The 57,078-nt window shown below is 71.8% G+C and carries 49 protein-coding genes (1 of these 49 cut by a window edge); 26 read left to right on the top strand and 23 right to left on the bottom strand.

All coding sequences use genetic code 11. The features are described from left to right. Window positions 1-47, bottom strand: the 5' end (the start) of a protein-coding gene (locus M2283_RS22790) for a GTP-binding protein (protein ID WP_280878172.1). The gene continues 559 nt to the left of window position 1, outside the view; 47 of the gene's 606 nt are visible here — the first part of the coding sequence; it begins with the start codon at window positions 45-47; its stop codon lies off the left edge, out of view. Window positions 48-415: 368 nt separating this feature from the next. Between M2283_RS22790 and M2283_RS22785 the strand changes: the two genes are divergently transcribed. From M2283_RS22785 to M2283_RS22770, 4 genes are all read left to right on the top strand, one after another. Then, window positions 416-1,258: an IclR family transcriptional regulator gene (locus M2283_RS22785; protein WP_280878171.1), complete on the top strand. Its 843-nt coding sequence runs from the start codon at window positions 416-418 to the stop codon at window positions 1,256-1,258. Between the two features lie 162 nt (window positions 1,259-1,420). Then, a complete protein-coding gene (locus tag M2283_RS22780) occupies window positions 1,421-2,308 on the top strand; it encodes a 3-keto-5-aminohexanoate cleavage protein (protein ID WP_280878170.1) in 888 nt (295 codons plus the stop codon). A gap of 60 nt (window positions 2,309-2,368) precedes the next feature. Beyond that, window positions 2,369-3,394, top strand: coding sequence for a 3-hydroxyacyl-CoA dehydrogenase NAD-binding domain-containing protein (locus M2283_RS22775; protein ID WP_280878169.1), 1,026 nt, complete (start codon window positions 2,369-2,371; stop codon window positions 3,392-3,394). Continuing rightward, the gene (locus tag M2283_RS22770) at window positions 3,391-3,897 is read left to right on the top strand and encodes a thioesterase family protein (RefSeq protein ID WP_280878168.1); all 507 of its coding nucleotides are present in this window, start codon (window positions 3,391-3,393) and stop codon (window positions 3,895-3,897) included. The genes M2283_RS22775 and M2283_RS22770 overlap by 4 nt, the downstream gene beginning before the upstream one ends. 40 nt (window positions 3,898-3,937) lie before the next feature. Here the strand turns inward: M2283_RS22770 and M2283_RS22765 are convergent, their stop codons facing one another. The 3 genes from M2283_RS22765 to M2283_RS22755 are packed head-to-tail and all read right to left on the bottom strand — an operon-like array spanning window position 3,938 to window position 7,686. Beyond that, window positions 3,938-4,333 carry a DUF742 domain-containing protein gene (locus tag M2283_RS22765; RefSeq protein WP_280878167.1) on the bottom strand — a complete coding sequence of 132 codons (396 nt, stop codon included), beginning with the start codon at window positions 4,331-4,333 and terminating at the stop codon, window positions 3,938-3,940. A 9-nt stretch (window positions 4,334-4,342) separates the two neighbouring features. Continuing rightward, on the bottom strand, window positions 4,343-4,777 hold the full coding sequence (locus M2283_RS22760; RefSeq protein WP_280878166.1) for a roadblock/LC7 domain-containing protein: 435 nt from the start codon (window positions 4,775-4,777) through the stop codon (window positions 4,343-4,345). Further along, entirely contained in the window at window positions 4,774-7,686 is a 2,913-nt protein-coding gene (locus M2283_RS22755) for a nitrate- and nitrite sensing domain-containing protein (RefSeq protein ID WP_280878165.1), read from the bottom strand. Before M2283_RS22755 ends, M2283_RS22760 begins: the two co-directional genes overlap by 4 nt. Window positions 7,687-8,107: 421 nt before the next feature. Here M2283_RS22755 and M2283_RS22750 point away from each other — a divergent pair, with 421 nt between their 5' ends. Next, complete coding sequence (locus M2283_RS22750) at window positions 8,108-8,692, top strand: hypothetical protein (RefSeq protein ID WP_432423112.1); 585 nt, start codon at window positions 8,108-8,110, stop codon at window positions 8,690-8,692. 108 nt (window positions 8,693-8,800) lie between these two features. On the opposite strand, the gene M2283_RS22745 is transcribed toward M2283_RS22750, so the two are convergent. After that, on the bottom strand, window positions 8,801-9,991 hold the full coding sequence (locus tag M2283_RS22745) for an NAD(P)/FAD-dependent oxidoreductase (RefSeq protein WP_280878163.1): 1,191 nt from the start codon (window positions 9,989-9,991) through the stop codon (window positions 8,801-8,803). 76 nt (window positions 9,992-10,067) lie between these two features. Then, window positions 10,068-10,391, bottom strand: coding sequence for a bifunctional 3-phenylpropionate/cinnamic acid dioxygenase ferredoxin subunit (locus tag M2283_RS22740; protein WP_280878162.1), 324 nt, complete (start codon window positions 10,389-10,391; stop codon window positions 10,068-10,070). Between the two features lie 450 nt (window positions 10,392-10,841). On the opposite strand from M2283_RS22740, the gene M2283_RS22735 reads away from it, so the two are divergent. The 8 genes from M2283_RS22735 (at window position 10,842) to M2283_RS22700 (ending at window position 22,763) form a co-directional block, all read left to right on the top strand. Further along, window positions 10,842-11,672 carry an IclR family transcriptional regulator gene (locus tag M2283_RS22735; RefSeq protein WP_280878161.1) on the top strand — a complete coding sequence of 277 codons (831 nt, stop codon included), beginning with the start codon at window positions 10,842-10,844 and terminating at the stop codon, window positions 11,670-11,672. Window positions 11,673-11,908: 236 nt separating this feature from the next. After that, a complete protein-coding gene (locus M2283_RS22730; protein ID WP_280878160.1) occupies window positions 11,909-12,994 on the top strand; it encodes an S-(hydroxymethyl)mycothiol dehydrogenase in 1,086 nt (361 codons plus the stop codon). A 146-nt stretch (window positions 12,995-13,140) separates the two neighbouring features. Beyond that, window positions 13,141-15,591, top strand: a complete 2,451-nt coding sequence (locus M2283_RS22725; protein WP_280878159.1) for a GcvT family protein — start codon at window positions 13,141-13,143, stop codon at window positions 15,589-15,591. Window positions 15,592-15,727: 136 nt separating this feature from the next. Next, entirely contained in the window at window positions 15,728-16,882 is a 1,155-nt protein-coding gene (solA, locus tag M2283_RS22720) for an N-methyl-L-tryptophan oxidase (RefSeq protein WP_280878158.1), read from the top strand. Window positions 16,883-16,893: 11 nt separating this feature from the next. Next, on the top strand, window positions 16,894-18,045 hold the full coding sequence (locus M2283_RS22715; RefSeq protein WP_432423110.1) for an aromatic ring-hydroxylating oxygenase subunit alpha: 1,152 nt from the start codon (window positions 16,894-16,896) through the stop codon (window positions 18,043-18,045). Further along, window positions 18,038-19,504, top strand: a complete 1,467-nt coding sequence (locus M2283_RS22710) for an aldehyde dehydrogenase family protein (RefSeq protein ID WP_280878157.1) — start codon at window positions 18,038-18,040, stop codon at window positions 19,502-19,504. Before M2283_RS22715 ends, M2283_RS22710 begins: the two co-directional genes overlap by 8 nt. 120 nt (window positions 19,505-19,624) lie before the next feature. Continuing rightward, window positions 19,625-21,196 (top strand): APC family permease, encoded by a 1,572-nt coding sequence (locus tag M2283_RS22705; RefSeq protein ID WP_280878156.1) that lies wholly within the window; start codon window positions 19,625-19,627, stop codon window positions 21,194-21,196. Between the two features lie 16 nt (window positions 21,197-21,212). Next, complete coding sequence (locus M2283_RS22700; RefSeq protein WP_280878155.1) at window positions 21,213-22,763, top strand: GMC family oxidoreductase; 1,551 nt, start codon at window positions 21,213-21,215, stop codon at window positions 22,761-22,763. A 41-nt stretch (window positions 22,764-22,804) separates the two neighbouring features. Here M2283_RS22700 and M2283_RS22695 read toward each other — a convergent pair whose 3' ends face one another. The 4 genes from M2283_RS22695 to M2283_RS22680 all read right to left on the bottom strand — a co-directional run bounded on the left by M2283_RS22695 (window position 22,805) and on the right by M2283_RS22680 (window position 30,711). Beyond that, complete coding sequence (locus M2283_RS22695; RefSeq protein ID WP_280878154.1) at window positions 22,805-27,427, bottom strand: hypothetical protein; 4,623 nt, start codon at window positions 27,425-27,427, stop codon at window positions 22,805-22,807. 37 nt (window positions 27,428-27,464) lie between these two features. After that, entirely contained in the window at window positions 27,465-28,343 is an 879-nt protein-coding gene (locus tag M2283_RS22690) for a hypothetical protein (RefSeq protein ID WP_280878153.1), read from the bottom strand. Between the two features lie 58 nt (window positions 28,344-28,401). Continuing rightward, on the bottom strand, window positions 28,402-29,928 hold the full coding sequence (locus M2283_RS22685; protein ID WP_280878152.1) for a hypothetical protein: 1,527 nt from the start codon (window positions 29,926-29,928) through the stop codon (window positions 28,402-28,404). Between the two features lie 81 nt (window positions 29,929-30,009). Continuing rightward, the gene (locus M2283_RS22680; protein WP_280878151.1) at window positions 30,010-30,711 is read right to left on the bottom strand and encodes a GntR family transcriptional regulator; all 702 of its coding nucleotides are present in this window, start codon (window positions 30,709-30,711) and stop codon (window positions 30,010-30,012) included. A gap of 130 nt (window positions 30,712-30,841) precedes the next feature. Here M2283_RS22680 and M2283_RS22675 point away from each other — a divergent pair, with 130 nt between their 5' ends. The 5 genes from M2283_RS22675 to M2283_RS22655 are packed head-to-tail and all read left to right on the top strand — an operon-like array spanning window position 30,842 to window position 35,209. Next, entirely contained in the window at window positions 30,842-32,137 is a 1,296-nt protein-coding gene (locus M2283_RS22675; protein WP_280878150.1) for an MFS transporter, read from the top strand. Next, entirely contained in the window at window positions 32,134-32,955 is an 822-nt protein-coding gene (locus M2283_RS22670) for a putative hydro-lyase (RefSeq protein WP_280878149.1), read from the top strand. Before M2283_RS22675 ends, M2283_RS22670 begins: the two co-directional genes overlap by 4 nt. A gap of 15 nt (window positions 32,956-32,970) precedes the next feature. Continuing rightward, window positions 32,971-33,729 (top strand): LamB/YcsF family protein, encoded by a 759-nt coding sequence (locus M2283_RS22665; RefSeq protein WP_280878148.1) that lies wholly within the window; start codon window positions 32,971-32,973, stop codon window positions 33,727-33,729. Next, window positions 33,726-34,343: a 5-oxoprolinase subunit PxpB gene (gene pxpB, locus M2283_RS22660; protein WP_280878147.1), complete on the top strand. Its 618-nt coding sequence runs from the start codon at window positions 33,726-33,728 to the stop codon at window positions 34,341-34,343. The genes M2283_RS22665 and pxpB overlap by 4 nt, the downstream gene beginning before the upstream one ends. After that, on the top strand, window positions 34,340-35,209 hold the full coding sequence (locus tag M2283_RS22655; RefSeq protein WP_280878146.1) for a biotin-dependent carboxyltransferase family protein: 870 nt from the start codon (window positions 34,340-34,342) through the stop codon (window positions 35,207-35,209). The genes pxpB and M2283_RS22655 overlap by 4 nt, the downstream gene beginning before the upstream one ends. A gap of 48 nt (window positions 35,210-35,257) precedes the next feature. On the opposite strand, the gene M2283_RS22650 is transcribed toward M2283_RS22655, so the two are convergent. From M2283_RS22650 to M2283_RS22630, 5 genes are all read right to left on the bottom strand, one after another. Further along, a complete protein-coding gene (locus M2283_RS22650; RefSeq protein ID WP_280878145.1) occupies window positions 35,258-36,202 on the bottom strand; it encodes an SGNH/GDSL hydrolase family protein in 945 nt (314 codons plus the stop codon). Next, window positions 36,199-37,356 (bottom strand): glycosyltransferase, encoded by a 1,158-nt coding sequence (locus M2283_RS22645; protein WP_280878144.1) that lies wholly within the window; start codon window positions 37,354-37,356, stop codon window positions 36,199-36,201. Before M2283_RS22645 ends, M2283_RS22650 begins: the two co-directional genes overlap by 4 nt. Next, window positions 37,353-38,480 (bottom strand): glycosyltransferase family 4 protein, encoded by a 1,128-nt coding sequence (locus M2283_RS22640; protein WP_280878143.1) that lies wholly within the window; start codon window positions 38,478-38,480, stop codon window positions 37,353-37,355. The genes M2283_RS22645 and M2283_RS22640 overlap by 4 nt, the downstream gene beginning before the upstream one ends. A 185-nt stretch (window positions 38,481-38,665) precedes the next feature. Further along, the gene (locus tag M2283_RS22635; protein ID WP_280878142.1) at window positions 38,666-40,084 is read right to left on the bottom strand and encodes a HEAT repeat domain-containing protein; all 1,419 of its coding nucleotides are present in this window, start codon (window positions 40,082-40,084) and stop codon (window positions 38,666-38,668) included. A 301-nt stretch (window positions 40,085-40,385) separates the two neighbouring features. After that, window positions 40,386-40,778 (bottom strand): ankyrin repeat domain-containing protein, encoded by a 393-nt coding sequence (locus M2283_RS22630; RefSeq protein ID WP_280878141.1) that lies wholly within the window; start codon window positions 40,776-40,778, stop codon window positions 40,386-40,388. A 259-nt stretch (window positions 40,779-41,037) separates the two neighbouring features. Between M2283_RS22630 and M2283_RS22625 the strand changes: the two genes are divergently transcribed. Beyond that, the gene (locus M2283_RS22625; RefSeq protein ID WP_121404479.1) at window positions 41,038-41,232 is read left to right on the top strand and encodes a hypothetical protein; all 195 of its coding nucleotides are present in this window, start codon (window positions 41,038-41,040) and stop codon (window positions 41,230-41,232) included. 40 nt (window positions 41,233-41,272) lie between these two features. Then, window positions 41,273-42,871 (top strand): ATP-binding protein, encoded by a 1,599-nt coding sequence (locus tag M2283_RS22620; RefSeq protein ID WP_280878140.1) that lies wholly within the window; start codon window positions 41,273-41,275, stop codon window positions 42,869-42,871. A 64-nt stretch (window positions 42,872-42,935) separates the two neighbouring features. Here M2283_RS22620 and M2283_RS22615 read toward each other — a convergent pair whose 3' ends face one another. Continuing rightward, complete coding sequence (locus M2283_RS22615) at window positions 42,936-44,435, bottom strand: PLP-dependent aminotransferase family protein (protein ID WP_280878139.1); 1,500 nt, start codon at window positions 44,433-44,435, stop codon at window positions 42,936-42,938. Between the two features lie 99 nt (window positions 44,436-44,534). Here M2283_RS22615 and M2283_RS22610 point away from each other — a divergent pair, with 99 nt between their 5' ends. From M2283_RS22610 to M2283_RS22595, 4 genes are all read left to right on the top strand, one after another. Continuing rightward, window positions 44,535-45,188, top strand: a complete 654-nt coding sequence (locus M2283_RS22610; RefSeq protein WP_280878138.1) for a YczE/YyaS/YitT family protein — start codon at window positions 44,535-44,537, stop codon at window positions 45,186-45,188. Next, on the top strand, window positions 45,185-45,952 hold the full coding sequence (locus M2283_RS22605) for a glycerophosphodiester phosphodiesterase (RefSeq protein ID WP_280878137.1): 768 nt from the start codon (window positions 45,185-45,187) through the stop codon (window positions 45,950-45,952). Before M2283_RS22610 ends, M2283_RS22605 begins: the two co-directional genes overlap by 4 nt. Before the next feature lie 54 nt (window positions 45,953-46,006). Further along, window positions 46,007-47,344, top strand: a complete 1,338-nt coding sequence (locus M2283_RS22600; protein ID WP_280878136.1) for an MFS transporter — start codon at window positions 46,007-46,009, stop codon at window positions 47,342-47,344. A gap of 267 nt (window positions 47,345-47,611) precedes the next feature. Continuing rightward, entirely contained in the window at window positions 47,612-47,986 is a 375-nt protein-coding gene (locus M2283_RS22595; protein ID WP_003977404.1) for an RNA polymerase-binding protein RbpA, read from the top strand. 227 nt (window positions 47,987-48,213) lie between these two features. On the opposite strand, the gene fxsA is transcribed toward M2283_RS22595, so the two are convergent. The 4 genes from fxsA to M2283_RS22575 all read right to left on the bottom strand — a co-directional run bounded on the left by fxsA (window position 48,214) and on the right by M2283_RS22575 (window position 52,304). After that, window positions 48,214-48,762 (bottom strand): FxsA family membrane protein, encoded by a 549-nt coding sequence (gene fxsA, locus M2283_RS22590; protein ID WP_280878135.1) that lies wholly within the window; start codon window positions 48,760-48,762, stop codon window positions 48,214-48,216. Between the two features lie 68 nt (window positions 48,763-48,830). Continuing rightward, window positions 48,831-49,628, bottom strand: coding sequence for a polyprenol monophosphomannose synthase (locus M2283_RS22585; protein WP_280878134.1), 798 nt, complete (start codon window positions 49,626-49,628; stop codon window positions 48,831-48,833). Window positions 49,629-50,183: 555 nt separating this feature from the next. Beyond that, window positions 50,184-51,785, bottom strand: coding sequence for an amidohydrolase (locus M2283_RS22580; protein ID WP_280878133.1), 1,602 nt, complete (start codon window positions 51,783-51,785; stop codon window positions 50,184-50,186). Between the two features lie 78 nt (window positions 51,786-51,863). Continuing rightward, window positions 51,864-52,304, bottom strand: coding sequence for an Lrp/AsnC family transcriptional regulator (locus M2283_RS22575; RefSeq protein ID WP_280878132.1), 441 nt, complete (start codon window positions 52,302-52,304; stop codon window positions 51,864-51,866). Between the two features lie 267 nt (window positions 52,305-52,571). Between M2283_RS22575 and M2283_RS22570 the strand changes: the two genes are divergently transcribed. After that, window positions 52,572-53,009, top strand: a complete 438-nt coding sequence (locus M2283_RS22570) for a hypothetical protein (protein WP_280878131.1) — start codon at window positions 52,572-52,574, stop codon at window positions 53,007-53,009. Window positions 53,010-53,026: 17 nt separating this feature from the next. Here M2283_RS22570 and M2283_RS22565 read toward each other — a convergent pair whose 3' ends face one another. Beyond that, window positions 53,027-54,121, bottom strand: a complete 1,095-nt coding sequence (locus tag M2283_RS22565; protein WP_280878130.1) for a phosphotransferase family protein — start codon at window positions 54,119-54,121, stop codon at window positions 53,027-53,029. A gap of 12 nt (window positions 54,122-54,133) precedes the next feature. Then, window positions 54,134-55,234, bottom strand: a complete 1,101-nt coding sequence (locus tag M2283_RS22560) for a hypothetical protein (RefSeq protein ID WP_280878129.1) — start codon at window positions 55,232-55,234, stop codon at window positions 54,134-54,136. Between the two features lie 152 nt (window positions 55,235-55,386). Here M2283_RS22560 and M2283_RS22555 point away from each other — a divergent pair, with 152 nt between their 5' ends. Then, on the top strand, window positions 55,387-55,638 hold the full coding sequence (locus tag M2283_RS22555) for a hypothetical protein (protein ID WP_280878128.1): 252 nt from the start codon (window positions 55,387-55,389) through the stop codon (window positions 55,636-55,638). Here the strand turns inward: M2283_RS22555 and M2283_RS22550 are convergent. After that, the gene (locus tag M2283_RS22550; RefSeq protein ID WP_280878127.1) at window positions 55,601-56,773 is read right to left on the bottom strand and encodes an acyl-CoA dehydrogenase family protein; all 1,173 of its coding nucleotides are present in this window, start codon (window positions 56,771-56,773) and stop codon (window positions 55,601-55,603) included. The genes M2283_RS22555 and M2283_RS22550 overlap by 38 nt on opposite strands. Window positions 56,774-57,078 lie beyond the last annotated feature (305 nt).

Raw genomic sequence — 57,078 nt, 5'->3', positions numbered from 1 at the left:
ACCGGCTCGACCGGGGGCTTGCCGCGCTCAGTACGCCCGAACATCATCGTTCTCTTCTCCTGCTTGATGGGGGGAGCCTGCTTCAGGGGACGGAGAGGTGAGCAGGCGGCCGTCCGGGCGGCGCGCGACGACATCGGTGCAGGTGCCGTCCCGGTCGACCCAGAGCTGCCAGCAGGTCACGTCCGTCTCCCCGATCGCACTGTTCGGAACCGTCTCCGCAGGCGGGTGGCCGACTTGCCGCAGAGAGGTGTCGACGATCGGTCAGATCATAACGGGCGAGCCGCTTCGACGCCCGGTCCGTGCCTGACGACCAGGACATCGCGAATGTTCGTATAGCGCAATGGCCGTACGGATGGTGAGAAGGTGGGGACGGCAGTCAGGTAGGTCAGGAAGCGATCACCAGGAGCCCGGGACGATGCCTACGTCGAAGCCCCAGCGCAGCACCGACAGCGACGCCGACAGCGACACGGACGAGGCGCCCCCGGCTGCCGAGCGCAGCGGCGGATCCGCGGGCAGGGTCCAGTCGTTGGAGCGGGCCATCACGTTGCTGGAGGCGACCGCCGACAGTTCGCCGGACGGCGACACCGCGGCCAACCTGGCGGCGCGGTGCGGGATCAACCGCGCCACGGCCTGGCGGCTGTTGTCCACACTGGAACAGTCCGGGCTGGTGGAGCGCAGCCCGGTCACCAACCGCTACACGGTCGGCTTCGCGGTGGCCCGGATGGCGTCGGTGGCCGGCTTCGACGGGCTGATCCGCCGGGCGCACGGCACGTTGCGCCGGGTCAGCGAGCAGACCGGCGATACCGCCAACCTCGCGGTGGTGCGGCAGTTGGGGCTGACGTACATCGACGAGGTGACGCCGCCGGTGGTGCTGAGCGCCAAGTGGCTCGGTCGGCAGGCACCGTTGCACGCCACCTCGACGGGCAAGGCGCTGCTGGCCTGGCTGCCCGCGGAGGAGGCCGAGTCGCTGCTCACCGAGCCGCTCACGGCGTTCACGGACACCACGGTCACGGACCGGGGCCGCCTGGCGGCCGAGTTGGCGGAGACGCGGGAGCGCGGGTACAGCGTCTGCGTCGGCGAGATGGAGCGAAATCTGTACGGGGTCTCCGCGCCGGTGTTCGGCAACCGCACGCGGCCGTTCGCGATCGTCAGCATCTGGGGACCGCAGGACCGGGTGCCCGAGTCGCGGTTCGCGGACCTGGGGGTGCTCGCGCTGGGGGCGGCGGACGAGATCGCGCGGGCGGCACGGGCGGTGTGAGGCACAGGCGTTGAGAGACAGGGGGGCGTGCAGGCGGAGGTTGTGCGAGGCGCGGACGCTCCCGACAGGGGCGGTCTTGACGGCAGGGTTCCCGGCGTCGCATGTTCGTATGGTGCGACGGTTGTTCACAAAGTGAACGGCAGAGAGAGGAACCCGCGCCCCATGAACCAGGACGTCATCATCACCTGCGCCCTCACCGGCGCCGGCGACACCGTGCGCAAGAGCCCGCACGTGCCCGTCACCCCCGAGCAGATCGCCGCGTCCGCCGTGCAGGCCGCCGAGGCCGGTGCCGCCGCGGTCCACATCCACGTACGCGATCCCGAGACCGGGGCGCCCTCGCGTGATCCGCGCCTGTACCGCGAGGTCGTCGAGCGCATCAAGGAGACCGGCACCGACGTCGTCATCAACCTCACCGCCGGCATGGGCGGCGACCTGGTCCTCGACCCCGAGGAACCGCTGAGGCACCTCCCCGGCACGGACCTGGTCGGCGGCCTCGAACGGCTCCCGCACGTCGAGGATCTGCTGCCCGACATCTGCACCCTGGACTGCGGTTCCCTCAACTTCGGTGACGGGTCCAGCCTTTACGTCTCCACGCCGGACATGCTGCGCACGGGCGCCCGGCGGATCCAGGAGCTGGGCGTGCGACCCGAGTTGGAGATCTTCGACACCGGACACCTGTGGTTCGCCAAGCAGTTGCTGGCGGAGGGGCTGCTGGACGAGCCGCCCGTGTTCCAACTGTGCATGGGCGTTCCGTGGGGCGCGCCCGCGGATCCCGGTGTGCTGCAGTCGATGGTCAACTTCCTGCCGGACGGCGCCCAGTGGGCCAGCTTCGCGCTGGGCCGGATGCAGATGCCGTGGGTGGCGCAGTCGATCCTGCTCGGCGGACACGTGCGCGTGGGCCTGGAGGACAACCTCTATCTCGGCAAGGGCGTCAAGGCGACCAACGCGCGGTTGGTGGAGCGGGCGGTGACGATCGTCGAGGCGCTCGGGGCGCGGGTCGCGACGCCGGACGAGGCACGTCTCAAGTTGGGCCTGAAGCCGCGCGGTTGAGTGCCGTACCGCTCCGCCGGGCCGAACCGGCGCCATCCCCATCCCCGTTGAAGGAGCCCGATGACGGAATCCTCCGCGCCCTCGAACGCATCCGCCGCCACTCCACCCACACCTCCGGCCACCCCCGTACCTCCGGCCACCCCCGAAGACGTACGCCGAGTCGCCTGCGTCGGCGCCGGAGTGATCGGCGGTGGCTGGGTCGCCCACTTCCTGGCCCGCGGTTACGACGTCACCGCGTGGGACCCGGCCCCCGACGCCGGGACCCGGCTGCGGCGGCTCGTGGACGCCGCCTGGCCCGCGCTCGAACAGCTCGGTCTCGCCGCCGACGCCTCGACGGACCGCCTCACCACCACCGCGACGCTCGAAGAGGCCGTGTCCGAGGCGCAGTTCGTGCAGGAGAGCGCCCCCGAGAAACTGGACCTCAAGCGCGAACTGCTCGCCGAACTCGACGCGTTGACGCCCGCCGGGGTGGTCATCGCCTCGTCCACCTCCGGTTACCCGATGACGGACATGCAGGCCGAGGCCGGCACGCCCGGTCGGCTGGTCGTCGGGCACCCCTTCAACCCGCCGTACCTCATCCCGCTCGTCGAGGTGGTCGGCGGCGAGCGGACCGACCCGGCCGCGGTGCGCTGGGCGTCCCGTTTCTACGAGGCCGCGGGCAAGTCCGTGATCACCATGGACCGCGAGGTGCCCGGGTTCATCGCCAACCGCCTCCAGGAGGCCCTGTGGCGGGAGGCGTTGCACATGGTCGCGAACGGTGAGGCGACCGTCGGCGACATAGACCTGTCCATCACCGAGGGCCCGGGCCTGCGTTGGGCGATCATGGGGCCGATGCTGACCTTCGCGCTGGCGGGCGGCGAGGGCGGAATGGCCCACATGCTGGACCATTTCGGGCCTTCCCTGAAGTCCCCGTGGACCCGGCTTGAGGCGCCCGAACTGGACCGGGCGCTGTACGACGCGGTGGTCACCGGCTGCGACGACGCCGCCGACGGCCGTGCGATCGCCGACCTGGTCGCCGAACGCGACCGGGGCGTCATCGCCGTACTGCGCGCGACCGGGCGGCTTCGGCAGGACGGTGCCGCATGAGCCTCCCCCTGTTCCGGGAGACCGTGCGGCCGGAGTGGATCGACTACAACGGGCATATGAGCGAGGCGTTCTACGTCCTCGTCTTCGGCTTCGCGACGGACGCGCTGATGGAGCGGACGGGGCTGGATCCGGCGTATCGCAAGAGCACCGACTGCTCGCTCTACACGGTCGAGTCCCACATCCGTTATCTCCGGGACGTGCCGGTGGAGGCCCGACTGGCCGTGCGTACGCGGGTGTTGGGGGTGGCCGGGAAGAAGGTGCGTCTCACGCACGAGATGTACGTCGTCGCGGACCCGTCGGCCGAGCCGGGAGCGGATGCCGCGCCGGCCGCCACCACGGAGTTGCTCGCACTTCACGTGGATCAGAGTGCGGGTCGTGCGACTCCGTTCCCCGACGCCGTCCGCGATCGGCTCAACGGCCTCTCGGAATCGGCTCCTTGGTGGGCCGGCCGTTCCGTGGCGTCGGTGGGGTCGGAGGGGGAGGTGGCTCGCGGACCGGGGTGATCGGCCCGGTCCGTGAGCCATTGGGGCTTCGGGGGCTCGCTCAGAGCGCCCGGAGGCCGCTGATCACGTCGCGCAGGATGCTCTCGTCCGGGAGTTCGGCAGGGGGTACCGGCCGGGTCACATGGACGAACTCGCCGCTCACGAGGTCGCCGATGAGCACCCGGACGACGCCGATGGGCAGGTCGAGTTCGGCCGCGAGTTCGGCGACCGACTGCGGTGTGTCCCGGCACAGGCCGACGATGTCCACGTGTTCCGGGGACAGCGTCGAGTCCCCTTCCGGGTCGTCGGCCTGCGGCTCGGTCAGCACCACCGCGATCAGGTCGAGGCGGTGCTGGCCCGGGCTGCTGGTACGGCCGCGCGTCATCGCGTACGGGCGGACGACCGGCCCGGCGTCGTCGTCGAACCAGTGGCTTCTTCCCTGACCGTCAGAGCTCATGACATCTCACTACCCGCCCGCGGGCGAATCGGTGCGCGGAGCGGCGCCAAGATGTACACCGACCCGCTTCACGAGGAGTGTCATCTCGTACGCGACCTGGCCCACGTCCGAATCCGCGTCCGCGAGGACCGCGAGGCAGCTGCCGTCGCCGGCGGCGGTCACGAACAGGAAGGCCTCGTCGAGTTCGACGACCGTCTGCCGGACGTTGCCTGCCTCGAAGTGCCGGCCCACGCCCTTGGCGAGGCTGTGGAAGCCGGAGGCGACGGCGGCGAGGTGCTCGCTGTCCTCCCGGGTCAGGTCCTGGGACACGCCGGTGGGCAGGCCGTCGCTGGACAGGACGAGGGCCTTGCTGATGCTCGCGACGCGGTCCACGAGGTCGTCCAGGAGCCAGTTGAGCTCGCCGGACTTGTTCGCGGTGTGGCCGGTCGCCTTCGGTGCGGTCATCGACCGTCCCCCTTCGTTCCTTGTGGTGCAGTGCCGCTGTGGGCGTCGTCGTCCGCGGCATTCTCCTCGCGCCCGCGCTGCCAGCCTCGTTGGAGCGAGGCCATACGGCTGCGTACCTCGTCGGCGTCGCGCTCCACGGGCTCCGCTCTGTCCGCGGTGCGCCGGACGGGGCTCTGCTTCAACTGCGGGGCCAGGTTGGCCTGTCGTACCCGCCGGGGCAGCGCGCCCGTGCCGGCGGTGGTGTCCTGTCCGGAACCTGCACGGGTGCTCCGACCCGAATCGGCGCCGGTCGCCTGCTCGTTGCCCTCGCTCCCGGCCCCGATGGCGGGCGGGCGCTTGCGCAGGGGCAGGGCGAGGGTCTCGGGGGTTTCGCCGGGGCCGTCGTGTCCCGTGGGCGCCGGGGACTCGGGGCGGTCGGGTCCGCCGGGGCGCAGCGGCGAGGCGCCGCGGCGGCGGGTCGGCAGCGGCGGTGCGCCGTGCTCCGTCGCCGGCCAGGTTCCCCGGCCCGTCAACGGTTCATCGCCCCGGCGGCGGGCCGGCAGCGCGGTGTCCGTCTCGCGTCGTCCCGGGCCCGCCGAGGGGGCGTCGTCCGCGTCGTCGCGCCGGGGCCGCTGTCCGCCGACCGGGCGGCCGTGCGAGCTGACCAGCTTGGGCGCGCCGCGTCGGGGCAGCGGGACCAGGGGGTTGCCGTCGTCGTCCGTGTCACCGTCGCCCGGCTCACCGGACTCGGCGCCCTCCTGGGGCCGGCCGTCATCGGCGAGGGTGATGGCGGAGCGGCGGGGCCGGAACAGCCCTCCGCGCTCGTTCGCCTCGTCGTCGAGCGGGTCCGGGAAGTCTTCGATGGCGTCCAGGTCGACGGGCGCCTCCAGCTCGACCGGGCCGTCCAGGAGCGCCGCCGGCAGCCCGGGCCGCGTCCCCGGCATCCCGGAGAGAGCGGTCCGGCGCCCGTCCTCCAGCGCGACCTCCTTCGTGGAGTGGGGCCGGTCGAGGCGGAAGCCGATGCCGTTGGTGTCCGGGATGTCGTCCGTCAGCAGCGCGTCGGGGATGAAGACGACCGCGGTCGTGCCGCCGTACGGCGAAGGCTGCAGGGAGACCCGGACGTTCTGGCGCTGGGCGAGCCGGCTGACCACGAAGAGGCCGAGCCGGTCGGTGTCGGAGAGTTCGAACTCGGGGGTCTCGGCGAGCCGCAGGTTGGCGTCCAGGAGGGCGTCGGCGGCCATGCCGAGGCCGCGGTCGTGGATCTCCAGGGTGAAGCCGTTGGCGACGCGCTCGCCGAGCACCTGGACTGCGGTGTGCGGCGGGGAGAACACCGTGGCGTTCTCCAGGAGCTCGGCGACCAGGTGGGTGATGTCGGCGACGGCCGGGCCGGTGACGGCGACCCGGGGCAGCCGGCGCACCTCGATGCGCTCGTAGTCCTCGACCTCGGCGACGGCGGCCCGCACGACGTCCATGAGCTGGACGGGTTTGCGCCACTGCCGGGAGGGGGCCGCGCCGGAGAGGATCACGAGACCCTCGGCGTGCCGGCGCATACGGGTCGTCAGGTGGTCCAGGCGGAACAGGTCGGCGAGTTCGTCGGTGTCCTCGGTCCGGCGTTCCATGGTGTCGAGCAGGGTGAGCTGCTTGTGCAGCAGGACCTGGCTGCGGCGGGCGAGGTTGACGAACACCTCGGAGACCCCGGCGCGCAGTTCGGCCTGCTTGACGGCGGCCTCGACGGCCGCGCGCTGCAGGGTGTTGAGGGCGTGGCCGACGTCGCCGATCTCGTTGCGGTCGTACTCCAGGCGCGGGACCTCGGTCTCGACGTCGACCTGCTCGCCCGTGGACAGCCGGCGCATCACGCTGGGCAGCCGGACGCCGGACGCCTCGTGGGCCTCCAGGCGCAGTTGCCGCAGGTCGCGGATGAGGCCGCGGCCGACCCGCACGGACAGGAACAGCGAGAGCAGCAGGGCGACCAGGCCGAGTACGCCGCCGATGGCGACCTTGGCGATGACGCCGACGGCGACTGGGCGCACGCGGTCCTGATAGCGGTCGTCGGCCCGGTCGTTGAGGGTGCCGAGCTCGTTCAGGACGCTGCCCGCGGCGGTGTCCCAGTTCTGCGCGGTGACCTCGCGGGGTGCTCCGGACCCGCCCTTGGCAGCGGACTGCTCGGCGGTGCGCAGCGGGGCGGTCTCGGCGTTCTTCCAGAACCGCTCGTAGCGCGCGCGTTCCGTGGCGGGCAGCAGCGGCAGGTTGACCTCGTAGAGCAGGTCGCGCTGGGCCACGAGGTCGGAGACCTCACGCAGTTCGGCGCGCGAGGGCTTGCCCACGACGAGGGCGGAGCCGAGCAGGGCGTCCTCGCGGGAGAGCAGTTCGCGGGCGCGGGCGAGGTTGGCCAGCGCGCGGTACTGCTTGTCCATCTCCACGTTGTCGACGACGTGGAGGTTGGTGAGCAGGACGTAACAGGGGTCGACCAGGCGGTTGTAGAGGCCGAGGGCCTGGGCCCGGTCGATGGTGCCGTCCTCGACGCTGCGGCGCAGGGAGTCGATGCCGTCGAAGGCGTCGAGTGCCGCGCTCAGGTGTTCGCCCGTGCCCTGGCCCATCGCGTCGCGGACGTCGGGGTCGCCCGCGTTCTTGCGGATCTTCGCGACGGCCTCGTCGGTGGCGGTCCGACTGCGCCTGAGATCGGCGAGCCCGTCGGAGGCCCTCGGGTCCGCGAGATAGACGAGGCTCTGCCGCCGCTCCTGCTGCAGCACGCGGACGGTGTCCTCGATCGGGTAGCCGATCTTCTCGGTCACGTCCGAGACGTTGAACAGCTGCTCCGCCTCACGTCCGGTGAGGATCGTGGCGAAGGCCCAGATCGCGGTCAGCGAGACCAGCGGCACGAGAAGCAGCGCCACGATCTTCCGGCGGATGGACTTCCCGCGAAAGCGCATGGCCTCCCCCAGCTCGACCCCCGCCGGCCGGGGGCACATATGTACGTCAACAAACGGCGCGAGCCTACTACCGTCACACACGTATCTCGAAGACCGGTCCGGAAGCTGAACTGCCGTGCGGGCGGCGAGACATGGGGAGTTGTCCGGTGATGGGGGGATGTCGGCTCCCGCAACGGCTCGCTGGACGCCGAAAGTCTTTCACCGTGCGCACGCGAACACTTGGCCGGATTTTTTCGCTCGCCGGGAATCTTGAGGACGTGCCGTTCGTCCTTGTCTGTGAGAAATGGGGGGCGGAATCGGCTCCAGGAGCCGCTTCCTGCACCCCGGCAGCGTAAAACAGCGCAAGCCGGGCAACCCAGAGGGGAGCCGTGCCGTCTGACACGGCGCGAGGGGTCTGCCGGCAGTGGGGAGTGACACGGTGATGGGCACGGCGGAACGGCGCGAGGCGCCCGGGGACGACCTGGGGACGCGCCTGAAGGTGCAGCGGGGCCCGGAGGCGTCGGATTACGACATTCCGAACGGCGCGCGCGAGGCGCCGATCGGACCCGACACGGAACAGCGCACGGTGTACGTCACAGGGGCGGACCGGGTCGCGGAACCGGTGCAGTCTGCCTACCAGCCATTGTGGATCGAGGAGCCGGCCCGGCGGCGCCGGATGCCCGACCCGGTCCGCACGTCGGCGGTGCGGGCGGTGATCATCATCGCCGTGACCCTGATCCTGGCGATGGTGGCCTTCTTCTGCACCATGGCCGGATCCTGGATGGCCTTCCCGATGGTCATCAGCGCCGTCGTCAGCACGGTGGTGGCCACCTGGGGCGCGCTCGACATCTGGGTGACCCGCCAGGTCTGGAACCAGCGCAACGGCGTGGTGTCCATTCCCAGCAGCACCGCCCGCACCCTGCGCCGCGAGCGCCGCCGGGAACGCCGCCAGGCGAGGGCGACCGAGCGGTCCCAGGCCCGGATACGCAGGCGGGGCGGCAACGCGGGGCAGCTGTCGCACTCTTGAGATCGGGTTCCCTGCGGGGCCAGGCGTGAGGGCGGGTTCCCTCCGGGGGCGGGGCAGCTGTCCCGGGCCCGGAGGGCGAGAGTCCGCCGCCGTCAAACGCACGTGTCCTCAAAGCGCCGCAGGCTCCTGCCGCGCCTCGCTCTCCCCGCGCGTGAGTTCGCGGCGCGCCCGCATGAAGGGGCGTGGTCGGTCCATGGACAGGACGGCGGTCGTACGGCCGTTCCGTTCGTAGAGGGCGAGGAAGCCGTCCTCGGGCGGTGTGCCGTCGGTGAGTTCGCCCTCGGTGATGCGGACGGTGTCGCCGTCCTGACGGCGGCCGGCGAACTGGATGCGGGCGCCGTACTGATCCGACCAGAAGTACGGCAGTGAGCGCACGGTCCGCGTGGTGTGCCCGGCGAGCAGGTTGGCCACGGCGACCCGGGGCTGTTCCGTCGCCGAGGTCCAGTGCTCGGCGCGGGCTCCGCCGACGCGGGCCACGTCACCGACGGCGACGACCTGCGGGAGCGAGGTGACGCAGCCGTCGTCGCACAGGACGCCGTCGTGCAGGGCGAGCGTCGAGCCCGCCAGCCAGCCGGTGTTGGGGGTGGCGCCGATGCCGACGATCACGATGTCGGCGGGGAGGGTACGGCCGTCGGACAGTTCTACGGCGGTGACGGCCACCGTGCCTCGAAGCCCGGCCACTCCGGTCCCGGTGATCAGGTCCACCCCGCCGCGCCGGTGCAGGGCGGCGCACACGGCGGCCATCTCGGCGCCGAGTTGGGGCACGAGCGGGAGCGGGGCGGCCTCGACGACGGTGACGGTGTGGCCGAGGGCGGCACAGGAGGACGCGGTCTCGGCGCCGATGAATCCGCCGCCGATCACGACGACTTGGCGTGAGCCCCGGGTGAGTTCCGTACGCAGGGCGCGGGCGTCGTCGAGGGTGCGCAGGGTGTGGACGCCGGCCAGGTCGTCGCCCGGCAGACGGCGGGCGCGAGCGCCGGTGGCGATGACGACGCCGTCGGTGGAAACCGTACGGCCGCCGTCGAGAAGCACGGTACGGCCGCGGGCGTCGAGTCCGCGGGCGCGGGTGCCCAGCAGCCACTCGGCGTCGAGTTCGCCGGTCTCCTCGGCGTCGGTGAGCGCGAGTTGGTCCTCGTCGGCCCGTCCGGTGAGGAAGTCCTTGGAGAGAGGGGGACGGTCGTACGGGCGGTGGGGTTCGTCGCCGACGATCACCAGCCGGCCGTCGAAGCCCTGGGCACGCAGTTCCCGGGCGGCGTACAGGCCGGAGAGGGAGGCGCCGACGACGGTCACGGTCCTCATGCGGCACGGCTCCTCTCGGACGTCCGTGGGGACGCCGGCGCGTACGAAGCCGTCGTACGCCACGCGTTCGGGGTGTTCATGCGGCGGTGCCCTCCTGCGCGGCGAGGTGGACGTGGACGACACCGTCGTCCACGGTGACGCGGTGGGTGCGGACGGGGCGCCGGGCCGGGAGGCAGGTCGGCTGCCCGGTACGGAGATCGAATGAAGCGGCGTGCAGCGGGCATTCGACCAGACACCCCTCCAGCCAGCCCTCGGAGAGAGACGCGTCCTGGTGGGTGCAGGTGTCGTCGATGGCGTACAACTCGCCCTCGTCGGTGCGGAACACCGCGACGGGCGGGCTCGTCTCGACGCGGACGGACTCGCCCTGGGGGAGGTCTTCGAGGCGGCAGACGGGAATCACGGGCCCCCCTCTCGGTCCGGGACACTCGGTCCGGGACCTGTGTGGTCCTGGCGGATGCGGATCAGGAGTGCGGTTCGGGAGTGCGTTTTCAGGAGTGCGGACCTTCGTCGGCCCGGCGGCGATGCGGGCGCCGGGTCAGGCTCGGCCCGGCGGTGAAGCGCGCGCCGGGTCACGCTCGGTCCGGCGGTGATGCGGGCGCCGGGCCGGATGCGGCACGGCGGTTCGGCGGGTGCCGGGGCGTCTTCGGTCCGGCGGCCGGGATGTGCCGGACCTTCACAGGTCCGGGCGGTCCGGCCCCCTGACGAGGATCGGACGCTTCGGTAACATGAAGTTTCGTATAGCGCACGAACCCGCGCCATGCGCAACAGAATCCGGTCGGGACAACCGTCGCGTCAAGGGTTTCCCGAAGATGCGGCCCAAAGATGGCCGTCAGGTGGTGAGAGTTGACCCATGACCCGTACGCAGAAGCAGGCTGACCGTGGCGAGGAGCCCTTCGGAAACTCCGAGAAGCAGAGCGGCAGAGGCACGGCCAGCGCCGTCCAGTCGGTGGACCGTGCCGTGAGCGTGCTGGAGATCCTGGCCCGGCACGGAGAGGCGGGCGTCACCGAGATCGCCGACGAGCTGGACGTGCACAAGTCCACCGCCTTCCGACTGCTCGGCGTCCTGGAGAACCGCGGCCTGGTCGCCCAGGCCAAGGACCGCGGCAAGTACTACCTGGGGGCGGGTGTACTACGCCTGGCGGGGGCGGCGGCAGTGCGCCTGGACATCTCGCAGGAGGGCGTCCCGGTGTGCCGGGAACTCGCCGACGAGCTGGGCGAGACCGTGAACATCGCAGTCCTCGACGAAGACGCGGCCGTCAACATCATGCAGGCCCGCGGCACCGCGTCCGTGACCGCGCAGAACTGGCTCGGCCGGCGCACCCCTCTGCACGCGACCTCCAGCGGAAAGGTGCTGCTCGCGCACATGTCGCCCACCCTGCGCGAGGGTCTGCTAGCCCGCTCCCTGCCGCGCTTCACCGAGCGCACCATCACCGGGTCGTCGGCGCTGCGCGGCGAGTTGGAGGCGGTGGTCGAGCAGGGCTACGGGCTCACCATCGAGGAGCTGGAGCTGGGGCTCACCGCGGTGGCGGTCCCGATCCGCGCGCACGACGGCAAGGTCATCGCCGCGCTCAGTGTCTCGGGGCCGATGTACCGGCTGGGCGGCGACCGGGTGCCGGAGGTGGCCAAGCGCACGGTGGCGGCGGGGGCCGACCTGTCCCGCCGTATGGGGTACGGCTTCTGACCGACCCCGAGACAGACACGCAGTCGCCCCCGGGACAGACACGTACGAGAGCCGATCAGCGGCGCGGGACCGGAATCTCCTGGTCCCGCGCTGCTGTGTATCCGGCAGATTTCGGCCGCCCTGTTCCTTTTGCCAAGGCTTAACGCCCACCTCTTGACGGCTCCATGACGGCGTTCTCAATATGTTCCTCATCGCGCAACCCATCGTGCACTGCGCAACAGCAGAGGAGCTTGGTCGTGCCCCACGAGGTCCGTGCCGTAGTCGCTGTCAAAAAGGGCGCACCCGTCGAGGTGCAGACGATCGTCGTTCCCGACCCCGGTCCCGGAGAGGTCCTCGTCGCCGTCCAGGCCTGCGGTGTCTGCCACACGGATCTGCACTATCGGGAGGGCGCGATCAACGACGACTTCCCCTTCCTGCTGGGCCACGAGGCGGCCGGCACGATCGAGGCGGTCGGCGACGGCGTCACCGATCTCGCCCCCGGCGACTACGTCGTGCTCGCCTGGCGCGCCCCCTGCGGCAGTTGTCGCTCCTGTCGCCGAGGCCGCCCCTGGTACTGCTTCGACTCCCGCAACGCCACCCAGCCGATGACCCTGCTCGACGGCACCCCGCTCAGCAACGCCCTCGGCATCGGTGCCTTCGCCGAGAAGACGCTGGTCGCGGCCGGGCAGGCGGTGAAGATCGACCCGGCGGCACGACCCGAGGCCGCGGGCCTCATCGGCTGCGGTGTGATGGCCGGCTACGGCGCCGCGGTCAACACCGGCAACGTCGGGCGCGGTGACTCGGTCGCCGTCATCGGCTGCGGCGGCGTCGGCAACGCGGCCATCGCGGGCGCCTGTCTCAACGGCGCGATGAAGGTCATCGCCGTCGACATCGACGACAGGAAACTCGACCAGGCGGAGAAGTTCGGCGCCACGCACACCGTCAACTCCCGTGGCACGGACCCGATCGAGGCCGTCCGCGCACTCACCGACGGACACGGCGTCGACATCGCGATCGACGCCGTGGGCCGCCCGGAGACCTTCACCCAGGCCTTCTACATGCGCGACCACGCGGGACTGCTCGTCCAAGTCGGCGTCCCCTCCCCCGAGATGAAGGTCGAGCTCCCCCTGATCGACGTCTTCTCGCGCGGCGGCGCCATCAAGTCGTCCTGGTACGGCGACTGTCTGCCGAGCCGCGACTTCCCCTATCTCATCGACCAGTACCTGTACGGGCTCCTCGACCTCAACGCGTTCGTGTCCGAGACGATCGCCCTCGACCAGGTCGAGGAGGCGTTCGCCAAGATGCACCGGGGCGAGGTGCTGCGCTCGGTGGTCGTCCTGTGAACACCGTCTGAACGCCCCGTCCCCTGACCCCCAAGCCCCGCCCCAAGCCCCGCCCCGCTCCTCGCTTCACCCCATCCCGCGCTTCACCTCACCCCACCCCCGACCACTCCCCCAGCGCGTTCACCCCCACCCCGGCAAGGAGGGGCATGTCCAGCACGCCCGAAACCCGCCCGCACGGTCCCCGTGTCGTCGTCATCGGCGCCGGCATCGTCGGCTGCTCGCTCGCCGACGAACTGACCGCCCGCGGCTGGACCGACGTCACCGTCCTCGAACAGGGCCCCCTGCCCGCCCCCGGCGGCTCCACCTCGCACGCGCCCGGACTCGTCTTCCAGACCAGCCCCTCCAAGACCCTCGCCGAGTTCGCCAAGTACACGGTCGAGAAGTTCGGTTCGCTCGAAGTCGACGGCGTCCCCTGCTTCAACCAGGTCGGCGGCCTGGAACTGGCCACCACCCCGGAACGCCTCGCCGACCTGCACCGCCGGGCCGGCTACGCGGCCGCCTGGGGCATCCGCGGCGAGGTCGTGAGCACCGCCCGCTGCAAGGAACTGTGGCCCCTGCTCGACGAGTCGGTCGTCCTCGGCGGCTTCCACACCCCCGACGACGGCCTGGCCCGGGCCCTGCTCGCGTCCCGCGCGCAGATGGAACGGGCCACCGAGCGAGGCGCCCGGTTCCTGGAACGCCACACGGTCACGGGCATCGAAAAGGAAGACGGCCGCATCAAAGCCGTCGTCACCGACCAAGGCACCTTCCCCGCCGACCACGTCGTCTCCGCGGCCGGTTTCTGGGGCCCGGTGATCGGACGCATGGCCGGCATCGACGTACCGCTCCAGCCGCTCGCCCACCAGTACGCCCGGACGAAGCCGCTCCCCGAGCTGAGCGAGGCCACGGCCGAGGCCTCCCGGCCGATCCTCCGCTTCCAGGACCGCGACCTCTACTTCCGCGAGCACACCGACCGCATCGGCATCGGCTCCTACGCCCATCGGCCGCTGCCCGTCGACCCGTTCGCGGTGCTGCCGTACGACGAGGCGCGTGCCCGGAACATGGACATGCCGTCCTCGTTTCCGTTCACCGAGGAGGACTGGGCGCCGAGTTGGGAGGACTGCCGTTGGCTGGTCCCGGCGCTGCGGTACGCCGAGATCGAGGAGGGGTTCAACGGCGTCTTCTCCTTCACCCCGGACGGCATGCCGGTCCTCGGGGAGTCGCGGACCCTGCGGGGCTTCTGGCTGGCCGAGGCGGTCTGGGTCACCCACTCCGCGGGGGTCGCACGGGCCGTCGCCGAGTGGATGGTCGACGGGCGCCCCTCGCTCGACCTGCACGAGTGCGACCTCACGCGGTTCGAGGAAGCACAGCGTTCACCGTCGTACGTCCGTGAACGCGGTTCACAGCAGTTCGTCGAGGTGTACGACGTACTCCATCCCCTCCAACCGATGGAGAACCCGCGCCCGCTCCGCGTCAGCCCCTTCCACGCGCGCCAGGAGCAGCTCGGCGCGTTCTTCCTGGAGGGCGGCGGCTGGGAACGGCCGCACTGGTACGAGGCCAACGCCCCGCTCGTCGACGGCCTCGAACTCCCCGAGCGCGACGCCTGGTCGGCCCGCTACTGGTCCCCCATCGCCGCCGCCGAGGCCCGCGCGACCCGCGAGAATGTCGCCCTGTACGACATGACCCCGCTGCGCCGCCTGGAGGTCACCGGCCCGGGAGCCCTCGACTTCCTCGACCGCATGACCACCAACAACCTGCGCAAGAAGCCCGGCGCGGTCACCTACACCCTCCTCCTGGACGAGACCGGCGGCATCCGCTCCGACCTCACCGTGGCCCGCCTCGCCCCGGACCGATTCCAGGTCGGCGCGAACTCCCCCACCGACCTCGACTGGCTCACCCGGCACGCCCCCGAGGGCGTGCACATCAGGGACATCACCTCCGGCACCTGCTGCATCGGCGTCTGGGGCCCCCTCGCCCGCGACCTCGTCCAGCCGCTGACCCGCGACGACTTCTCCCACGAGGCCTTCGGCTACTTCCGCGCGAAGGAGACGTACCTCGGGCACATCCCGGTCACCGCCATGCGCCTGTCGTACGTCGGTGAGCTGGGCTGGGAGCTGTACACCACCGCCGACCTGGGCCTGCGCCTGTGGGACACGCTCTGGGCGGCCGGCCAGGAACACGGCGTGATCGCGGCCGGGCGGTCCGCCTTCAACTCACTTCGCCTGGAGAAGGGTTACCGCGCCTGGGGCACCGACATGACCGATGAGCACAACCCGTTCGAGGCGGGCGTCGGCTTCGCGGTGCGCATGGACAAGGTGTTCGTCGGCCGCGAGGCCCTCACGGACGCGCCGGTCACCCGCAAGCTGACCCCGCTCCTCCTCGACGACCCTGCCGCCGTGGTCCTCGGCAAGGAGCCGGTCTACGTCGACGGCGCCCCCGCCGGCTACGTGACCAGCGCCTCGTACGGCTACACGCTGGGCCGCTGCATCGCGTACGCCTGGCTGCCCGTGCTCCCCACCGGAGCCGCCGTGCACATCGAGTACTTCGGCGAGAAGGTGCCGGCGACGGTCGCCGAAGAGCCCCTGTTCGACCCGAAGATGACCCGCATCCGCCGCTGAGCGCTCCGCTGGATGTGCCGCGATATGCCGTCGATCGTCTGCGGCACCATCGCTGCCGGCCACGCGGTTCCCCGCGCCCCCTCGGGGCGCCGGCGAACCGCACCGGACTTCGTTCGACCTGCTTAGGAGGCAGACCGTGTCCCCCACTTACGACGTGATCGTCATCGGTCTCGGTGGCATGGGCAGCGCCGCCGCCCACCACCTGTCCGCGCGCGGCGCCCGCGTCCTTGGCCTGGAGAAGTTCGGCCCGGTCCACAACCGCGGCTCCAGCCACGGCGGTTCGCGGATCACCCGGCAGTCCTACTTCGAGGACCCGGCGTACGTACCGCTGTTGCTGCGCGCCTACGAGCTGTACGAGGACCTGCACCGGGCCACCGGCCGCGAGGTCGCCATCCTGCCCGGCGGGGTGATGGTCGGCCGCCCCGACTCGCGGACCGTCTCGGGCTCGCTGCTCTCGGCCCGACAGTGGGACCTGCCCCACGAGATGCTGGACGCCAAGGAGATCCGCCGCCGTTTCCCGACGCTCGCGCCGAAGGACGACGAGGTCGCCCTCTTCGAGAAGAAGGCGGGTCTGCTGCGGCCCGAGAACACGGTCGCCGCGCATCTCCAACTGGCCACCCGGCAGGGCGCCGACCTGCACTTCGAGGAGCCGATGACGCGCTGGGAGCCGTACAAGGACGGCGTCCGCGTGCACACCTCCGAGAACACCTACACGGCAGCGCAGCTGGTGATCTGCCCGGGCGCCTGGGCACCGCAGCTGCTGACCGATCTCGGGGTGCCGTTCACCATCGAGCGGCAGGTCATGTACTGGTTCCAACCCAAGGGCGGGGTGGGGGCGTTCGTCCCCGAGAAGCATCCGATCTACATCTGGGAGGACGCGACCGGCGTCCAGGTGTACGGCTTCCCGTCCATCGACGGCCCCCAACTCGGCGCGAAGGTCGCCTTCTTCCGCAAGGGCGAGGTCACCACCCCGGAGACCATCGACCGGACCGTCCACGAGGAGGAGATCCGGGCCATGGCCGACCACATGGCCGGCCGCATCCCGGATCTGCCCGGCACCTTCCTCAAGGCCGCGACCTGCATGTACTCCAACACCCCGGACGAGCACTTCGTGATCGCCCGGCACCCCGCGCACCCGGAGTCGGTCACCGTGGCCTGCGGTTTCTCCGGGCACGGCTTCAAGTTCGTGCCCGTCGTCGGCGAGATCCTCGCCGATCTGGCCCTGACCGGTGCCACCGAGCACCCCATCGGCCTGTTCGACCCCGCCCGCCTCGCCGCCGCGCCCGCCTGAGGAGCACGCACGTGACGACGATCCCGATGTCCCCCGTCCCCCTCCCCGACTCCCCCAGCCTGATCTCCACCCTCCCCGGGCACTACTACACCGACCCGGAGATCTTCCGGCAGGAGCAGGAGCACCTGTTCGAGTCGATGTGGTTCTGCGCCGTCCGCAGCGACGACCTGGACAAGCCCGGCGCGTTCCGGACCGTCCAGGTGGGCCGCGAGAACGTGATCATCACCCGGACCCGCAAGGGTGAGCTGCGCGCGTTCCTCAACATCTGCCGCCATCGCGGGGCCCGACTGTGCATGGAGGAGGCCGGCGAGGTCCGGCGCAGCCTGCAGTGTCCGTACCACGCATGGACGTACGACCTCGACGGCAAATTGATCGCCGCACCCAACTTGATCAAGATGCCCGATGTTGATCGGGTCGAGTACGGGTTGATCAAGGTATCGCTACGGGAGTGGCTCGGCTACGCCTGGGTGTGCCTGGCGGACGAACCGCCCTCCTTCGAGGAGACGGTCACGCACGCGGCCGTGGAACGGCTCGGCGACCCGGCCGCGATCGAGCACTACGGCACCGAGAACCTGGCGCTGGGCAAGCGCATCACGTACGACGTGAAGGCGAACTGGAAGCTGATCGTCGAGAACTTCATGGAGTGCTACCACTGCGCGACGATCCACCCCGAACTCACCGACGTGCTCCCGGAGTTCGCCGAGGGATACGCCGCCCAGTACTACGTGGGCCACGGCGCCGAGTTCGGCGCGGAGGTCAAGGGCTTCACGGTCGACGGCAGCGAGGGCTTCGCGAAGCTGCCCCAGGTCTCCGCGGACCAGGACCGGCGCTATTACGCCATGACGGTGAAGCCGACGGTCTTCATCAACCTCGTACCGGACCACGTCATACTGCACCGCATGTTCCCGCTGGCCGAGGACCGCACGGTCGTCGAGTGCGACTGGCTGTACGCGCCGGAGGTCGTCGCGTCGGGGGCGGATGTCTCGAAGTCGGTGGAGCTGTTCCACAGGGTGAACGAACAGGATTTCGAGGCCTGTGAACGAACGCAGCCCGCCATGACATCGCGGGCGTACCGCAAGGGTGGTGTGCTGGTTCCCAACGAGCACCACATCGGGATCTTCCACGAGTGGGTCCTGGAGCGACTGGGAGGCGGCCATGCCTGACCTGTTCATCGACGGAGACTGGCGGGGTGCGGTCGACCAGCGCACCCGAGAGATCCGCTGTCCGGCCGACGGCTCCCTGGTCGGAGTGGTGGACGAGGCGGGCGGCAAGGACACGGTCGAGGCGATCGCCGCCGCCCGGCGCGCCTTCGACGAGGGCCCCTGGCCGCGCACCTCCCCTAACGAGCGCGGCGACCTGCTCCTGCGGGTGGCGGACCTCCTGGCGCGAGACAAGGAGGCACTCGCGCGTGCCGAGTCCCTGGACACCGGGAAGCGGTATGTGGAGAGCGAGTACGACATTGACGACATCGTCAACTGTTTCCGCTACTTCGGCCGACTGGCCGCGAGCGAGACCGGCCGGGTGATCGACACGGGGGCCGAGGGCGTCGACAGCCGGGTGGTGTACGAGCCCGTCGGCGTCTGCGCGCTCATCACCCCCTGGAACTACCCGCTCCTCCAGACGGCCTGGAAGGTCGCCCCCGCCCTCGCGGCGGGGTGCACCTTCGTCCTGAAGCCGAGCGAGCTGACCCCGCACACCGCCATCCACCTGATGCGGCTGCTGGACGAGGCGGGGCTGCCGGCGGGTGTGGCCAACCTGATCCTCGGCGCGGGCCCCGAGGCGGGCGCCCCGCTCGGCGACCACCCGGACGTCGACATGGTGTCGTTCACGGGCGGCCTGCAGACCGGCCGCCATCTGATGGCGGTCGCCGCGCCGACGGTCAAGAAAGTCGCCCTGGAACTCGGCGGCAAGAACCCCAACGTCGTCTTCGCCGACGCCGACTTCGACACGGCCGTCGACATGACGCTGACCGCCGTCTTCCTGCACTCCGGGCAGGTCTGCTCGGCGGGGGCACGCCTCCTTGTGGAGGACTCGCTGCACGACCGGTTCGTCGACGAGGTCGTGCGACGGGCCCAGGAGATCCGGCTCGGCGGTCCCTTCGACGAGCGTGCGCAGGCCGGGCCGCTGATCTCGGCGGCGCACCGGGCCAAGGTCGAGGCGTACGTGGCCAGGGGCCTGGAGGAGGGCGCGGTGCTGCGCTGCGGCGGCGCGCGGCCCACCGGCGCGGAGTACGACGACGGCTTCTACTACCCACCCACCGTCCTGGGCGACTGCTCCGTGGGGATGCACGTGGTGCAGGAGGAGTCCTTCGGACCGGTGCTGACCGTGGAGCGCTTCAGCGACGAGGACGAGGCCGTACGGCTGGCCAACGGGACGATCTACGGTCTCGCGGGCGCCGTGTGGACGACCGACGAGGGCAAGGCCGCCCGCGTCGCCTCGCGGCTGCGCCTGGGGACGGTCTGGATCAACGACTACCACCCGTACGTGCCGCAGGCCGAGTGGGGTGGCTTCAAGCAGTCCGGCTTCGGACGCGAACTCGGCCCCTCCGGCCTGGCCGAGTACCGCGAGACGAAGCACATCTGGCGCAACACCGCACCCTCGCCGCAGGGGTGGTTCGACTAGCGTCCCGCATGCGATCACGCGCCTAACTCCCTTGTAACAGCGCGCACATGAGCCCCACGTATAACCACGGCACCCGCAGAGCCGCTCCCCTCCCTCCCCAGGCCCACCAGGAGTCCGCTCATGACGAAAACCGAGCAACCACCGTCCGACCCACACAGCCACGACGATTCCGAACTCGCCGAGTTCGGCTACAAACCCGAGCTCAAGCGCACCCTCGGCAACTTCCACACCTTCGCCGCCGGGATCAGCTACATCTCGATCCTGACCGGCACCTTCCAGCTGTTCTACTTCGGCTACGGCAGCGGCGGCCCCGCCTACTGGTGGTCGTGGCCCATGGTCTTCGTCGGCCAGTTCATGGTCGCCCTCTGCTTCGCCGAGCTGGCCGCCCGCTATCCCGTCGCGGGCTCGGTCTACAACTGGTCCAAGAAGATAGGCAATCCGCACCTGGGCTGGCTGGCCGGCTGGACGATGCTCATCGCGTCGATCGTGTCGATCTCGGCCGTGGCACTCGCCTACCAGCTGACGCTGCCGCAGATCTCCCACGTGTTCCAGATCGTCGGCGACGGAACCGGCAAGTACGACGTGGCGACCAACGCGGTCATCCTGGCCACGGTGTTGATCCTTTTCACGACCCTCGTGAACGCCTTCGGTGTGAAGCTGATGGCCACGATCAACTCGGCGGGCGTGTTCATCGAGCTGATCGCCACCGTCGTACTGATCATCCTGTTCGCCGTCCACATCACCCGCGGTCCGCAGGTGGTCACGCAGACCAACGGCACCGGAGCGTCGTACGGCACCGGCTATCTGGGCGCGTTCCTGGTGGCCTCGCTGGCCTCGGCGTACGTCATGTACGGCTTCGACACGGCCGCCTCGCTGGGTGAGGAGTCCAAGGATCCGTCCCGCAACGCGCCCCGCGCGATCATCCGGGCGATCGTCGCCTCCTTCGTCCTGGGCGGACTGATCCTGCTGCTCGCGCTGATGAGCGTGTCCAGCCTGAAGAGCGGGAAGCTGTCCACCGACGGTCTGCAGTACATCGTCCTGGACGTACTCGGCTCCACGGCCGGCAAGGCGATGCTGTGGTGCGTGCTGATCGCGGTCACCGTCTGCGCGCTCGCCGTGCACACGGCGGCGATCCGGCTGGCGTTCGCGATGTCCCGGGACAACAACCTGCCCGCGTCCTCGCTGCTGGCCAAGGTCAGCCCGCGCTTCCAGACACCGGTGCTGCCGGCCGTGATCATCGGCATCCTGGCGCTGGCGATCCTGGTGGTCAACATCCGCCAGCCGCAGATCTTCACGGTCGTCACCAGCATCGGCATCATCATGATCTACCTCGCCTACCTGGGTGTCACCGGGCCGATGCTGGTGGCGCGGCTGCGCGGCAAGTGGGAGCCGGCGGGCGACGGCAAGTTCTCGCTCGGTCGGTGGGGTCTGCTCGTCAACATCGTGGCCGTTGTGTGGGGCACGGGCATGACGATCAACCTGATCTGGCCGCGCGCCGCCGTCTACAACGCGACCGCCCCCTTCCACTGGTACCTCCAGTGGGGCGCGCTCCTGTTCGTCGGCGTGATCATGGGCGGCGGTTTCGCCTACTACTGGTTCATCCAGCGGCACCGGACCGGCGTGCTCGCGGAGCACCGCCTGGAGAGCGAGGCCGAGGTGGCCGCTCCCTTCGCCGCTCCGGCGGCCGACTGAAGGAGGTCAACAGCTCATGAGCACCGATGAGTTCGACTACGTCGTGGTCGGCGGCGGCACCGCGGGCAACGTGGTGGCGGCCCGGCTCTCCGAGGATCCGTCGGTCACCGTCTGCGTGCTGGAGGCGGGGCCCAGCGACGTCGGCGACGACGACATCCTCAAACTCGACCGCTGGATGGGCCTGCTGGAGTCCGGCTACGACTGGGACTACCCGGTCGAGCCGCAGTCCAGCGGGAACAGCTTCATGCGGCACGCGCGCGCGAAGGTGCTGGGCGGCTGTTCCTCGCACAACTCCTGCATCGCCTTCTGGGCGCCCGCCGAGGACCTCGACGCCTGGGCGGCGGACGGCTGTACGGGCTGGAGCGCGGCGGACCTCTTCCCGCTCTACCGGCGCCTGGAGAACAACGACGCGCCCGGCGACCACCACGGCCGCACCGGCCCGGTGAAGCTGCGCACGCTGAAGAGCGACGACCCGTGCGGCACGGCCCTGCTGGAGGCGTGCGCCCAGGCCGGCATCCCCACCACCGGCTTCAACACCGGCAAGACCGTGATCCGGGGCGCCAACTGGTTCCAGATCAACTCCGACGAGAACAACACCCGCCAGTCGTCGTCGGTGGCCTACCTCCACCCGATCCTGGGCAAGCGGCCCAACCTGGAGGTGCGCACGGGCGTACGCGCCAAGAAACTCGTCCTCGACGGGCGGCGCTGCGTCGGCGCGGAGTACCTGGACCCGGACCTGATCCACCACCGGACGGTACGGGCCCGGCGCGAGGTCATCGTGTCGTGCGGCGCGATCGACACCCCGAAACTGCTGATGCTCTCCGGCATCGGCCCGGCCGAGCACCTGCGCGAGGTCGGCGTCGAGGTGGTCGTCGACTCGGCGGGCGTCGGCGAGAACCTCCAGGACCACCCCGAGGGTGTGATCATGTGGGAGGCGAGCCGGCCGATGACCACCACGTCCAGCCAGTGGTGGGAGGCGGGCATCTTCTACGACACCGAGGAGGGCCTGGACCGGCCCGACCTGATGTTCCACTACGGGTCGGTGCCGTTCGACATGAACACCGCGCGCTGGGGCTACCCCACCTCGGAGAACGCCTTCTGTCTCACCCCGAACGTGACGCGCGCGAAGTCGCGGGGCACGGTGCGGCTGCGTACCCGCGACTACCGGGACAAGCCCAAGGTGGACCCGCGGTACTTCACGCACGAGCACGACGCGCGCGTGATGACGTTCGGACTCAAGCTGGCCCGGAAGATCGCCTCCCAGCCCGCGCTGAGCGGCTGGGCCGGCGCCGAACTGGCGCCGGGGCCCGACGTCCGGTCCGACGAGGAACTCCTCGACTACATCCACAAGACCCACAACACCGTCTACCACCCGTCCTGCACCGTGAAGATGGGCGCGGACGACGACCTCTCGGCCCCGCTCGACGCGCGCCTGCGAGTCAAGGGGATCGAGGGACTCCGGGTCGCGGACGGCTCGGTGATGCCGGACCTGATCTCGGTCAACCCGTGCATCACGACGATGATGATCGGCGAGAAGTGCGCCGAACTGATCAAGGAGGATGCGTAGTCAAGACGGCCGTGCAGTCAACACGTTGGTCAACAGGTTGATCAACCAGTGGTCGGCGTGGGCCGCTTGTACATCCGCGTCGCCGTGATCTCGCTGCGCACCGCGTCACCTTCTCCGGCCGGGCCCTCCTGAGGGAGCCCCGGCCGGAGGTGTTCCTCCACGCTGATGTACTTCAGCCCCGCCCTGAGGTCGGCGTCGTTGCGCAGCCGGATGACCAGCGGGAACTCGGCAAGCGCCGTAGTGTCGAACAGCCCTGTGGTGTACAGCAGTTGGACGCCGAGCGCATCCGACACCGCCCGCTGAAGCTCCAGCAGATACGTCGCGTTGGCGCGGCCGATCGGGTTGTCGAGGAACAGCGTGCCGGCGTGCCGGTGCTTGTCGCGGCCCCGGTCATTGGACCTCAGCGCGGCCATCGTGCAGTACAGCGCGATGGCCGCGGTGAGCAGCTGACCGCCCGAGAAGACGTCGCCCATCTGCCCGACGGGCACGCGCTCGGCGCGCAGTACGGCGTCCGGCTTGAGGATCTCGACGGCGACCCCCTTGGGCTGGAGCGCCGCACCCACACCCCGCAGCAGCAGGGACATGCCGTCCCTGCGCAGGTCGGAGTTCTTCTTCACGGCGGCCCGGGTCGCCTCGTCGACGACCTCGCCGAGCCGCTCGGTGAGGACGGCCTGGTCGGGCTCCTCGAAGCGGATGCGCAGGAACTCCTGCCCGGACCACTCGCCGAGCCCCTCGGGCAGCCGGGACAGCCGCTGGGCGGAGCGCAGGGTGGCCAGCGCGGACTCGACGAGCCCCCGCAGCCGGTCCACGATCGAGTCGCGGTTGCGCTCCAGCTGCGCCAACTCGTCCGTCAGGACGCGCAGACGGGGCGCGAAGGCGTCCGCCCACTTCTGGGCGTGCTCGGGCAGCGAGGACGCGGGCAGCTCGCGGATCTGCTGGCGCGCGGGGGTGCGGACCTGCTCGTAGCGCGTGGCGTTGGCGTGCCGGACGAGGATGTCGCTGGCCTCGCGGACACCGGACTCGGCGGCCGACAGGTCGGCGGCGCAGCCGCGCAGCGACCGGCGGGCCTCGGCGGCGGACTGCCGGGCCTCCTCCAGGTTGCCGGGATACGGCTCCGGCTCCTCCTGCTCGTCGTCGGACGTGTGCTCCCGCAGCAGGTCGCGGAGCATCGCCGCGACCTCCTCGAAACCGCCGGCCCCGTCCTCGGCCGCCCGGTGGGCGTCGAGGAGCTCGGCGTGCGCCTCCCGAGCCTGGGTCAACGTCTCCGCGCGCGTGGCGAGTTCGGCGGTCGCCGTGCGCAGCAGCGCCTGGGCGTGCTCGGCGTCGCGCGGTTGCAGCTCCTCGGTGAGCTCGGTGTGCGTCTCACCGTCCTCGGGCGCGTGCCGCTCGGCCTCGCCGCGCAGCCGGCCGAGCTGCTCGCTCGCGGTGGACATCCGGGTCTCCAGGAGCTGCACCAGCTCGTCGGCCCGGGCGACGGCGGCCTGCCGGGAGGGCCCGTCGGAGCCGTCGGGCGACTGGAGCAGCTGTGCCGCACGCGTGCGTACCTTGTTGCTCAGCCGGTCCAGATCGGTACGGGCCGCGCTCTCGTCGCTCTCGGCGCGGGACTGCTCGGCGCGCAGGTCGGCGCCGACTCCGACCTTCTCGTACAGCTGGGACGCGGCCCGATAGGCCTCGCGGAGGGCGGGCAGGGACACGCTGGGGTCGTCGGTGTCGCCTTCCGGTACGTCGTCGGGTGCCCCGGCGACCTCGGCGCGTTCGGCGCGCAGTGCGCGGGCGGTGCGGCGGGCGTCGTCGGCGGCCCGCTGAGCGGCGCGCCGGTCCTCGTCGGCGGCGCGGGCTTTCTCCAGGCAGGCCTGGGCACGGGCCTCCGACTCGGCCGCCTCGTCGGCCAGTTCACGCAGCTTGACCTGCCAGCCGGCCCGCTCCCGCAGCCGGAAGGCGAGCCCGGCGAGGGCGTCGGCGGCGCGCCGGGCCTTCTGCGCGGCCTCCTGCCGCTCGTCCCGGACCTGCCCGGTCTCGGCTGCGGCCTCGTCGGCCTCGGCCCGCGCGGTGCGCGCCTCGGCCAGCTCCGCCTCGGACTCCTCGGCGAACACGCCCGCGTCCTGCGAAGCCTGCGCCAGCTCGACGAGCCGTCCGGCCGGGCAGCCGGTGCGCCAGGACGCGAGCCGCGCCGCCAGCTCCCGGTCCTTGCCGAGCCGCGCGGCGAGCGTCCGGATCTCCTCGTCCCGCTCGGTCGCCCGCCCGCGCAGCGCCTGCCGCTCCTCGTCGGCGGCGTGCTCGTCGTGCATGGCCGGGTTCGGCGGTACGAGGAAGACGTCCCCCGGAGTCCCGTCGTCGGGCGGCGTGGGCGCGAGCAGGGCGGCCGCGGTGCCGACGGCCACGGCCGAGCGCGGCAGCAGCGCCGCGTCGCCGAGGGCGTCACGGGCACGCGCGTGCGTGTCGGGGTCGGTGATGATCACGCCGTCGACCAGCTCGGGCCGCGCGGCCAGCACGCGTGCGTGGTCGGCGGGGTCGACGGCCTGGGCGAGATAGCGCCAGCCGGGCAGCGCCGGAATGCCGCGCTCGCCGAGGAACTCCACGGTGGCCAGGACATCGGGCCCGGGCGGCAGCAGCCCGCCGTCACCCAGGGCGCCGAGGATCCGGGAGTCGTCGGCGGCGGCCGTGCGCAGCTCGAAGAGCTGCCGTTCGGCGGCGGAGACGGAGTCGTCGAGGAGTTCGCGCAACTCGTCGGCGAAACGGTCGAGTTCCTCGGGCGTGAAGGCCGTCTCCGCGTCCTCCACCTCGTGCCGGGGGTGCGGGACGGCGGTCCGTGGGCCGCTGCCGGACAGGCTCAGCAGCTCGGCCAGCCGCTCCTCCCCGGCCAGCGCCTCGGCGATCCGGCGCTCGGCCTCGTACGACCGCCTGCCGGCCGCCGCCGCGTCCGCCGCGCGGGCCGCCGTCAGCTCGGCGCGGGACTCGGCGGAGGCCGCCTCGCGCGCGTGCTCGGTGGCCTTGCGGGAGGCCTCGCGGGCCGCGTCCCAGGCGGCGACGGCCGACTTCTCGGCGTCGCTGGCCGCGAGCGCGGCGCGGGCCGGGTCGGCGTCGGGCGCACTGTCGTCGAGCCAGCCGGCCCGCACCGCCTCGGCGGTCTCCTGCTCGACCTCGCTCAGCCGCTGGCGCAGATGCCCGACCTCGCTGCGGGCGCGCTGCGCCTGAGTCGCGGCGGCGGTCGAGTCCCGGTGCGCCGACTCGCCGACCTCCTGCAGCGCTCCGGACCGCTCCTCCTCCTCGTTGGCGAGGTTCTCGGCGCTCTCGGCGGCCCCGTGCAGGGCCCGTACGAGATCCACCGCGGCCTTGGCGCGGGCGGCGAGCGCGGGTGCGGCGTCCCGTTCGGCCTCCTGGATCGCGGCGGCCACGCGCGCGCCGCGGTCGGCGGCGGCGCGGTGGCGCAGCACTGCCTCGGCGGCCTGCCAGGCGGAGTGCAGGGTGCGCGCGTCGGCCAGCTCGCGCTTCTGCGCGGCGGCCGACTTCTCCGCCACCGCGAGCGCCAACGAGGCATTGCGGTAGGCGAGTTCGGCGGCGATCAGCGCGCTGCGCTCCCGGGCCGCCTCCGACTGGGTGACCGTGTACGCGGTCGCGGTGACTTGCTGGGCGAGGTCGGCGGCCCGTACCCGCTCCTGCCCACCCCGCGCGGACAGCCGCCGTGCCAGCGTGCGGGTGCGGCGCTCGGCGGCGCTGTGGATGTCACGCGCGCGTGCCCGCGCCTCGGCGGCCTCGACGATCCGCCCGAGCAGGTCGACCGAGCCCGCGGTGAACTCCCGTTCGGCGATCAGCTCGGCCCGCCGCCCCAGCTTGTTGCCGAACCCGCCGACCAGGTCGGCCAGCCCGTCCGTGTCCCGGGTGTCGGTGACGGCGCGCAGCAGCAGGTCGGTGAAGTCGGAGTCCTTCTTGACCGCGAAGAGGCCTGCGGCCTCGCCCTCGTCGGCGTTCATCTCGCGCTGGTAGCGGAAGAGTTCGGGGTCCAGGCCGAGGTCGCCGAGGTGCTCGATCCAGCGGTCGTGGATCTCCTCCCAGTGCACCTCAAGATGCGGATACGCCTTGGTCGCCTCGGTGATGGCGTCCCGGAAGCCCTTCATGGTGCGCCGACGCCCCTGCGCTCCGGAGGCGCCCTCGACGGGCGGGCGGACTGAAGTGGCCTCGGCGACGGGCAGGTTGTCGAGGCTCAGGCCGGGTCCCGGCCGGAAGGAGTACCAGGCCTCGGCGAACTTGCGCGGGTCGTTGGAGACCTGACGCCCGCGCCACTCGCTGACCTTGCCGACGACGACGCATTCGCCGGTCAGCGTGTGCTGCCACTCCAGCGCGACATGCCCGCAGTCGTCGGCGAGCAGGAACTTGCGCAGCACACCGGAGCTGGCGCCGCCCAAGGTGTTGCGGTGGCCCGGCAGCATCACGGAGAAGATCAGCTTCAGCAGGACCGACTTGCCGCCGCCGTTCTCCAGGAAGAGCACGCCGGCGGGCGCGGGGCGGCGCGGCGGGCCGACGGGCTCCTCCGCGAAGAACTCCGCCTGGGTGGGCGCGGGGTCGGGCACGGGCTGGCCGACACCCCGCAGGTCAAGCACGGTGTCGGCGTAGCGCGCACCGGCGGGGCCGATGGAGTAGAGGCGGACCCGGGACAGCTCGTACATGGCGGACTCTCGTAAGTCTTCGGCGGGTCAGGGGGGTTCAGGAGTGGAACGGCAGTCCGGCGTCGGCCACCAGCTCCGACGCGTCGGTGTCCTCGGCGGGCAGCAGCGTGGGCGTGCCGTCGGTCACCGGGACGACGCCCAGTTCGAGGAGTTCGGCCAGGGCCGCGGTGCCCGCCATGTCCCGTACCTGGAGCTGGTAGCGGGCCGTGGTGCGGTAGGTGCCGCCGTGGTCGTCGCCGGTGCGCTGGAGGAAGCCGGAGTCGGTGAGGAACGCGGCGGCCTTGCCGACGATGCCGGTGGTGGAACCGGCGAGTCTGCGCGCGTCCTTGGTGGCGCCGGTGGCGCTGCGTCTGGCCCAGACCCGCCAGGCGGCCTCCAGTCCGGGCGCGTCGGTCGCCGGGTCGGTGTTCTCCCCGTGCTCCTCGGCCCGCTCCTCCAACCGCCGGCAGGCCTGCCGTACGAACGTGTCGACGCCGTTGACCGTCACGCGCCCGATGTACCCGTCGTCGGCGAGGTCCTCGGGTCGCGGGAACGCCATCGCGGCGACGGCGAGATGGGCCAGGCCGTGCAGGAACCGGTCGCTGCCGTCGGCGGACGTGCGACGCGCGTAGTCGCCCATGCGCACGGCGAACACCGAGTCCTCGGCGGCGGTCACCGCCATCCCCGCGCGCGGGGACACCTCCAGCACCACCAGGCCGAGCCCGGCGGCCACGGCGTCCGCGAGCCGGGCGAACGGCGAATCCTCGCGGTAGCGGCGCAGCAGCTCCGCGTACTCCTGGTCGCGGGCGGGCTGCACCTTGGGCTGCAGCCCGAACGCGACGAGCCGGGCCGCGTCGGCGGCGTCGGCGGGCGTGACCGCGGCGCTCGCCGGTGCGGCGGCGACGTCCGGCTCACTCCGGTCGGCGTGCTCGCTCACGGTCGGTACCCCCTGTCGCTGTCCTGCTCGTGCATACGCATACGGTTTCCGGTCCGGCTCATGCCGCTTCCGTCCTGTCCGCCGCCATCCCGGCCGAGTCGAGCAGGGCCGTCCCCACGATGAGGTCGGCCCCGCCGAACTCCGGGTCGTCCAGCTCCGTCCCGTCGTCCACGGCGAACAACAGCTTCTCCTCGCCCTGCCGATAGGCGGTCCCGACCGCCGGGCTGGCCGCGTGGACCGCCAACAGCGCGACCAGATACGGCAGTTCCGGATCCTTGCGCCGAGCCTCGGCGAGCAGTCCGGACAGTCGACGCGGCGCGTCCGCGGGCAGGTCGAGCAACCGGGTGGCCGACGCCAGCTGTTCCTCGCTGAAGCGGCTGTCGTCCGGGGTGGCGATGAGGTCCGGCTCCGGCATCTCCGCGCCGAGGTGCTCCCGCTCCGCCGGCGGCGTCAGCAGTATGTCGACGAGGTCGCCCACCCGCACGGACGCCGGCGTACGCAGCCCGGTCCCCCGTGCGAAGAAGGCGTCCGTGACCCGGACAGCCTGTTCCAGCGGCAACGGCAGCACGGGCGCGACGAGATGGCCGTACAGGTCTATCCCCGAGGACACCATCGGCGTGGCGAACGCCTGCCGGTCCTGCTCGGCGCGGAACAGAGGCCCCGCCTCCAGCAGGCGCGACTGCAACTGCGTGTGGCGGCGGATGCAGTCCTTGACGATGTCGACCAGTTCGGCGGCGCGCCGCTTGTGCTCGGCGTCCTCGGTCTCGTCGCGTGCCTTGCGGATGTTGGTGAGGATCGCGTTCTCGTGGCGGTAGCGGTCGGCCACGTGGTCGAGGGCTTCGGCGATCATGTCGGGCACGGAGTTGAGCCAGTCCACCGCGCGGACGTTGCGCCGGGTCGCGTCCAGGGCGCGGCGCAGCGTCTCCGAGTACTGCACGGTCCGGTAGCGGGCCTGCTCGGCGGCGAGTTGGGCGTCGGCGAGCCGGCCCCGGTTGATCAGGACCTCCAGCTTGACCTCGGCAGCGATCTGGGCGCTGGTGACGTCCGTGTCGAGGGCGCCCACCAGGACGTTGACGGCCTCGTCCGTGGTGCGGAGGTAGACCGTGCCGCCGGGGCCCGGCACCTCCTCGATCAGCTTGAAGTCGTAGTCGCGGCGGACATAGCTGCCGTCCGGCGTGAACGTGCCGTAGATCGCGCGGAAGCCGCGGTCGACGCTGCCGACGTTGATCAGGTTCTCCAGGACCCAGCGGGCCACGCGCTCGTGCTCGACGACGGGGCGCTGCGGGGCCTGGGCGGCGATGCGCGGGATGAGCCTGGCCACTATCTGGTCGTGGTCGGCGCCCGTGTCGAAGTCCATGTTCAGGGTGACCAGGTCGATGGCGGCCAGCGCCACCTCCGCCATGCCGTACACCGTGTACTCGCCCGCGAGATTGGCCTTGCGCACGTCGAGGTCGTGCAGCGGCGCGGTGCAGGCGAGCGCGCGCAGCCGCCGCGCCAGTCCCTCGTCGGCGGCCGGGCCCGGTGCGGGGCGCGGCCCCGCGCTGAGCTGGGGCGGAACACTGTCCGTCGATGCAGGCGAAGTCACGGTGCACAGACTAGGTCCTCGGTCTGACATCGACCCAAACGACTCGGATCGCCCCACCGGTATCACTGGGCGACCGGCCGCCTACGGAGCGCTGTCGGCGCCGACCCTTCGCCGGTACGCCTCAACCACGCGTTCCAGGGAGTCGCCGAGGTAGACCGAGAGCAGGTTCTCGGCCTCGTCCTTCTCCCCTGCCCGCAGCGCCTCGAAGATCTGCTGGTTGCGGGCGAGGTAGGGCTCGTGGAGGCGGCGCGGGTCGTCCACGAGGTGGAAGGCGAGGCGCAGTTCGGCGAAAACGCTGCGCATCAGTTCGTCGGTGCGGTCGCTGCCGGCCAGGGCGACGAGTTCGCGGTGGAAGTGAATATTGGCCGTACCCACCGCTTTCCAGTCACCTTCGCGCGCCGAGGCCCGCCCCTTCTCGACCGCCCCGGTGAGCGCCTCCAGTCCGTACGGCGGTTCGCCCAGGCCGCGGACGACGGCGCACTCGACGAGGGCGCGGGTGCGGTAGATGTCCTCGACGTCCTCGACGCTCAGGACCCGTACGAAGACGCCCCGGTTCAGCTCGTGGACGAGCAGTCGTTCGTGTGTGAGCAGCCGGAACGACTCGCGCAGGGTGTTGCGGGAGACGCCGAGCGCGCCTCCGATGCTGTCCTCCGACAGCCGGGTGCCGGGCGGGAAGTAGCCCTCGGCGATGCGGCTTCTGAGGATGTCCGAGACCCGTTCGGCCGTGCTGGTGCGGCCCAGGAGGGCGCGGTCGTCGGCCAGTCCGCTCAACTGCTCTGCCATGCCCGGAATTCAACCGCAGACACGAGAACGAAACAACACGGGTATTGAAGGATCGTTGAACGATCCTCTACGGTACTTCTCACCGCACGGCTCAACCACGCACCCTCCGTCCTCCCACTGCGAGGTGCCCATGAGCACGACCCCTCCACCTCAGGCCCTGACCGACGACCCACCGGCCGGTGAACTCACCGAGCAGGACGGTGCGTTGGACTGGCTGCGCGCCCTCGGGCCGCGCGGCCGCCGCGCCTTCGCGGGCGCCTTCGGCGGCTATGCCCTGGACTCCTACGACTACTTCACGCTCCCGCTGAGCATGGTCGCGCTGGCCGCGTACTTCGGCCTGGACAGCGGCCAGACCGGCCTCTTCACGACCGTCACGCTCGTGGTGTCCGCGGTCGGCGGCGCCCTCGCGGGGGTGGTGGCGGACCGGGTCGGCCGGGTCAAGGCGCTGATGATCACGGTGATCACCTACGCCGTCTTCACCGTGGCCTGCGGCTTCGCGCCCAACTACGAGACCCTGCTGGTCTTCCGGGCCCTCCAGGGCCTCGGTTTCGGCGGCGAGTGGGCGGTCGGCGCGATCCTCGTCGCCGAGTACTCGAGCGCCAAGCACCGGGGACGCACCCTCGGCGCGGTCCAGAGCTCGTGGGCCGTGGGCTGGGCGCTGGCCGCGATCGTGTACACCCTGGTGTTCTCGTTCGCCGGCGACGACCTCGCCTGGCGGATCATGTTCTGGACGGGCGCGCTGCCCGCGCTGCTGGTGATCTGGATGCGGCGCCGGGTGCACGACGCCCCGCAGGCGGTGGCCGTGCGCGAACAGAGCACCGAGAAGGGCTCGTTCACCGCGATCTTCAAGCCCGGCCTGCTGCGCACCACGATCTTCGCCGGGCTGCTCTCCACCGGCGTCCAGGGCGGCTACTACACGCTGGCCACCTGGGTGCCGACCTACCTGAAGAGCGACCGCGGCCTCTCGGTCGTCGGCACCGGCGGCTACCTGGCGTTCCTCATCTCCGGCGCCTTCCTCGGCTACCTGACCGGCGGCTACCTCACCGACCGGCTGGGCCGCAAGCGCAACATCTGGCTGTTCGCACTGCTGTCGGCGATCTGCATCCTGGCGTACGCGAACATCCCGGACGGCGCCAACGGCCTCCTCCTGGTGCTCGGTTTCCCGCTCGGGTTCTGCATGTCGGCGATCTTCAGCGGCTTCGGGTCCTTCCTGAGCGAGCTGTACCCGACGGCGGTACGGGGCACGGGCCAGGGCTTCACCTACAACACCGGCCGCGCCGTGGGCGCCGTCTTCCCCACCACCGTCGGCTTCCTGGCCGACAGTTGGGGCGTGGGCGGCGCGCTGGTCTTCGGCGCGATCGGCTACGGCATCGCGGCACTGGCCCTGTTCGGGCTGCCGGAGACGCGTGGAAGGGAACTCGCGTGAACCGCACGGAAGACCGCCCCTTGACCCTGGTCGACGAGCACGCGCACGCGTGGAGCCCGAAAAGCGCCCGGTCCCGTTTCCGCAAAGGGCTCACCGGGCCGACCTCTGGGGTCGCGGCGGGCCACACCCAGGTCAACCTGATCTCGGTGCCCGCGGACTGGGCGTACGACATGCTGCTGTTCTGTCAGCGCAACCCCAAGCCCTGTCCCGTACTCGACGTCACCGACGCCGGTTCCTTCACGACCGTCCTCGCGGACGGGGCGGACCTGCGCACCGATCTGCCGCGCTACCGGGTGTGGCGGGACGGCGAGTTGGTGGACGAGCCGACGGACGTGCGCGCGTACTGGCGCGGCGACCTGGTGTCGTTCCTGATCGGGTGCAGCTTCACCTTCGAGTGGGCGCTGGCCGAGGCCGGCGTCCCGATCCGGCACATCGAGCAGGGGCGCAACGTCCCGATGTACGTGACCGGCCGGCAGTGCCGGCCGGCGGGACGGCTGCACGGGCCGATGGTGGTGTCCATGCGGCCGGTGCCGCCGGAGCGTCTTGCGGCGGCGATCCGGGAGACCAGTCTGCTCCCGGCGGTGCACGGCAGCCCCGTACACTGCGGCGATCCCGCGGGCCTCGGCATCGGCGACCTCGACCGCCCCGACTTCGGTGATCCGGTGGCCGCCGAGCCGGACGACATCCCGGTCTTCTGGGCCTGCGGAGTGACCCCGCAGGCGGCCGTGATGGCCTCACGCCCGCCCTTCGCCATCACCCACGCACCCGGGCAGATGTTCCTTACCGACGCCCGCGACGAGCAGTACCGCGTGGCCTGAGCAGAGAATGGATACATGACCGCGATCGACCTGAACGCCGACCTCGGCGAGGGCTTCGGCCACTGGCGGCTGACCGACGACGAACAGTTGCTGTCCGTCGTCACCAGTGCCAACGTGGCCTGCGGATTCCACGCCGGGGACCCGGTCATCATGCGGCGGGTGTGCGAGCTGGCCGCCGAGCGGGGGGTGCGGATCGGCGCCCAGGTCTCCTACCGGGACCTGGCGGGGTTCGGGCGGCGCGCGATGGACGTGCCGTCCGCGGAGCTCACGGCCGAAGTGGCGTACCAGATCGGCGCCCTGGAGGTCTTCGCGCGGGCGGCGGGCACGCGCGTGGCGTACGTCAAGCCGCACGGCGCGCTCTACAACCGCGTCGTGCACGACGCGGAGCAGGCCGGTGCGGTCGTGGCCGGCGTGCGGCTCGCCGACGCCACGCTGCCCGTGCTCGGCCTGCCCGGCTCCCGGCTCCTCGCTCTGGCCGGCGAGGCCGGACTCCCGACCGTCACCGAGGCGTTCGCCGACCGCGCCTACACCGACGAGGGCACGCTCGTGCCGCGCGGCGAGGAGGGTGCCGTGGTGACCGATCCGGCGTCGGTCGTGGAGCGCTCGGTGGGCCTGGCCCGCGACGGGCTGGTCACCTCCCGTTCCGGGACCCGGATCGCCGTACGCGCGCGTTCCCTGTGCGTGCACGGGGACACGGCCGGGGCCGTCGAGCTGGCCCGGCTGGTCCGGGCACGCCTGGAGGCGTCGGGCGTGCGGGTGGAGGCCTTCGTATGAAGGCGCTGCCCGTCGGCGACAACGCCCTGCTCGTCGAGGTGTCCTCCGGCGAGGAGGCGCAGGCGCTGCACGCGGAGCTGCTGCGCCGCCGCGCGGAGGGCGCGCTGTCGGTTCGCGAGATCGTCCCCGCGGCCCGCACGGTCCTCCTCGACGGACTGGACGACCCGGCCCGCCTCGCCTCCGAACTGACCGCGTCCGAGGTACCGCCCGCTCCCCCGCGCACGGGTGCGGCGGTCGAGATCCCGGTGCGCTACGACGGCCCGGACCTGGCCGACGTCGCCGCGCTCTGGGACGTCGACGAACGCGAGGCCGTCCGTATCCACGCGGACACCGAATTCACCGTCGCCTTCTGCGGGTTCGCGCCCGGCTTCGGCTACCTGACCGGTCTCCCGCCGCGCTACGACGTCCCACGCCGGGCGACACCCCGTACGGCCGTCCCCGCGGGCTCGGTCGCGCTGGCAGGCCCGTACACGGGCGTGTACCCGCGCTCCTCGCCGGGCGGCTGGCAGCTGATCGGGCGCACCGACGTCGTCCTGTGGGACCACGCGCGCGCGCCGGCCGCGCTGCTGTCGCCGGGCACGCGCGTGCGCTTCGTCCCGGTGGGGCACTCATGACGGACAGCGCGCTCTTCGTCGTACGGGCGGGAGCGCTCACGACCGTGCAGGACCGGGGGCGTCCCGGGCACGCCCACCTCGGCGTGCCGCACTCCGGCGCCCTGGACGGCCCCGCGGCGGCCCTCGCCAACCGGCTGGTCGGCAACCCGCCCGGCGCTGCCGTCCTGGAGACCACCGTCAACGGCTGTGCCGTACGCCCCCGTTCGACGGTCACCGTGGCCGTCACCGGCGCCCCGTGCGCGGTCAGGGTGGACGGCCGGCCGGCCGCCTGGGGAGCACCCGTGTCCGTGCCCGCCGGCGCGGTCCTGGAGGTGGGCACGGTGATCCGCGGCGTACGGAGCTACCTCGCGGTCCGCGGCGGTATCGCCGTGGAGCAGGTGCTCGGCAGCCGCTCCACGGACCTGCTGTCCGGCCTCGGCCCGCCACCGCTCGCGGACGGCCAGGTGCTCCCCCTGGGGGATCCGCACGGCCACTACGCACGCGTGGACGTCGCCCCCCAACCCGCTCCCCCGGAGGAACTGGTCCTACGGGTGACCCCGGGCCCGCGCGACGACTGGTTCACCCCGGACGCCGTACGCACCTTCACCTCGCGCGCGTACCGGGTCTCCCCGTCCAGCAACCGCATCGGCCTCCGTACAGAGGGCCCTGCCCTGGAACGGTCCCGCCCCGGTGAACTCCCCAGCGAGGGCATGGTCCTGGGCGCGGTCCAGGTCCCCCCCGACGGCAGACCGGTCGTCTTCCTCGCCGACCACCCGACCACCGGCGGCTACCCGGTGATCGCGGTCGTCCACCGGGCGGACCTGCCCGCCACCGCCCAGGCCGCTCCGGGCACGCCGGTCCGGTTCGTGACGGTACGGAGGCGCTGACCGGGGCCGCGGCGGCATCCTCCGCGGCTCGCCGATCCGCCCACGCCCCTACGCGACGTCCGGCTGCCGTTGCTCCGCCACCGACAGTGCGGCCAGGGCCGACGACACCGCTGCGGCCGTCCGTAGGTCGAGTCGGGCGCTGGTGCCCCGGGCGCGGTGCCGCATCTCGTCGGCGGCGAGCCTCAGGAGTTGCGGCAGCAGGTCGGTGCAGCGGCGGGCCACCCAGCCGGTGCCGGCGGTGGCCAGCCACACGAGGCTCGCCGACTTGGTGGGCACGGGGAACTCGGGCTCGGGCGAGGGCGCGGTGCCCGTCGCGAGGCCTGCCTCTGCCAGCAGCGCGTGGAAGCGGACCGCCAACTGCCGGTGCCCCCGCTCGCCCGGGTGCAGCCGGTCCGCGCTCCACATGGCGCGATCCATCAGCCAGGCGCCCTCGGCCGCGTGCAGATGGACCGCGCCGTACCGCTCGGAGAGCGCGTGGACCACGGTGTTGACCGCCCGTTGCCGCCGGGCCAGCGGACGCGCCAGCGCACCCGGCAGGCCGAGCATCGCGCCCGGGTCGGGCAGACAGGCCGTGAGCAGGACCGCGCCCTGCTCGGTGAAGGCGGCGTACACCTCGTCGAGCCGTTCGGCGACGGCGTGGATGTCGAAGGTGCAGCGCAGGGTGTCGTTGACGCCGATGACCACCGACACGACATCGGGCCGCAGGGCCAGCGCGGCCGGCGTCTGCTGCTCCAGCACCTCCCGCGTCTGCGCCCCGCTGACGGCGAGGTTGGTGAACTCCACGGAGGCCTGCGCCTCGACGGAAGCCAGCGCCTCAAGGGAAGCCGGGGACTGCGCCGACTCCGCCGTCCCCTCGATCCCCGCGACCCCCACCCCCCGCTCGGCGAGCCCCTCGGCCAGCAGCGCGGCCCAGCCGCGCCACCCGTCGCCGACGGGATCGCCCACGCCCTCGGTGAGCGAGTCACCGAGGGCTACGAAACGCACCGTTCTCATGCCACGCCCCCGGGCGCATAGGGCCGTACCGGCACCGCCGCGTCGTGCGCGGCGAGGAAGGCGTCCACGGCCGTGTGCCAGCCGAAGCACTCCGCACGCGCGCGGGCGGCTTCCCGCCGCTGCCCCTCGGGGAGTTCGAGGAGCATGTCGACGGCGTCCGCGAAGGCGTCCCCGCGGTCGGCCGCGACGGCGCCGGCGGAGCCGATCACCTCCGGCAGCGCGGACGACGTACTGACCACCACGGGCGTGCCGCAGGCCATTGCCTCCAGCGCGGCGAGCCCGAAGGTCTCGGCGGGCCCGGGAGCCAGGCACACGTCCGCCGAGGCCTGGAGCGCGCCGAGCGCGTCCCGGTCGGAGACGTGGCCGAGGAAGGTCACGGGCAGCCGCCGCTCGCGCGCCCGCTCTTCGAGCCGCAGCCGCAGCGGCCCGTCCCCGGCGACCACCAGCACCGCCTTCCGGCCGCGCCGCAGCAGCGACTCCAGGGCGTCGAGGGCGGTACCGGGCCGCTTCTCCACGGACATCCGGGTGCACGTCACGAGCAGCGTCTGGTCCACGCGCGCGTACCGGGCCCGCAGGCCGAGGTCACGCAGCGAGGGATGCCGCTCGACCAGGTCGACGCCCAGGGGGGCGCGTACGACGTTGCGGGCGCCGATCCGTACGAACTCGCGCTCGGCGAACTCGGTGGTGCACACCACGCGCGAATACGTGTGTGCCGTACGGACGTTGAGGGCGTCGGCGGCGCGCCGGGCCGCCGGCTCGGACAGGCCCCAGGTGCGCAGGACGCCGTCGGCGGTCTCGTGGGAGACCATCACGGCGGGCACACGCGCGCGTCGCGCCCACTTGCCGGTCCACCTCAGGGTCGTACGGTCGGAGACCTCCAGGCGGTCGGGGGCCAGTTCCTCCAGGAGCCGGGCCACGCGCCGCCTGTCGGTCAGGACGCGGTATCCGCCGGTGCCGGGCAGCAGCGGACCGGGCAGGGTGATCACGCGCCCCTGCTCGGTCTCACGGTCGTCGGCACGCTCGCCGGGAACGATGAGCACGGGGTCGTGCCCGGCCTCCTTGAAGCCCTTGCCCAGCTCGCGCAGCGCGGTGCGCAGACCGCCGGACGAGGGCGCGACGAAGTTGGCGAGGCGCACGATTCGCAGGGAGCTCACGCCGCCACCACCGTCTTCCGTGCGGCCAGTACGGCCCCGTAGTGGCCGATCAGCTGGTCGCCGACGGCCGCCCAGGTGCGGCCCTCGACGGTGGTGCGCGCGGCGGCGCCGAAGGAGGCCCGCAGCCCGGCGTCGGCGGCCAGGGAGGCCACCGCCTGCGTCACGGCGTCCGCGTCGCGCGGCGGGACCAGGAACCCGGTGCGACCGTGGTCGACCAGGTCGAGGGGACCGCCGACGGCGGGGGCGACCACGGGCACGCCGCTCGCCATGGCCTCCTGCACGGTCTGGCAGAAGGTCTCGAAGGGCCCGGTGTGCGCGAAGACGTCCAAGGAGGCGTAGATCTTGGCGAGTTCGTCGCCGGTGCGGCGGCCGAGGAAGACCGCGCCGGGCAGTTGTTCCTGCAGGTTCGGCAGGCTCGGTCCGTCGCCGGTCACCACGACCCGGACGCCGGGCAGAGCGCACACGCCGGCGAGCAGTTCGACCTGCTTCTCCGGTGCGAGCCGGCCGACGTAGCCGACGAGCAACTCGCCGCCCGGGGCGAGTTCGCGCCGTATCGCCTCGTCGCGGAGTTCGGGGCGGAAGCGGACGGTGTCCACGCCCCGCTGCCACAGCCGCAGCCGGGGCACACCGTGTGCCTCCAGGTCGTGCATGGCGGCGCTGGACGGGGCGAGGGTGAGGTCGGCGGCGGAGTGGACGGAGCGGATGCGACGCCAGGCCGCGGCCTCGCCTGCGCCGACGTAGGTGCGGGCGTATCCGGCGAGGTCGGTCTGGTAGACGGCGACGGCGGGGATGCCGAGCCGGGCGGCGGCGGCCATGCCGCGGACGCCGAGGATGAAGGGGCTGGCCAGGTGGACCACGTCGGCACGGTGCTCGACGAGTGTGGCGGCGAGGCGTCGGCTGGGGAGGGCGACGCGCACCTGGGGGTAGCCGGGGAGCGGGAGGGAGGGGACATGGACGACGGGGCACGGCGCCGAGGCGTCGGGCCGGTTCCCGGGCGCGGGGGCCGGGGCAACGACGACGGGGGCGTGACCGCGATCTACGAGGTGCCGGGCGGTCTGGAGCGCGCAGTGGGCCACGCCGTTCACGTCGGGGGGAAAGGATTCGGTCACGATGACGACACGCATACCCGTGTTGTCGCCGTGCCGGACGTGGACGCGTCAAAGTGGATCTTTACGAAATACAAACGTCCCATGAGCGTTGCACGCCACACCCGAGCAGGTCGGACCGCGTCCACGCCCGCCTGACCCGCGGGTCACCTCTCGTTCATCCGGAGCCCGTGCCGATGCCCGTTCTCCCCGTGGGAGGTGGCTCAAACGGCGGGTCCGTCCGGTCCGATCCGGCTGCGTACGGCGGTCTGGACCTCGGCCTCCTCGGCCGGGTCGGCGGCCAGGCGGCGGAGCTGCTCGACGACGCGGGTGTCACCGGTCTCGGCATGCCGGGCGGCGATCTCCCGGGTGGTCTCCTCGCAGTCCCAGAGGCACTCGACGGCGAAGCCGGCGGGGAAGGAGGGGTCGGTGGCGGCGAGGGCGCGGGCGGCCCGGCCGCGGAGGTGGGAGGAGGCGGTCTCGCGATAGATGTGGCGCAGTACGGGGGCGGCGCAGGCGATGCCCAGCCGGCCGGTGCCGTCGACGAGGGTCCACAGGGTCGGGGCGTCGGGGCCCTCGCCCCGTACGGCCTCGCGCAGGGCGCCCAGGACCAGGTCCCGGTCCTCGACGCCGCCCCGGCAGGCGAGCATGCGGCCCGCGGCGGCGCCCAGCGGGTCGGGCCGGTGGGCCCAGCCGCGGGCGCGGTCGACGGCGGCGACACTGCGCATCCGTTCGAAGGCGGCCACGGCGGCCTCCACGACGGTCTGCGAACCGGTGGTCACGGCCCGCTCGATGAGGTCGAAGGCGTCGGAGTCGTTGCTGTCGGCCAGATACCGCACGGCGGTGCAGCGGGCTCCGTCGGTGCCGTCCACGGCTGCCAGGAGGATCTCGGGCCGGTCCTCGGGACCGGCTACGGCCATGAGACAGCGGGCGGCCGGGATGTGCAGCTCGACGCCGCGTTCGAGGCCCTGCTGAGCCCACTCGAACACCGCCTGCACGCTCCACCCCGGACGGGGCCCACTAGGTCGCATCTGCCGCTGCCAGCGGTCGAAGCAGCCGGCCTCCTGTGCGGCACGCACGCGCGTGGCGACCGATTCGCGCGGATCGTCGGCCCACAGCCGCCACGGCCGGGGCTCGAAGGCGTCGCGGACGACGGCGGCGAGTTCGGCCTCGCCCTCGGCGTCGGTGGCGAACCGGGCCAGCACGGGCGCGGCCAGGGCACGCAGCCCGGCGTCGTCGTCCCGCAGCGCCAGCTCGTCCAGGGCCCAGGCCCAGTTGGAGCCGGAGGCGGCGTACCGGCGCAGCAGTTCTAGCGCGTCCAGCCTGCCGTAGGAGGCGAGGTGGCCGAGGACCGCGAGGGCCAGGCCGGTGCGTGACTCCTCGGTGTCGAAGACGTCCTCGACGTCGAAGAGGTGCGCCTCGATCTCGTCCAGCTCGCCGTTGAGGTCGAGGTAGAGACGGGCGTAGTACAGGGAGCGGTTCTCCACCTGCCAGTCGTGGCGGGGATCACGCAGCACGCAGTGGTTCAGTGCCGCGAGCGCCTCGGCGCGCGGTGCGGTGAGCGCGTGCAGCGTGCCGTCGCCACGGCCCCTCTGAAGGAGGCCGAGCAGGGTTCCGCTGGGCGCTATGACCGGATCGAACATGGGAAACAGCCTCACATCAAGCGTCGACGCAACCGGGGAGCACGCATTACCTGGCCGCGTGACACAACGTCGGAGCGCCCGCCGTCTCTTGCTTGCTGTAGACCATCTTCCTCTGCCTCTCGTCGGTGGCCCATGCGGGCCGCATCACGGCCCGCGCGGTGCGGCAACACCTGCCCAGCCATCGCGTCCGTGAATCACGACGTCATGATGACCCGGCACTTCGGCCCGCCGCGACCGAAATTTCGGCGGCCTTGTACCGCCTCCCCCGTTATCTGTGTCTTCGCTGGTCAGAACATACGGTTCAGTGGACGCCGAACAGTTCGAGCAGTTCTGTCTTGCCGAACATCCGGGCCGTGTCGACGGCCGACGGGGTGCCCTCGGAGGGGTCGGCGCCACCTTCGAGGAGGGCTTCGATCACTTCCGTCTCACCCTTGAAGACCGCTCCGGCGAGCGGGGTCTGTCCCCGGTCGTTGATCCGGCCGGCCTCCGCACCCCGGGCGAGCAGCGCGCGTACCGCCTCCGCGTGCCCGTGGTAGGCGGCGAGCATCACGAGGGAGTCGCCGCGGTCGTTGGTGAGGTTGGCCGGAACGCCCGCGTCGACGTACGCCACGAGTGCCTCGGTCTGCCCCTGTCGGGCGAGATCGAAGATCTTGGTCGCCAGCTCCACGACCTCGGGGTCGGGGGCTTCAGTCATCGGCCGGTCCGCCTCTCATACAACCGTTCAGGTGAATCGCCAGGGTACTGGCTCACGACGTACATGACCCGAAGTGCCCGAGGTAAAGATCACGGCAGACCCGGTCGGACGCAAGTGCCCTGCTCAACGCCCCCGAAGCGCTCCGCCAACCGAGGGAAATTCGCCGAAATTCACCCAGTTGCACCTTTTATCGTATGGATACATCCTGTGAGCCTGGAAGTACTCATGGTGACTGTCCCCGCGAACCAGGAGATCTCAAATGATCCTGTCCATCTCAGGCGTGGTCCTTCTCGGCATCATCGTCTTCCTCTTCTTCCGCAAGGACGGCCTGAAGGCGTCGCACGCCATGGTGTCGGCCCTGTTCGGCTTCTACCTGGCGAGTACGGCGATCGCCCCGAGCATCAAGGCCGGCGGCGAGAGCCTGGCCGGTCTGCTCGGCGGCATCAAGTTCTGACGCCGTTCCCTCCGTCCGTACGCACCTTCAGGAGACAGCAGTGGCCCGGCGCCCCCTCCCCCGCATCCTGAGCACAGGCAGCACGCAGATCGCCCGGAGCCGGGAGCTGGCCCGGACGGCGGCCGACAGCGCCACCGACGTCCTCCATCCGCTGATCACGGTCTCCCGCGGTCTGCGCCGGCTGGCGGCGGCCGGGCGGCGCAGATGGGCCGACACCCCCAAGGACAAGCGCGGGCCGCTGCTGTTCCTGGTGGCGTCGGTGGTCCTGGTCGTGGCGCTGGTGCCGTACGGTCCGCTGCTCGCCGTCATCACCCTGATGGCGGCGGCAGCATGGCAGGGCCGCGACCGCACCGAACCGGAGCCCGACGGTCCGGACGAGTCGCAGACCCAGCGCCTCCAGTCCCTGTACGAGGCCCTGGTCCCGTACTTCTCGATCCCGGAGGACCCCGCCCCGCTCTACGCCCACGGCGGCGAGTGGGAGAAGGCCTTCCCTGCCTACGAGTTCGACGGGTCGGGCCGTGTCACCCACCTCACGGTCCGCTACCCGGCGTACTTCACCGACGGCGAGCCCGACTCCCGCGCGCGGATCGAGCAGCTGCTGCACGCCAAGTCGGGCCGCGGCCGCGAGTACCGCTTCACGTGGGACGAGGAGGGCAACCAGCTCACGATCACCGTCCTGTCCCCGCTGCCCACCGACATCGCCGCCCAGCGCTTCGTCACGGCACCGGGCGAGACGGTCCTCGGCTTCACCGACCCCTCCGAGGTCCAGCGCACGCTCCCGCTCACCCACGGCGAGGAGCGGCGCGACGTCCCCCCGGTCGTCTGGCGCACCGGAATCCGCTCCACCGAGCCGCACCTGCTGGTCGTCGGCCAGCCGGGCAGCGGCACCTCGACCCTGCTCCGCTCGATCGCCCTGCAGGCCCTCCAGTACGGCGACGTCCTGATCGTCGAGGGCGGCGGCACCGGCGAGTACGCGTGCCTGACCGGCCGCGACGGCGTCCTCGCGGTCGAGTGCGGTCTGGCCGGGGCGCTGGCCAGCCTGGAGTGGGCCGCCCACGAGACGGAACGCCGGCTGATCGCACTGAACCGCGCCCGGCAGGCGGGCCACCCGCCGCCGGACGACACCAAGCGCCCGCTGTGGATCCTCCTGGACCACCCGAGCGCCTTCACCCACCTCGCCGCCGCCGACGCCCGCAAGGACCCCCAGTCCCTGCTCCAGGTGCCGCTGCGGCACGGCCGCGCGGCGAACGTGACGGTGGTTGTGGCCGACCAGTTCGACAGCGCGGACACGCTGAGCGAGCCGGTACGGCAGCACACGCGCGCGCGTGTGGTCCTCGGCCCGGCGACCGCCGGTCAGCTGGAGGCGGTCCTGGGCGCCCCGCCGCACACCACGCCGGTCACCCAGGTCCCGCCCGGCCGTGGTTACGCCCGCCTCGGCACGGGCTCCGTCCACCGCCTCCAGGTCCCGGCGACCCCGGACCCGTACGACGACGCGACGAGCGACGCGGACCGGCAGGCGGTGCTGGCCCTGCTGCCGCCCCGGACGACGCCCGCGGACGCGGAAGGCGTGGAGGCGGCCCAGGAGCCGACGGAGGCGGAGCCCGTACCCGCGGACGTCATGGTGACGGAGGGCTCGTAGCGGATCGCCGATCGAAGCCCCGGGTGACTCTCGGTCGCCCGGGGCTTCGCCGTCTCAGGCCGTTTCACGCCACGAACGTGCGCGGCGCCTCGCCCGTTCCGGAGCCCCCGCTCTCCACCAGCTTCGCCGCGGCGGCGAGCCGCACGGCCGCCTCCTCCGCGACCGCGCCCCCCACGGTGAACGGCAGCCGCACATAGCCCTCGAAGGCACCGTCGACCCCGAACCGCGGTCCCGACGGCACCCGCACCCCGACCCGCTCCCCCGCCTCGGCGATCCGCGAGCCCGACAGGCCCCCGGTCCGCACCCACAGCGTGAGTCCGCCCCGGGGCACCTCGAACTCCCAGCCCGGCAGCTCCCGCCGCACCGCCGCGACCAGGGCGTCCCGGTTCTCCCGCGCCTGGGCGCGCCGCACCTGCACGGCCTGCTCCCAACCGCCGGTGCCGAACAGCCAGTTCACGGCCAGCTGCTCCAGCACCGGCGTGCCCAGGTCGGCGTAGGCGCGGGCGGAGACCAGGCTGCGGATCACGTCCGGGGCGGCGCGCACCCAGCCGATGCGCAGGCCCGCCCAGAAGGCCTTGCTGGCCGAGCCGACGGTGATCACCACGGACCCGGCGGGGTCGAAGGCGCAGACGGGCCGCGGCATCTCGACGTCGTCGTCCAGCCAGAGTTCGGTCATCGTCTCGTCGGCGATCAGCACCGTGCCCGCGGAACGGGCCGCCTCCACGAGCTGCCGGCGCTGGCCGTCGTCGGCGAGCGCGCCGGTCGGGTTGTGGAAGTCGGCGACGATGTACGCGATGCGCGGCGCGGCCTCGCGCAGCACCTGCCGCCAGCGGTCCAGGTCCCAGCCGGTCAGCCCCTCGGCCATCGCGACCGGCACCAGACGCGCTCCCGCCTCCCGCATCAGCTGAAGGATGTTGGCGTACGACGGCGACTCCACGGCGACCCGCTCGCCGCGGCCCGCGAAGAGGTGGCAGATCGCGTCGATGGCGCCCATGGCGCCCGTCGTCACCATGATCTGCTCGGGCATCGTCGGGATCCCGCGCGCGGTGTACCGGTCGGCGATCATCGCGCGCAGCGCGGGCAGTCCGGCCGGGTAGTCGCCGTGCGTGTGGGCGTATGGCGGCAGCTCCTCCAGGGCGCCCTGGACGGCCCGGGTCAGCCACGGCTCGGGCGCGGGCAGTGCCGCGCAGCCCAGGTCGATCAGGGAGCCGAGCGCCTCGGGCGGCAGCGGCTCCAGCCCGCGCGCGGGGAGCGGGTTTCCGGCCGGCACGGCGGTCCAACTGCCCGCGCCGCGCCGGGACTCCAGGAATCCCTCGGCGCGCAACGCCTCGTAGGCCGCCGCGACCGTCGTACGGCTGACGGACAGGGCCAGCGCCAGCTCGCGCTCGGCGGGCAGCCGGGCAGCAACCGGCACCCGGCCCTCCAGGACCAGCAGCCGTACGCCGTCGGCCAGCGCCCGGTAGGCCGGCGGCCGTCGGGTGCCAGGGCCCGCGGGGCGGTCCTGCTGGGAGTTGAGCAGCCGGGCGAGCTGGGCCGCCCCCATCGCCGAGGTCCACTGCGCCATGAAAACCAGTCCACCTTCCTCGAATTGGCCATGGATGACGTCCCCACCCAAGCCACAGGGTGACATGGAGCAGGCCACTAGGACCACTGGAGGATCCCCTTGTCCACGAAGAGCCGTCTCCCGAGACGGTTGATCCAGCTGTACGTCGGGCTCGCCCTGTACGGAGTCAGCTCCGCGCTTCTCGTCGTGGCGGGCCTGGGTCTCGAACCCTGGAACGTGCTGCACCAGGGCCTCGCCGAGCTCACCGGCCTGACGATCGGCGTCGTGTCGATCATCGTCGGCGCGGCCGTGCTGCTCCTGTGGATCCCGCTGCGCCAGCGACCCGGCCTCGGCACGGTCTCCAACGTCTTCGTGGTCGGCCTCGCCATGGACGGCACGCTCGCCCTGGTCCCCGACGCGCACTCCCTGGCCGTACGGATCCCACTGATGCTGACCGGCATCCTGCTCAACGGCGCGGCCACCGGTCTCTACATCGCCGCCCGCCTCGGCCCGGGTCCGCGGGACGGCCTGATGACCGGGCTGCACCGGCGTACCGGCCGCTCGATCCGGCTGCTGCGGACGGCGATCGAGATCGTGGTCGTCGCGACCGGCTTCGCCCTCGGCGGCACCGTCGGCGTCGGCACGGTCCTGTACGCGGTGTCGATCGGACCGCTGGCCCAGCTCTTCCTGCGGATGTTCGACGTCCCCTCGGCATCCGGCGGCAGCACGGTCGTTGCCACCGTGCAACCGCGGCGCGCGATACTGCGTCGGTGAGCACGCCGATACGCCACCCCTACCTCGACCACCCCGGCCCGATCCCCTTCGCCCACCGGGGCGGGGCGGCGGACGGTCTGGAGAACACCGCACTGCAGTTCCGGCGGGCGGTCCAGGCGGGTTACCGCTATCTGGAGACCGACGTGCACGCCACGGCGGACGGCAAGCTGGTCGCCTTCCACGACGCGACGCTGGACCGGGTGACCGACGGCGGCGGACGCATAGGCGACCTCATGTGGAAGGACGTCAGCCACGCGCGCGTGGCGGGCAAGGAACCCGTACCGCTCTTCGAGGACCTCCTGGAGACCTTCCCCGAAGCGCGCTGGAACGTGGACCTCAAGGCCGAGGCCTCGCTCCGCCCCTTCCTGGAGCTGATCGAGCGCACGAACACCTGGGACCGCGTCTGCGTCGGCTCCTTCTCCGAGGCGCGCGTGCTGCGCGCCCAGCGGCTGGCCGGACCGCGCCTGGCGACGTCGTACGGCACGCGGGGCGTGCTCAATCTGCGGCTGCGCTCCTGGGGTGTCCCGGCCGCGCTGCGCCGCTCCGCGATCGCCGCCCAGGTGCCCGAGGCCCAGTCCGGTATCCAGGTCGTCGACCGGCGCTTCGTACGCACCGCCCACGCGCGCGGGCTGCAGGTGCACGTGTGGACCATCAACGAACCCGATCGCATGCACCGGCTCCTGGACCTGGGGGTGGATGGCATCATGACCGATCACATCGACACGTTGCGCAAGGTCATGGAAGAGCGTGGCGTCTGGGCCTGAGGCCCTGGACCACCCCGCCGAGCCTTCGCATTCAGCGGGGAAGCGAGGGCACGGGTGAGCGCCGACACCGTGCGGGCGGAAGCCTTCGACCGGCAGCGCGAACAGCGCGGCTGGTACTTCTACGACTGGGCCTGCTCGGTCTACTCGACGAGCGTGCTCACCGTGTTCCTCGGCCCCTATCTGACGTCGGTCGCCAAGGACGCGGCGGACCCGGACGGGTTCGTGCATCCGCTGGGGATACCCGTGCGCGCCGGGTCCTTCTTCGCGTACTCGGTGTCCTTGTCGGTGATCGTGGCCGTGCTGGTGATGCCCCTGGTGGGCGCGGCGGCCGACCGCTCGGGCCGCAAGAAGCCGCTGCTCGGAGTGGCGGCATATGTGGGCGCCGCGGCGACCACCGGCATGTTCTTCCTGGACGGCGACCGCTATCTGCTGGGCGGCCTGCTGCTGATCGTCGCGAACGCGGCGCAGTCGGTGGCGATGATGCTCTACAACTCCTACCTGCCCCAGATCGCCCCGCCCGAGGAGCGCGACGCGGTCTCCTCCCGGGGCTGGGCCTTCGGCTACGCGGCCGGATCACTGGTCCTGATCGCCAACCTGGTGCTCTATCTGGCGCACGACACCTTCGGCGTCTCGGAGCCGATGGCCGTCCGCATCTGCCTGGCCTCGGCCGGCCTGTGGTGGGGTGCCTTCACGCTGATCCCGTTGAGCCGGTTGCGCGACCGCCGCTCCGGGCCGCGGACCGAGCCGACCGCCCCGGGGTTCCGCCAATTGGCCGCGACGGTCCGCCACATGCGCCGCCACCCACTGACCCTCTCCTTCCTGCTGGCCTACCTCGTCTACAACGACGGCATCCAGACGGTGATCTCCCAGGCCTCGGTCTACGGCTCCGAGGAACTCGGCCTCGGCCAGTCCACGCTGATCGCCGCGATCCTCCTGGTCCAGGTGCTGGCGGTGGCGGGCGCGTTGGGCATGGGGCGACTCGCCCGGACGTACGGCGCCAAGCGCACCATTCTCGGCTCGCTGGTGGCGTGGACGGTGACGCTGGCGGCGGGGTACTTCCTGCCGGCCGGCGCGCCGGTGTGGTTCTTCGTCCTCGCGGCCGGCATCGGCCTGGTCCTGGGCGGCAGCCAGGCCCTGTCCCGCTCCCTGTTCTCCCATCTCGTCCCGCCCGGCAAGGAGGCCGAGTACTTCTCGGCGTACGAGATGAGCGACCGGGGCATGAGCTGGTTGGGCCCTCTTCTGTTCGGGATCACCTACCAGCTGACAGGAAGTTATCGGGACGCGATCATCTCCCTGGTGGCCTTCTTCGTCATCGGGTTTGTGCTGCTCGCACGGGTTCCGGTGCGCCGGGCGATCGGCGACGCGGGCAATCCTGTTCCCGAGAGGATTTAGCGTTCGACGCGAAAGGGCGGTAGTGTACGCGTTTGGCCTGCCAGGCGTACCGTTACTGCGCGTCAAAGATGCCGAAACGCTGGGTGACATCTGCTAGCAGATGTGACAAAACGGGCACTGGTGGGTACAACAAGGGGCGACTACGACGGTGACGCATGACCCGGAACGGGACCCGGAACGGGAATCTTTACCGCCGACCGGACGTTGACCGGATGACGACGACAGCGACACCTGTCCTGTGGGCGACAAGCCCGGGAGGCACGATTCATGAGTGAGCGAGCTCTTCGCGGCACGCGCCTCGTGGTGACCAGCTACGAGACGGACCGCGGCATCGACCTGGCCCCGCGCCAGGCCGTGGAGTACGCATGCGAGAAGGGGCACCGCTTCGAGATGCCCTTCTCGGTCGAGGCGGAGATTCCGCCGGAGTGGGAGTGCAAGGTCTGCGGGGCCCAAGCTCTCCTCGTTGACGGCGACGGCCCTGAAGAGAAGAAGGCCAAGCCCGCGCGTACGCACTGGGACATGCTGATGGAACGGCGCACCCGAGAGGAGCTCGAAGAGGTCCTCGAGGAGCGTCTGGCCGTTCTCCGCTCCGGCGCGATGAATATCGCGGTACACCCGAGGGACAGCCGCAAGTCGGCGTAGTCCCTGCGGGGCTTGAGCGGGAACACAACGCGCACGTAACCGCGGGCGCCGTACGTGAAGTTTGCGTACGGCGCCCGCGGTTTTTGTTTGGGTACGGCTGGGTTTTTGCGGGTGGGTTCTTGGGTGCGACTGGGTGGGGGTGCGGGCCCTGGGGCTGCGCCCCCAGACCCCCATCGGCCCGGAGGGCCTCGTCCTCAAACGCCGGACGGGCCGAAAATGGGACGCTCTCAGCCTGTCAGCGGACGCTTCGGTTCCTGAGTGGGTGGCTCGTCGCGGATGACCTCGCCCTGGACCACCTTGCCGTCGGGGCGGTGCATGCGGGCCTGTTGGAAGGCGTCGCCCAGGCTGCCGGGGCCGGCCGCGCGCAGCTTGCGTTCCACCGTGCGCTCCGCCAGGCGGCTCAGGGCCTTCTGGACCGGGGGGATCAGCAGGAGGAGGCCCAGGGCGTCCGAGATCAGGCCGGGGATCATGAGGAGCAGGCCGCCGAGCATCATCAGCCCGTTGCCGCCGCCGCTCGCCGGGGCGATGCCCTTCTGGACCGCCTCGTTCAGGTTCTGGAAGGCCCGTCGGCCCGCCTTCTTGATCACCGCCGCGCCGACCACGAAGCCGGCGACCAGCAGCAGGAACACGGTGAACCCGCTGGAGGCGCCCGCGACCACGGTCAGCAGCCAGATCTCCAGCACCAGCCAGGCGGCGGCGCCCAGCGGCAGGAAGGTCCGCAGCCGCGAGCGCCGGGGCCGGGCCGGATGGGTGGGGGTCTGAGCACCAGTCGTCATGTATCCAGTGTGCCTGGGCCCGGCTCAGTGCGGCATAAGAGGATGATCAACGGGGCCTGTGAAGGCCGTCAGGGCTGCTTCTTGTCGCGTCCCAGCACTTTGCCGACCCGCTCCGTCGCGCCCCACGCCGTGACCCGCCACAGCGCCTCCACGAGGATGTCGCGGCTCATCTTGGAGTCGCCCAGTTCGCGCTCGACGAACGTGATGGGCACCTCGACGACGTGGTAGCCGGCCTTGACCGAGCGGCGGGCCAGGTCGACCTGGAAGCAATAGCCCTGGGAGGAGACCTCGTCGAGGCCGAGGCCTTCGAGGGTCTCGCGGCGGAAGGCGCGGTAGCCACCGGTGATGTCGCGCAGCGGCAGGTCGAGAGCGAGCCGGGAGTAGAGGCTGCCGCCGCGGGAGATGGCCTCGCGGCTCTTGGGCCAGTTCACGACCCGCCCGCCCGGCACCCAGCGCGAGCCGAGCACGAGGTCGGCGCCCTTGAGGGCGGTGAGCAGCCGGGGCAGCTCCTCCGGCTGATGGGAGCCGTCGGCGTCCATCTCGATCAGCACGCCGTAGCCGTGCTCCAGACCCCAGCGGAAGCCCGCGAGGTAGGCGGCGCCGAGGCCTTCCTTGCCCTTGCGGTGCAGCACCTGGACCTGGTCGTCCTCGACGGCCAGTTCGTCGGCGAGCTTGCCGGTGCCGTCGGGGCTGTTGTCGTCGGCCACGAGGACGTGTGCCTCGGGGACGGCGGCACGCACCCGGCCGACGATCGACTTGATGTTCTCCGCCTCGTTGTAGGTCGGGATGATCACCAAGGCGGTGCCGAGCGGCCCGAACTGCCTCCCCCGGTCCTGTGCCGCGAGGGTCCCGTCGCCGTCGTTCACTGCTGCCCCTTCGTGTCCGTACGCAGACATCCACCATAGTGGCCGCCGCCTGCGATGACGTGACAGAAGGTTCGTATGGTGGTGTCGTTTCCACAAGAGCGGGGTAAGCATGGGCTTTTCGGGTTTTTTGTGAGCTGTGAATCGGCTGCGAACTGCGGATGGGGGCCCGGCGCCCTTCGGGCCGACCTGGGGCCCGCTGGCTGCGGGTCGACCGAAAGCCGTTGTCTACTGAGCGTCCGGGCCCCACCCGGGTCACACCTCCCCGACCGGCCGGAACGTTCCCTCGCTGCGGCGCGGGCACTGAGCCTGGCTGCCAGTGGCGGTGCCCCGGTGCGGCACACCGTCCCTGACCCAGCGGCGCCGCGACGAGTGCGCGGACGTTCCCCGGTCGGGCGTCCGGTGGTGGACTCGGCCGAACCTACCGGCCCGTTGCCGCCGCCTGTCAACAGTCGCCTGACCTGCTGCTACGTCGCTGATGGCCTGGTCAGGGCAGAGGATGCCCAGGTCGCGCGTCGAGGCGGCGACCCAAGATCCGTACCGCGCCACCCCGGGAGATCACTCGCCCGGCCGTACGAACACCGTCCGGCCGCCGACCACGGTGCGCAGGCATACGGGGAGGTCGTGGCCCGGGGTCAGGTCGGGCAGGCCGGGGGTGCCCGAGCGGGGGTCGGTGGACCAGCGGGCCACCCGGTCGTCGGGGGCCTGCACGACCAGCTCGTCGGTGCGCCACACGGCGTAGTCCGCAGGAGCGCCCGGCACCAGGACGCCCGCGTCGTCGCGGCCGACGGCCCGCCAGCCGCCCCGCGTGTGCGCGGTGAACGCCGCGCGCACCGAGACCCGGTGCTCCGGCGTGCGGTGGAAGGCGGCGGCGCGGACCGTGCCCCACGGGTCGAGGGGCGTGACCGGGCTGTCGGAACCGAAGGCGAGGGGGACACCGGCGCGCAGGAGGGCCGCGAAGGGGTTCAGGGAGCGCGCGCGCTCGGCGCCCAGGCGCCGGGCGTACATGCCGTCCTCGCCGCCCCACAGGGCGTCGAAGGCCGGCTGGACGGAGGCGGTGAGGCCGAGTTCGGCGAAGCCCGCGATCGTCTCGGGGGTGAGCAGTTCGGCGTGCTCGACGCGGTGGCGGGCGGCGCGTACCCGGGCCAGGCCGACCTTCTCGGCGGCGGCGCGGACGCCTTCGACCACGGCGGTCACGGCGGCGTCGCCGATCGCGTGGAAGCCCGCCTGCAGGCCCGCCTCGGTGCAGGCGACGACATGGGCGGCGACGGCGTCGGCGTCCAGGTAGCCGGTGCCCGTGTGGTCGGCGTCGGTGTACGGCTGGTGCAGACAGGCGGTGTGCGAGCCGAGGGAGCCGTCCACGAAGAGGTCGCCGGCCGCACCAGTCGCGCCGAGCGCGCGCGCCTTCTCGACGTCCTGCTCGGCCCAGTAGCCGACGACCCGCGGGCCGGTCTCCTCGGCGGCCAGTCGCAGCAGGTCGGTGAAGTCGTCCTCGGAGGAGATCTCGGGCCCGGCGCACTCGTGGACCGAGCCGATGCCGAGGGAGGCCGCGTGGGCGAGGGCGGCACGCTGGGCCTCGGCGCGCTGGGCCGGGGTGACGGCGGCGAGCGTGGCGGCGCGGACGGCGTGGTGGGCGTCGCCGGTGAGCGGGGCGTCGGCCGCGTCGAGACCGGGGGTGAGGTCGAGCAGGGCGGTGGTCACGACCGCCGAGTGGACGTCGATGCGGCTGAGGTAGAGGGGGCGTCCGCCGGCCGCCTCGTCGAGCTCGGCGCGCGTCGGGGGGCGACCGCCAGGCCAGCGGGCCGCGTCCCAGCCGTGGCCGCGCAGGACGCGGTCGTCGGGGCGGGCGGCGGCGAAGTCCCGTACGCGGACGAGGGCAGCCTCCAACGAGGGCGCGTCGGACAGATCGAGGCCGGTGAGGGCCAGGCCGGTCGCCGTGGTGTGCACGTGGGCGTCGGTGAACGCCGGGGTGACCAGAGCGCCGTCCAGGTCCACGGTCTCGTCGACACCGTCCGCGAAGGCGTCGGCGGCCCCCTCGGAGCCCACCCAGGCCACCTGGCCGCGCTCCACGACCATCGCGGTGGCGAAGGGGTCGGCGGGGCTGTGGACCTCGCCACGGCGCAGCAGGACGGTCTGGGGCGGGTCGGTGCGCTCACTCATGGGGAACAGTCTCGCGCCTCGCTGGGACGCCGCTGCACGCAGGTGAGCTCTCGCCGGCAATCCGAGAGACGCCGGCGGTCAGATGCGCGGCGGACGGGCCTCGTACGGTGTCGACAGGACGACCGTCGTCCGGGTCGAGACGCCGGCCAGTGAGCGCAGGCGGGCGAGGAGTTCCTCGAGTTCGTGCGGGGTCGAGACGCGGACCTTGAGGATGTAGTTCTCGTCGCCGGCCACGCTGTGGCAGGCCTCGATCTCGGGGACGCCGGACAGACGGTCCGCGATGTCGTCGGGGGCGCTGGGGTCGAACGGTTTCACCGAGATGAAGGCGGTCATGGGCAGCCCGACGGCCGCGGGGTCGACCACCGCGGCATAGCCCCGGATGACGCCCCGTTGTTCCAGCCGCCGCACCCGCTGGTGCACGGCCGACGTGGACAGGCCCGTGGCCTTGCCCAGGTCGGTGTAGCTCATCCGCCCGTCCTTGACGAGCAGCTGCACGATTTGTCGGTCCAGCTCCTCCATGGCGCAAGAACCTACAGTGCCCTTGATCTCCTCGGATAGCCGAGCGGCGCAGGTCATAACCGGTTCGTGATGTGGTCGAGGGCGGCTTGTGAGCCGCCCGAGGGACAAAACGGCCGCGTCGGGCACCTGCGGACGGCATGTGACGAACGCCACAGTCGTCGGGGATTCTCCGTGATGGTCTCGTGATTACCGCCGAGACGGGGCGGGAAGTGCTTGCTGTGGTCGAGGCCGCAGTGCCTTCACGGCCCAGCCCTAGGGGGAGAACCTATGCAGAGTCTTAAGCGCCCTGGTCGCACGGCGCCCAAGCGCCTCCAGTCGGTCGTCGAGGCCGAACCGGAGGGCGTCGAAGCCGACGACTACGACGTGGACGAGCTCGACGCGTACGACACGTTCGAGATGTACCGGGTGGTCTGCCCGGACTGCGTGCAGCCCATCGCGCTGCTGGCGGACGAGGAGGTCCTGCCGGAGCACGCGCTGTGCGCCTCGCCGTGGAACCCCTTCGGGCTGACGGTCTGCGCCGGTACGGGCCGCAGCGCCTCCGAGGCTCCGTCCGCGGACGAGTCGCCCGAAGTCCAGGAGCAGGACACGGCCCTGCTGTTGACGCTCCCTCAGGGACTCGACTGGCGGACCCAGCCCTTCTCGCACGTCGGCGGCGCGGGCTCGCGCCCGATGCGCGTGCCGGTGATGCGCCGTCAGGCCGCCTGACTCCCTCGCGGCCTCGCTCAGTCCCAGTACCTGCCCTGCACCATGGCCCGCAGGCTGCCGTGGTGCAGGATCAGTGTGTCCGGGTCCGCCGGGACGGCGATCTCACCGAAGTGCACCTGCCGGTAGGCGACGCGCAGCATGACGATCGCGTGCCGCAGTGCCGCGTACAGCGTGTAGAAGTCCATGTCGCGCGGTGTGTGGCCGGTGAGTCGGGCGTAGCGGGCCTCGACACGGTCCCGGCGGAAGAACTCCGGCAGGCCGGACTGTCCGAAGGCGACGGTCAGGTCCTGGAAGAAGCGGTGCAGATAGACGGTCCAGCCGAGGTCGACCTCGCGCGGGGCCAGGGCCGCCATCTCCCAGTCGAGGACGGCCGCGGGTTCGAAACCGTCGTAGATGACGTTCCCGATGCGTGCGTCGCCCCAGTTGAGCACCGGTGGGCCGGGGTCGCCGGGCCACCGCTCCTCCAGTCGGTCGAAGGCCGCCTCGATGAGGGGTGAGCGGGCGACTCCGGCCACCACCCAGTCGTAGTAGGCGCGTTGGGCCGTGACGTGGCGGCGCAGCGAGTCGCCTTCGCCTGGGAGGGCGAGGAACTCCGCCTCCGGCAACGGGACTTGGTCGTGCAGGCGGGCCAACAGACCTACCGACGCGGCCTCCAGGTGCTCGCGTTCGGTGTCGGTCGCCGCGTGCAGCCAGTTGCCTTCGTACGTGTAGGGCATGACATCGGGCGGGACGCGCCCCTCGACGCGTTCCATGACGAAGAACGGCGCCCCGAGCGGGCCCGGATCCTCCTCCAGCCAGCGCACCTTCGGCACCGGCAGGTCGGAGTGCTCGGCGACCAGGCGCATCGTGCGGTACTGGCGGGGCAGGTCGTAGACCGGGAAGACGGTGTATGCCCCCGGATCGGCCGCCAGGCGCAACGCGCAGGCGGTGAAGGGCGGTTCGGGGTGCTCGATGTCGAAAAGCAGGGTCTCGCTGGACATGCCGTTCGAGACGGGGACGGTGACGCCGGTCGCCCTGGCGCCGGGCAGCCGTGTGTCGAGCCAGGCGGTGAGGCGGCGGGCGATCTCCTGCGGGTCGCGGGTGCTGGTACGGGGACGAGGTGCCGTGGCCATGGCGCAACCCCCTTACGGAGCAACCGAGTTGAAGTCCGTGAACCCGCTCGGGTCGTGCCGTCCGAACGAGCCGTGCTCGAAGATGCCGTGGCCGACCCGGCCGTCCAGCCGGAAGCGCGCCGCGTGGTCGGTGACCCCGTAACCGGCGAGCGGGTGGGCCTCGGTGAGGTCGTAGGTGCGCCGGTCGGTCCAGCCGCGACCGCGCCAGGTGCCGTGCTGCCAGTCGTCGGCAGGCGGGTAGCCGGCGCCGAGGGCGAGGGGAGACGAGGTGAGGATCTCCACCTCCAGCTCCTGCGGTTTACGGGGGTCGCCGAGGTGGACGAGGGCGCGTTCGGGGTGGCGGGTGCCGGAGCGGTAGGTGATCTCGGGCTGTGGCCAGCCGAGTTGGCGGTCGCGGTGGCCGGGGCGGACGAGGGTCGCGTCGTTCAGCGTGCGGTAGCCGTCCGCGTCCTCCTGGACGATCACCATCAGGAACCGGTCCTCGAAGCGGACCGGGCACCAGATCCAGTGGAAGCCCTCGGTCGGATGCTCCTCGGCGAGTCGGCCGCCCTCCTCCCCCGGTATCGGCCGCACCCCCCAACTGCGGTCACGGGTACCGGTCCACTCCCCCGCGGTGACCCGGAACTCCTCGCCGCCGGCCCGCACGAAACCCTCGACGCTCCCGGCCTGCACGAAGCGCCGCCCCTCCAGCGTGAGCCGGTCGCCCCGGCGTTGGAGGTGATGGGGTTCCCAGAGCGCGGGGAAGTCGGCGGTCCACGTGAGGTCGTACGACAGGGAGTCGTCCCGGGAGACCAGCCGCAGCCGGCCGAGCGGTTCCTCGACCTCGATCCGCAGCGGCCCCACTTCGAGCCGCATGCGGTCCTCGCCGAGGGCGTCGGAGGCGCGGACCGCGTGCAGGCTGTCGCCGGTGCGCAGGGTCGCGTAGGCGTCGATCACGCCGACGTTCGGATACACCCCGAGGCCCAGGATCAGCAGGGCCCGGCCCTTGTAGTCGAGGATGTGGAAGATGCAGCGGTCGTAGGCGTTCCGGTCGCCCGTCGCCATGTGCTTCATGGAGAGGGGCACCTGATGCACGGGATACTCGTCGAGCGGTACGGGGCGGTCGTCGGCCACGCCAAACCTCCCTGGAGACAGCTGGGCTGACGGTACGTCAGATGGTCGTGGGTGGCCAGACTCGGCGACGGACCCGGCGCCGGACGGGCCGCGAACTCACGCTCGATTCCACGCATCGGTGACCTGTCCGGTCACCCCCGCGTTGCCCTGGTATGACCCCCACGACCCCCACCTACCTGGCGACCGAGAGACGGCGCCGCATCTTCGTCCCGGCACCCGCAGGAACGGTTCAGCCGCCGCAGCCCCAGGACCCCCCGATCTACCGCGATCTGCTGCGCACCTGGGCCGACCGGGGCCGCACCCTGCCGGGGCGGTACGACCCGGAGTGGGTCAGGCTGGCCGCCCCGACGGTCGTCCCGGGTCAGTTCAGCGGGTCTCCGGACCCGCTAGGTGGCGGGCGATGACCATCCGCTGGATCTGGTTGGTGCCCTCGACGATCTGCAGGACCTTGGCCTCGCGCATGTAGCGCTCGGCCGGGAAGTCGGCGGTGTAGCCGTACCCGCCGAGGATCTGGACGGCGTCGACGGTGACCTTCATAGCGGTGTCGGTGCAGTGCAGCTTGGCCATGGCCGCCTGCTTGGCGAACGGCCGCCCCGCGTCCCGCAGTCGCGCCGCCGCCAGGTACAGGGCGCGGCCCGCCTCGATCTGGGTCGCCATGTCGGCGAGCATGAACCGCAGCCCCTGGAAGTCGGCGATGGGCCGCCCGAACTGCCGACGACCGGTGGCGTATCCGACCGCCTCGTCGAGGGCCGCCTGGGCGAGGCCGATCGCACAGGCCGCGATGCCGAGCCGGCCGGAGTCGAGTGAGGCCAGGGCGATCGCGAAGCCCTGCCCCTCGTCGCCGAGCCGTCGCTCGTCGGAGACCCGGACCCCGTCGAAGTGGACCTGCGCGGTGGGCGAGCCCTTCATGCCCATCTTCTTCTCGGGCGCCGCGCCGCTGACGCCCTCGGCGTCGCCCGGGACCAGGAAGGCGGTGATGCCCCGGGGGCCCTCCTCGCCGGTGCGGGCCATCACGGTGTAGAAGTCGGCGATGCCGCCGTGCGTGATCCAGGCCTTGGTGCCCGTGATCACCCATTCCTCGCCGTCCCGGACCGCCTTCGTGCGCAGGGAGGCCGCGTCGGATCCGGAGGAGGGTTCGGAGAGGCAGTAGGCGCCCAGCAGGCCGCCGCCGAGCATCGCGGGCAGGTGCTCGACCTGCTGCTGCTTCGTGCCGTAGGCGGCGAGCGCGTAACTGGCGAGGGTGTGCACGCTGACACCGAGGCCGACGGTGAGGCGCGCCGCGGCGAGCTCTTCGAGGACCTGGAGGTAGACCTCGTACGGCTGGTCACCGCCGCCGTATTCGGAGTCGTAGGGAAGTCCGAGCAGTCCCGACTGCGACAGGAGGGTGAAGACCTCGCGCGGGAAGCGGCCGGAATCCTCCTCCTGGGCCGCCTTCGGGGCGATCTCGTGCTGCGCGATGTCGCGGACGAGCGAGATCAGCTCCCGGGCCTCATCCGTGGGCAGTTGCCGGTCCACCGGCTGCGGGGCGCGGTCGGGCATGGCGACGCTCTCCTCCCTGTTTCGGGCACATCGGCAAACGAGCGCCTTGGGTGGACGCGGCGTCGCCGGGTCGTACGTGGTGCCTGGCCGGTGCTCCGCTTCCGGGTCTCGGAAGCTGCTGACCAGCGGCTGTGCGTTGTGAGTATGCCCGATCGAAGGCAGCCAGTCACCAGTTAACGACCGCTCACTTCAAGACTATCGCGAGCCGCCGACAACCCCCGTCGAATCTGCGTCCTATTGGTCCGCACCACCGTCGGATTGGTCCGCACCATTGACCTGACTGGTCTAGTCCTCCTAATGTTCAT

The sequence above is a fragment of the Streptomyces pseudovenezuelae genome, assembly GCF_029892565.1.
In the GTDB taxonomy this organism is placed as follows: Bacteria; Actinomycetota; Actinomycetes; order Streptomycetales; family Streptomycetaceae; genus Streptomyces; species Streptomyces pseudovenezuelae_A.
The sequence above is the reverse complement of the archived record's forward strand: the minus strand, read 5'-3'. Positions and strand labels throughout refer to the sequence as shown.

Coding starts and splice junctions, on each gene's coding strand:
- M2283_RS22785 (WP_280878171.1), top strand. CDS start 416: ATGCCTACGTCGAAGCCCCAGCGCAGCACCGACAGCGACGCCGACAGC.
- M2283_RS22780 (WP_280878170.1), top strand. CDS start 1,421: ATGAACCAGGACGTCATCATCACCTGCGCCCTCACCGGCGCCGGCGAC.
- M2283_RS22775 (WP_280878169.1), top strand. CDS start 2,369: ATGACGGAATCCTCCGCGCCCTCGAACGCATCCGCCGCCACTCCACCC.
- M2283_RS22770 (WP_280878168.1), top strand. CDS start 3,391: ATGAGCCTCCCCCTGTTCCGGGAGACCGTGCGGCCGGAGTGGATCGAC.
- M2283_RS22765 (WP_280878167.1), bottom strand. CDS start 4,333: ATGAGCTCTGACGGTCAGGGAAGAAGCCACTGGTTCGACGACGACGCC.
- M2283_RS22760 (WP_280878166.1), bottom strand. CDS start 4,777: ATGACCGCACCGAAGGCGACCGGCCACACCGCGAACAAGTCCGGCGAG.
- M2283_RS22755 (WP_280878165.1), bottom strand. CDS start 7,686: ATGCGCTTTCGCGGGAAGTCCATCCGCCGGAAGATCGTGGCGCTGCTT.
- M2283_RS22750 (WP_432423112.1), top strand. CDS start 8,108: ATGGGCACGGCGGAACGGCGCGAGGCGCCCGGGGACGACCTGGGGACG.
- M2283_RS22745 (WP_280878163.1), bottom strand. CDS start 9,991: ATGAGGACCGTGACCGTCGTCGGCGCCTCCCTCTCCGGCCTGTACGCC.
- M2283_RS22735 (WP_280878161.1), top strand. CDS start 10,842: ATGACCCGTACGCAGAAGCAGGCTGACCGTGGCGAGGAGCCCTTCGGA.
- M2283_RS22725 (WP_280878159.1), top strand. CDS start 13,141: ATGTCCAGCACGCCCGAAACCCGCCCGCACGGTCCCCGTGTCGTCGTC.
- M2283_RS22710 (WP_280878157.1), top strand. CDS start 18,038: ATGCCTGACCTGTTCATCGACGGAGACTGGCGGGGTGCGGTCGACCAG.
- M2283_RS22705 (WP_280878156.1), top strand. CDS start 19,625: ATGACGAAAACCGAGCAACCACCGTCCGACCCACACAGCCACGACGAT.
- M2283_RS22700 (WP_280878155.1), top strand. CDS start 21,213: ATGAGCACCGATGAGTTCGACTACGTCGTGGTCGGCGGCGGCACCGCG.
- M2283_RS22695 (WP_280878154.1), bottom strand. CDS start 27,427: ATGTACGAGCTGTCCCGGGTCCGCCTCTACTCCATCGGCCCCGCCGGT.
- M2283_RS22680 (WP_280878151.1), bottom strand. CDS start 30,711: ATGGCAGAGCAGTTGAGCGGACTGGCCGACGACCGCGCCCTCCTGGGC.
- M2283_RS22675 (WP_280878150.1), top strand. CDS start 30,842: ATGAGCACGACCCCTCCACCTCAGGCCCTGACCGACGACCCACCGGCC.
- M2283_RS22665 (WP_280878148.1), top strand. CDS start 32,971: ATGACCGCGATCGACCTGAACGCCGACCTCGGCGAGGGCTTCGGCCAC.
- pxpB (WP_280878147.1), top strand. CDS start 33,726: ATGAAGGCGCTGCCCGTCGGCGACAACGCCCTGCTCGTCGAGGTGTCC.
- M2283_RS22655 (WP_280878146.1), top strand. CDS start 34,340: ATGACGGACAGCGCGCTCTTCGTCGTACGGGCGGGAGCGCTCACGACC.
- M2283_RS22650 (WP_280878145.1), bottom strand. CDS start 36,202: ATGAGAACGGTGCGTTTCGTAGCCCTCGGTGACTCGCTCACCGAGGGC.
- M2283_RS22640 (WP_280878143.1), bottom strand. CDS start 38,480: ATGCGTGTCGTCATCGTGACCGAATCCTTTCCCCCCGACGTGAACGGC.
- M2283_RS22635 (WP_280878142.1), bottom strand. CDS start 40,084: ATGTTCGATCCGGTCATAGCGCCCAGCGGAACCCTGCTCGGCCTCCTT.
- M2283_RS22630 (WP_280878141.1), bottom strand. CDS start 40,778: ATGACTGAAGCCCCCGACCCCGAGGTCGTGGAGCTGGCGACCAAGATC.
- M2283_RS22625 (WP_121404479.1), top strand. CDS start 41,038: ATGATCCTGTCCATCTCAGGCGTGGTCCTTCTCGGCATCATCGTCTTC.
- M2283_RS22615 (WP_280878139.1), bottom strand. CDS start 44,435: ATGGCGCAGTGGACCTCGGCGATGGGGGCGGCCCAGCTCGCCCGGCTG.
- M2283_RS22595 (WP_003977404.1), top strand. CDS start 47,612: ATGAGTGAGCGAGCTCTTCGCGGCACGCGCCTCGTGGTGACCAGCTAC.
- fxsA (WP_280878135.1), bottom strand. CDS start 48,762: ATGACGACTGGTGCTCAGACCCCCACCCATCCGGCCCGGCCCCGGCGC.
- M2283_RS22580 (WP_280878133.1), bottom strand. CDS start 51,785: ATGAGTGAGCGCACCGACCCGCCCCAGACCGTCCTGCTGCGCCGTGGC.
- M2283_RS22575 (WP_280878132.1), bottom strand. CDS start 52,304: ATGGAGGAGCTGGACCGACAAATCGTGCAGCTGCTCGTCAAGGACGGG.
- M2283_RS22570 (WP_280878131.1), top strand. CDS start 52,572: ATGCAGAGTCTTAAGCGCCCTGGTCGCACGGCGCCCAAGCGCCTCCAG.
- M2283_RS22565 (WP_280878130.1), bottom strand. CDS start 54,121: ATGGCCACGGCACCTCGTCCCCGTACCAGCACCCGCGACCCGCAGGAG.
- M2283_RS22555 (WP_280878128.1), top strand. CDS start 55,387: ATGACCCCCACGACCCCCACCTACCTGGCGACCGAGAGACGGCGCCGC.
- M2283_RS22550 (WP_280878127.1), bottom strand. CDS start 56,773: ATGCCCGACCGCGCCCCGCAGCCGGTGGACCGGCAACTGCCCACGGAT.